Raw genomic sequence first — 57,671 nt, forward strand, 5'->3', positions numbered from 1 at the left:
CAAATAATTCTGCTATAAAATCACTAGCAGCAACAAAATTATAGTTTATTTTTTTTTCTTGGAAATTACTCCAGATAAAATAATCTGTTTCATATTGTAAAGAAGGGTTATTAGCAAAAATACTAGGAGGATATAATCCTGGTAAATGATCCCCATAAAAAACCACTGTAATTTTTTTGTCTATATTTTTTAATTTTTCTAAAAATTCCATAGTTGACTTATCAGTATGTGTTAATAGCCTTGCATAACTAGTTAGATTTTCATTTTCCTCATCATTTAAGCCATCACCAGTCGCTGTCACATTTTCTGGTTGAGGATCAGACCATGGAGCATGATTTTGCATTGTTATTACTGAAAAAAACTGTGATTCAGAGGCATTGAGATTAGATAAAACATTATTATATACCGTTTCATCGCTAACACTCACTCCCTCATACTGGACATTTTTTAACTGTCTATTAGAATCACTAGAAAAAATTAGTTTATTAAAACCTAACTGTTTATATATATTTTTTCTATTATAGTTATTTGCACCAGACGGATGAATAACTATTCTATTTTTTGAATCAAAATGATTGCTAATCGTTGGGAATACTTTCATATTCGGAACTGCTTCAGTATAAAGAACAGAAGTTGCTGATGAATAATTATCAAAAGGTAAACCTGTTAATGTTTGAAATTCCATATTTGCTGTTCCGCCACCATAACCATTCGAAATCATAAGACCACCTGTGTTTTTTTCTTTTATAGATTCTATATTTGGAATAACATTTTCAGAAAGATGTACTTCAGGTAATCTATTTGGATTAGCAAAACTTTCGCTTAAAACATAAATAATAGTTTGATCATGTATATCCTCAAATCTGTCTTTATTAATTTCAAGTGCACGCCTTTCGTATTTTTTAGCAATTTCACTAATTCTATCTTTGCTATAATCATCCGGTTTCTCCATTAATGTTTTAGATAACTGCTTTATCCATACATACATTAGTGATTTATAACGTGCATTTACAGAAAAACCCATCCAAGTTATATCTTCCCAATTGTTAACAGTAGATAAAACAGGAATTCCCTCAGTAATTTTCCCATTTTTTTCGTTTTTAAAAACTACAAAGACTGACAGAGATACTATAAGCAAAAATGAGATCATTGAATAGCGAAAACGTTTTTTTACTACCAACTTTTCAACAAGTATACGTTTTCTCAACAAATAATAAACTACTGTTATGGTGACCAAAAAACTGATGCAAAGAATAATTGCCGATTTGCTTACAAAACTTAAGAGCAATTTTGGTTCTTGCAACCACACAAAATCAGTTACAAGTAATGGCTCACTACGCATCCCTTGTTTTATACCATTTGCTAAAGATAAAANAATGCCTAGACTGATAATAAGAAAAGTTGGTAGTAAATATCTATTGATAGATAAATATATTAGCATAAAAACTATAAAAAGACTTAATATTTGAAACAGAGTTGCACCAGGGAAAATATATCTTTCTAGAAGTCTATCATCCCCTTTAACACCATATTGCAGTGTATAATTAAAAATTAAGGACAAAATTGAACTTGTCAATATGACCAATGAAAAACTAGCTTGATTATGCCTAGCATCACTCATTCCTTTAAAGTATATAAGACTAAGAACACCAAATGCAGTTAAGGTAATAAAAATACTCCCTCCAGAATGTAAGAGGTATTGTTGAAATGCCGTACTATTAATATTATTTGTTATTACCACTTGATTCCTTTCTAGAATATAATCTGTTAAAAGGAAATCGTTAGCTGCAAAAGAAGCTAAAAACAGGCAGAGTGGATAAATATTGCCAACTTTATCCAGTGCTCCTATACGGAAATATCGATTAAAATATGGTAGCTTCATAAGATATTTAAAACCATATACTATTAAGATCATCCCCAGTACCGTAAGAAGGAAGTTGAACTGAATAAAATTATTGTTTATCAAATCAAATAACTTAAAACCCTCATTATTAAGATTTCGAGTTACCACTATGGCGTAAGAAGTTACTGCATAAATTCCATATCCTATACCTAATTTTAACAAGAACTTCCTACTTAAAATTCTCGTCGTATAGAGCGACACCGCTAAAACAGAAATAACATACANAACAAAAGATAGAATCCTGATATTTTCTGCAATTTTCGAACCATTATTAACTATCTTGTCTAAGATAGAGTAATTTACCAAGAAAAAATTTATGAAAAACATAAATAAAGCGAATAAAGTTTTATTGACAATAGTAATGATATCTATTTTTTTTATAAAACTCTGNAAGTTTCTTACCTCTCTATCAAACGTTTTAATATGTATTTAACCGCTCTTACAGGCCCAATAAAAATATATTTTAGCGCTCCTTTTATACCACCCATATAGTTAAAATCAACATATGTTGACGGCTGCAAATCTCCTCGATTATTGAGAATTTTATTATCGATAAAAGATGTCAGTACTATCCGATTCGGTGAAATTTTAAAATCGTAGTTCCTATCCCAAGCAATATAAACTAAGAGACGTTCAATGGCATGCAAGACTGAATTCTGGGGCAACGGTTCGGCAGGAACATCTTGATCTGTCAACTCTAAATCAAAAAGAGGCTTTAATGCATCATACTTAAACCAAATGTATGTTCCATAGCTCATAACAAATGTATTAAAGGAGTTGAAATCAATAGATTTTTTCAATCCCATCTTTTCCCAAAGATCATTCATCTTTGGGGCAATTAGATGTTCATTCCAAGCAACAACAATCCGATTATAGCGAAAAAAAGTTGGAATGTCAGCAATGACCAAACCCAAATCGTCTTGCTGGTTAAAAGTTTTGATAATATTATTTGCTGGCAAAACTAACATATCAATCAACTCTGTTCGCCAAGACTGCCCAGCCCAAAAATCCGCTTCTTTGGATTTTTTCGTATGGAAATGCCCAATGTAATCATAAGTAGCTAGCTGTTCTTTTAATTTGAGCATAGGTAAGACATCTCGACCAATATTACCTGTAACTAAAACCTGAGCTGTTTGATGAAAAGTTTTGAGACTATCTTTAATTTCCAATGCTTTCTCTTCTGTGTTGGTCGTAATAAAAAGGTCATAGGAAAACTCAAATTTCTGAAAAACTTCTAAAAACTCCTCTAATAGATCCGAGTAAAAGACGTGTAGATGAACCGCTATCTTCTTATTCTCAAATTGCCCATTCTTCGTTTCTTTCAAATACTTTCTACTTAGGAGATAAGGCAAATCTGGATAACCAATCTTAGACATATGAGAGACAATTAAATCAACTGGATAAGCGGTTTTTCGTTCAATTTCGTCTAGAATATAAGGTGTGATACTTTGATTTGCAGAGATAGTTTTTACTTTTATGAAAGGTACCTTGTGGCGCAAAATGGCCGTTGGGTTGTAATAGGAAAAATCCGGATGAAGCATGCCTGCAGTATCTTCACCAACTGTGTCAAAAACAGTTCGGTAGCTAAATCCGGCATCCACTAAATTGGTAGTAATATTAGTTTCATAATGATTAATGACATCTTGGACATCGGTGAAATTCTGTACACAAAGCCAAAAGTTTTGAAAAACATTTGAAGCTACTACTTCCTTAGAAAAAGACATATAATAACTTTGTATATGCTCCCGAAAGTGCTTGGTTCTGCGAAAATTAGTCATACCCCAAAAATTAACAGAAGAATCATTCTCAAAACGCCGATATACTTCCTTCATATCCCACAGAGGACCGAAGCATGTATCATTCATCAGTGTTACAGAATCATAATTTTTTATTTCTTCGAATCCAATTTCAGCCATACCATCTCGCCAGGCAGCAAAATCAAAACCAACATTTTCTCTTTCAATGTAATAATCAATTAAATGCTGATTCTCTATTTTCTTCTTATCATTTTCATTTAGTGCGCTGTTAGAAATAAAAACAATCTTAGAAAACAGTGGCCTCATGTGTTCCAGTTGATAAAGCACATGTTGGCTAATTATACTCAATTTATTATAGTGAACATAGAAAAGTATTCTTTTCATTTTACTTCCTTTTTTTAAATATATTTAGAATTTTGCTAGAAAGAGTCCATCTTCTAGAATGGACTACAGAATTATACTGAAGGGTAATATTCTCAATATCTTTCTGTAGTCGGTGATTTTCCTGTTTCATTTTTTCTAACTCAGCCTTGTCCTCTGCTTGCCTTTCCAGCTGTCTAGTTAAAATCTCCAATTCTTTTCCCAAAACAACGGCTACATAATCTGATTTTACTGGATCATCAATATTTAGCATTTTATAGCGTAAAATAAGATTTTTCCCATGATAGTCTCTCAAATCATAAAGCAATTGTGGATCATGTTGAGGAAAAAAATAAAAATTTTTTGCAGTAAATCCATTTGATGCACTAGGTAATATCTCAGTATTGTTATCTACGTCCAATAGGGAAACCTGAGAATAAAAGCTAGGAAGCTCTGATAAATCAACCCGCAGCCTCCTACATTCTGGGGGAAGCCTAAAAGAAACTTCATCTTCAAACTGTAGTTTTTTTTGTAAGATATGTTCTTGGGAAAAAACTCCCAGCTTATCTGCAAAATAGATGGTCAGTTTTTCAATGCCAATATGTGACAAGGAATTCGTTGGCCGGGACAAATATATCTCATACGTGTTAATCCGTTCTAAGAGGAATCTAACCATTTCTTTAAAATCACTTTGGGGATATTTATCAACATAGAAAAGTTGGGTTTCCAAAAGACGATTAAATCGTTTTTGCAAAGCTTCAAAATCCTTAGGTCTAGAATCTGAACCTTCATGTATTCGATAAGCAACCATAGCTTCTGGCAAGAAGAGCTTTTTTGTCCTTTGAAAGAGATCAAGTTGCATATCAAAAGTATCGTCAGCTGTTGTTGGATCCATCTCATCATTAACTTCCAACATCAGTTCTCTTTCAATTAACCAAGTAGATGGAGCTGTAAAACCTCGGCTTGCTAACATCACCTCGTAAGAAGTAATCAGTGGCATCTGTCCACTAGAAAAAACTTGATCTTCTGTAATTTGATTATCTTGATTAATAAAACAAATATCTGTTGTAGACCAACGATATTCAGGATTTTCTCTCAGAGCTCTATACTGTTTCTGGAGTTTCTCATTGTCTAACCAAATATCGTCACCATCACAGCGGGCAATATATTTCCCACAAGCTTCTTGACAGACTCGCTTCCAGGTAAGTGCAATCCCTAAGTTTTCTTCATTGTAGAACGTTCGAATAAGTTCAGGATATCTAGCCTGATACTCTTCAATAATATTTCTTGAATGATCAGTAGAAGCATCATCAATAATAATTACCTCAAAAGAAAAGGAGGTTTTTTGTTCTAGTAAACTATCTAAGGTCTTCGGTAAGAAATTTTCTTTATTGTAAACCGTACAAATCACAGATACAACTGGTTCAGTCATATTTTCATCCTTTCTTCACAATTCTTTCAAATTAAAATTCACACTTCCTTAAATTTTGAAGCAATAGAAAATACTGAAGTTCTCAAGTACTCTTGACGCTTCTTTGCAAACTATCATCCAATCTTAAAGCTTTTGAATATCTAATTACCCATATGTTTTCTTATCGTTTGGGAATCAAATTATCCCTCAATCTTCCACTCACCATTTCTATGAATCAATCCAGCAGCTGAATCAACAGCTGAAAAATCGTCACTAGCAATGTCATCTCGGTTTATCATTATAATAGGAGCATTACTCTCGCTTGCAAAGGCTAGCATTTCTCTAGAATCACCTAAAATCGTTACCTGTAGTTTTAATTTTATATTATTGATGGCAGCTAGACTACATCTATAAATCAAACTTTTATGCCCTTTAGTCTCAGTGGGAGAGTCAAAAGAATTATCATTATAAATCCAGATGTTCCGGTCTATATCAGTCATGGAAAATACAGCATGAGTCGAAATATCTTCTAAAACATCGTACGAAATTCTAAACTCCACATCTTCATGCTGAGTTATTCTGGGATTTGAAAGCAGTTCTACCTGCAAATTTTCTACAAGAACCTTCCCCTTATTCACTTCTGATGCATCTAAATTATCTTCACTTTCATCATGACTGATTTTCTGAACAGCATTATCGAAACTGTATTGATTAGCTACATCTTCTGGCGACCCCATAGCCTTTACCAAGCCATTTTCAATCAAAACAGCCTTGTTGCAGTATTTTTTTGCTGCTCCCATATCATGAGTAACTAATATAGTGGTCTTACCAGAAGCCTTACGCTCCATAAAGTAATCATTACACTTACGTTGAAAAGCTTCATCTCCTACAGCCAGCACCTCATCTAGAATCAAAATATCCCCCTGTGCCTTAATAGCAACCGAGAAAGCCAGTCGAACTTGCATTCCACTAGAATAATTTTTGAGTTTTTGGTTCATAAATTCTTCCAATTCTGCAAACTCAACAATATCTCTATACATGGCATCAACTTCTTCTGTTGAAAATCCCAACATAGCCCCATTCATATACACATTTTCGCGTCCAGTAAGTTCAGGATTAAAACCAACTCCCAATTCTATAAAAGAAACTAATTTACCATCAACCGTCACGCAGCCCCGTTCCGGCACATAAATCTGTGAAATAATTTTTAAAAGGGTAGACTTCCCAGAGCCATTTCTTCCCAAAATTCCAAAAAAATCACCTTTTTCAACATTAAAGGAAATATCTTTCAATACATACTGTTCTTTGTAACCTTTGATACCTCGAAAACGATTGACTACAGCTGTCCGCAAACTGTTGGTTGCTTCTGTCGGTAATTTAAAGAACTTACTAACATGTTCAACTTTTACTGCAATATTATTTTCTGTCATTAGAGAATCTCCGCAAATTTCTTAGCATTTTTGTTAAAAATCCAAAATCCAAATATAAAGATAAGCCAAGGAAGGCAATATGGAATAGCAAGAATTAGCTTATTATTTACCATTTGCCAGACTGGTGTATTAGCTTTATCAATCAGGAAATAGCGCATATCTTGGATAATCTGAGCCAAAGGATTCATCATAACTAGCTTAGCAGCTAAAGGATTTTTATCTACAATGAAACTGATAGGATAGATAATAGGAGTTGCATAAAGTCCTGCCTGCATAAACACTTCCCAAATTTGGGATAAGTCACGAAAACGAACAAAAAGCGTTGCTAAAATGAAAGCTAGGCCAGTCGAGATTAAAAAGAGTTCCAAAAACAAAGGAAAAATCCACAAAGCAGATAGAGTAAATTGGACACCATTCAAAATAGCAAACACCAAAACAACAAACAAGTTGATTGAGAAATTGATAGCCGCTCCTGCTACAGCCGAAATAACAATAATATGCTTAGAAAAATTCAACTTTCGTAGCAAATCCCCACGTGTCACAATAGAGACCATCCCCATAGCCGTCGCTTCTGAGAAGAAGCCCCAAATGACGTTGGCTAAGAGCAGAGCTACTTCAAAATGTGGTACATTTCCTCCCAAGCGCAAAAAGCGGACAAAGACCAGATACATGATAGTAAACATCATCAACGGCTTCAAAATCGACCAGAGATAGCCGACCAAGGACCCTTGATAACGCAACTTAAAATCCGTCTTGATTAATTCTTTCAAAAGAATTCGATTTTTTTTACTAAAAAAATCCATGAATATTACTCCTTATAAGCAAACTTTGTGAGAATGAGGCTCGTAAAAACAAGGGTATGGAAAGTACGGTTTTTACGGTAGCCATACTGACGAATCCTGCGCCAGCGCTCCTTAAAAGGCACCTCCATAATGGTCACAAAATTCTCAATTAACTCTCTATTTTCAGCAGTCAGCGGCAGGACCAGCAAATTTCTAGCCTGGGTCTGACTGTCTTTTATCAATTTCCAATATTTGGCAAAAAGAACATGGGGACGCACCCAGTTTTTTACGCGTTTTCTGAGCGTTCGAGCTCCTAGAACATTGTTTGAATGCTGGCGATAGAGCTCACCTGGCTTGTCAATATAGACTAGATTGCCAAAAGCCGCAGCCAGCAAGCCCAGATACCAATCGTGCATGAGCAGTTCATGCTCTTCCTTCCCAGTCCAAAGTTGGGCCAAGGCGCGATTTATCATAGAAACGCCGCCCGTCACCGTATTCTCCGTCAACTCTTGGACTAGTTCTGTATTAGCGTGATCTGACTGAGTGCGAATCATGCTTTCGTGAACAACCTGTAGCTCTTGATCCACGACCTTCAAGTCAGTATAAACCAGCAAGGGCTCACTGCTATCATGTTTGTCTGCCTCAGCCAATTGCATAGCAATCTTGTCTGGCAGCCAAACGTCATCTTGGTCGCTAAAAAGATAAAAATCCGAATCTTGATATTGAAGCAGGCTATGAAAACTCTGAATGACACCCAGATTTTGTGGATTTTCCCGATTGATAAAGGAAATGCGGTCATCCTTGCGGCAAAAGTCTTCGATGACAGCACGCGTCCCATCTGTAGAGCCATCATCACGAATCAGCAGCTGCCAGTCTCTATATGTCTGCTCTTGGATACTCTTAATCTGCTCGGCCAGAAATTGCTCCCCATTATAGGTGGACAGAAGAATGGTCACTTTCATGATAAAAATAAATCCTCGTATTCACCCACAATTTTTTCCCAGGTGTAGTTTTCTTTCATATTTTCTTTGGCGGCTTGACCTAGCTCCGTAAAATCTGTTTGAGCATCTACTCGGTCAATCAGCTGAGCCAGCTGGCCGGGTTCTTTTTTCCAGTACAGAGCCGTTTCTTTTGCTACCTTCCGATTGAAGTCCACATCCAGCACCAAATTGGCATCTGTCTGAGCCAGTGCTTCCAAGAGTCCCGGATTGGTCCCGCCAACCTCGTGGCCATGTATGTACGCAAAAGCATGATTACGGATATATTTGAGCAGATTCTGATCATAGACCGTCCCAGCAAATTTAATGCGAGAATCACGGTCAAAGCTCGTTTTCTGCTTAAGCTCTTCAAAATAGGGATTTCCCTCATGATTGCAGATAATCAGCAAGTCACGTTGGGTTTTGGATTTCATGAACTCTTGAATGATGGTTTCATAGTTGTTCTCCGGAACGAAGCGTCCGACAATGAGGTAATAGTCTTTTTCCTTACTGGCCCACTTTTCAAAGAAGACCCTGACCTTGCCTTCGTTTTCCGTCAGATTAGACAGATAAAGGTCGGTTCCATAAGCGATACAGGTCGTTTTAGACCAAGGATAAGCTTTTTGAATATAGCTTTCGATGCCTTGATTGTCCGCAATAACCAAGTCAGCATGCTTGGTCATGACCTTTTCAGAATACTTGAGATAGGATTGGACTGGCTTAGACCACTTGGCCCGCTTCCACTCCAACCCGTCAGGATTGATAAAGAATTTACCGCCTGCCTGATGGATACGACGAGCAAAGGGAAAGATAAAAGCACCAACAGTATTTCCAAGAATGTAAAAAATTGGCTGCTCAATCTGCTCTTTCTTAGCAAACTTGAGGGCATAGGAAACAGCCATCATATCATAGGCAATTACTCGGGCCGGACCAAGCTTGGGTGGCTTGACTGTAAAGCAGTTTACTCCCTTGTAGTCAAAATGATGAAAAGCTTCATCATCCGATAAGCAAGCCACATGATACTGGATTTGAGAAGAGATTTGATGCTCTGTCAATTTCTCGACAAAAGTTTCAAATCCTCCATATTTGGCAGGAAGTCCCCGACTCCCGATGATGAAGACATGTTTCATGATTTCCCTCAATTCAAGATTTTACAATCCATTCTATTATACCACTTTCTAGTGTGTTTGTATAACCAGAATCAAAAAATCCATTATTACCCTTACAAAAAAATATGAAAGTCACTTTGTTTTTAAATAAATCTATCCATTGTAGATTTATTTAGATTACTTTCAAACATAGTCGTTTATTTTATCTTATACTAATTCGCTATATCTACGCCAGTACAACCTACAACTATCCTACTCGGACTAAAAAACTATCTCCTTAAATACAGAAAGCATACAAAAACCCCGTTTTCACGGGGTTTAGTGTCTGACTATAATTGTTATCTGGGAACGGAATCGAATTAAGCTTCGATTTCTGTAACCATACCTGAACCAACGGTACGTCCACCTTCACGGATAGAGAAAGTAGTACCTTGTTCAACGGCGATTGGGTGGATCAACTCAACGTCGATTGTTACGTTATCACCAGGCATTACCATTTCAGTACCTGCTGGAAGTTCGATTGAACCTGTAACGTCAGTTGTACGGAAGTAGAACTGTGGACGGTAGTTGTTGAAGAATGGAGTGTGACGTCCGCCTTCTTCTTTAGTAAGGATATAAACTTCACCCTTGAATTTAGTGTGTGGGTTGATTGAACCTGGTTTAGCGATAACTTGTCCACGTTCGATTTCATCACGTTGAATACCACGGAGAAGCACACCTACGTTGTCCCCTGCAAGACCTTCGTCAAGCTGTTTACGGAACATTTCAACACCAGTAACAACTGCTTTTTGGATTTCTTCTTTGATACCAACGATTTCGATTTCGTCATTGACTTTAACGATACCACGGTCGATACGTCCTGAAGCAACTGTACCACGACCAGTGATTGAGAATACATCTTCGACTGGAAGAAGCAATGGCTTGTCAGTATCGCGTTCTGGTTCTGGGATGTACTCATCAACAGTGTCCATCAATTCCATGATGATGTCTTCATATTTAGAGTCACCTTCAAGAGCTTTAAGAGCTGAACCTTGGATAACTGGAAGATCGTCACCTGGGAAGTCGTATTCTGACAAGAGGTCACGGATTTCCATTTCAACCAATTCAAGCAATTCTTCATCGTCAACCAAGTCAACTTTGTTCATGAAGACGATCAAGTGCTTAACACCAACCTGACGTGAAAGCAAGATGTGCTCACGAGTTTGTGGCATTGGTCCGTCAGTTGAAGCTACTACAAGGATAGCTCCGTCCATTTGAGCGGCACCAGTGATCATGTTTTTAACGTAGTCCGCGTGTCCTGGAGCGTCGATGTGAGCGTAGTGACGCTTAGCAGTTTCATACTCAACGTGCGCAGTGTTGATAGTGATTCCGCGTTCGCGTTCTTCTGGAGCAGCATCGATAGACGCATAGTCTTTAGGTTGGTTAACTGCTGAAGGCAAGCGACGTGCCAATACAGTTGTGATAGCTGCTGTCAAAGTAGTTTTACCGTGGTCAACGTGTCCGATAGTACCAATGTTAACGTGTGGTTTACTACGATCGTATTTTTCTTTTGCCATTTGAGTAAAAGCCTCCAATAAAATATATTTTATAGATAGACAGTAGGCAATACAGTCTAACTTTCCTTACTATTTTATCAAATTTAAATGAAAATGCAAGTCTTTTAGCATTTTTTTGTGAATTATTCCTTGTCTAATTTGTAGTAAGGTTTATACCAAGAAAAGCGGTTGAATTGTCACAAGTATAACGAATTAAGTAGCCCTTTGGTTACAAAAATAGAAAAAACCGGAAAAATTCCGATTTTCTCTTTGTATTAGCCAGAGTTTCGCAGACCAGTCGCAATACCGTTGATGGTGATGTGAATCAGCTTTTCTTGATCTGGTGTAAGCTGGCCGTTTCGCTGACGCTTGATTAGCTCTAGCTGGATATAGTTCAAAACATTGAAGTAAGGCATGCGGTAGTCCAAGCTGTCTCTTAGATAAGTGTTTTCAGCAAGTAGCTCATCGTGCCCTTCAATCTCTAGAATGACATCCTTAGTCAGCTGCCACTCATCTAAGATAATATTGAAAATATCACGCACATTCTGATCTTCACAAAGCTGCGCATACTCAAAAGCGATATTCATATTTGACTTAGACAGAACCATATCTACATTTGATAAGAGAGACTTGAAGAATGGCCATCTCTTATACATAAATTGCAGAAAGGCTAAGTTATTTTCTGGGTCTTCATCAATGAATTCCTTGAAACTCGATCCGACACCATACCAGCCTGGGAACATAACCCGACTTTGAGACCAAGAGAAGACCCACGGAATAGCCCTTAAGCCACCGATTTCGGTAATGGTTTTACGGGCTGCTGGACGAGAACCGATATTGAAGCTAGAAATGGCTTTGATAGGGCTGGATTCGAAGAAATAATCGTAGAAACGCTCGTCGCCAAAGACCAAATCTCGGTAAATCTGATAACTGCGATTGACTACTTGGTCCATGATTCGCTCATATTTATCAGACGTATGGCTATCGCTCTTCTTATGAGTTACCATTCGGTTGATGGCAGCAGACACTAGCATTTCCAAGTTATAGTAGGCTGCGTCTTTATTTCCATATTTATTACCAATGACTTCCCCTTGCTCAGTGAGACGGATACGGTCATTGATACTGCGGAGTGGCTGAGAAGTGATGGCTTCATAAGTTGGACCACCACCACGTCCTACTGTACCTCCCCGGCCATGGAAGAAGGTAATTTTTACGCCAAATTGATCACCGATAGCTGTCAACTGCTGCTGTGCTTTGTAGAGAGTCCAGCAAGAAGACAGGTAGCCACCGTCCTTATTACTGTCTGAATAGCCCAGCATGATTTCCTGATAATTATCCTTAGAAGCAATCCACTTCTGCGCAACCGGCAGAGACAGGTATTTCTCCATAGTATCACAGGAATTGTCCAAATCCTCAATGGTCTCAAAAAGCGGAACAATCTGGACACGAGCCCCATTTTCATCAATCAGCCCCACTTCCTTGAGCATAATAGCCAACTCAAGTAGATCTGATACACTGGTCGAATGAGAAATAATATTCTGCTTAATCACTTCCTCACCAATGGCATCTTTTAGCTGACGGGCTGTTTTGAAAATCTCCAGTTCTTTTTGCAGGAGTTCGGATTTAGTCTCATGGGTAGCTGACAGGATACGAGGATCTTCAAGCAGCTGTTTGAGGAGGATCTGGCATTTTTCTTCTTCTGACAGACTACTATAATCCTGAACAATATTAGCCGAAGCCAAGAGCTCAGCCACACAGGCCTCATGAACACTAGAATCCTGACGCATATCAATGCTGGCCAAGAAGAAACCAAAAACCTCTACAGCTTGAAGAAGTTCAGTCAAGTCCCCACTTACCAAGGCTTCACCATGATGTTCGATAAGAGAATCATAAATGACCTGCAAGTCTTCTTTAAATTCCTGAGCGGTTCTGTAAGAAGGTGTCTCCTCCTTCTTGAGCTCAGTCAGGGTCTCGCTGATACGAGACTGGATATAATTAGGGATGATTTCTCTTCCTTTATTGCTGACAGAAAGGTTGGCCTTCGCAGACAATTTTTCCTCAGCTCGGTCCGTCAATCGCTGACCGTCAGTTGAAAAGTTGCCTTCTTTAAGGTAAAGCAAGGTTTGAATCAGCTTGGACTGGATATAGTGGAAAGCTCGACGGTAAGGTTCGTTTTCCCGATAAACAGACTTGTCAGTAGACAGAGCCGCCATTTCTGCTACTGCCTGACTGGTTTCTGAGAGGTTGGTCGAGAGCGAGAAGGTACGATAGAGTGTATAAACCTTGTCAATATAATAGTTGAGGATGACTTCGCTCTGGAGGGTGGCTGACAGTTTCAGAGTTTCTGCGGTTACAAAAGGATTGCCATCCCGGTCACCGCCGATCCACATTCCCATGGTAATAGGCTTAGGATTATCCAGCTTGATGCCCCGCTCTTCTGCCAAGCGTCTGTATTCGACCATAAAGTTGGTAATAGCTTGCAGGAAAGAGCTGTTATAGTACTCCATGACATTGGTAATCTCATTGGTCACTTTCAGCTTCTTCTCACGGATCATATCTGTCTGCATCATAAGCTCAATATAGCGGCGGAGATTTCCTAGCCACTTCTTCTCATTAACTAGGCCAGCCTTAACATCACGATGCTGACGCAGCAAACTATGAATATGATTGGTTAAATCCAGAACGGTCTTACGCTGAACCTGAGTCGGGTGAGCTGTCAGTACTGGCACAACATTCAGGTTTTCAAGAATCTCCTGAGCATTTTCCCGCGTTGAAATCAGGTCAATAGTTGTTGACAGCTTCCCAAGATAATCCTGATCGATATTGTTCTGATGGTTGATTTCATAAGCTAGGTCCACGTCTTCTGAGATATTAATCAAAAGCGGCAAGATAGAGAAATAACGGGAAATATAAACCATTTCATCTGTCGATAATTCTTCTACAATCGCTTTTAACTCATGATATTTGGAGTTAACCGCCATCTCCTCCATAAGGGAGATTTTTTCAAAGGTCTCAGGGTCGAGAAGATTCCGAGTAATATCGGCAAGTAAGTCTGTCAAAATGGCGACTTCTTCTCGAATCACTTCTTTATTGCTGTAGCTTTCTAATTTGTTAAATGACATAATCTGCACCTTTCATTTTTGCAACAACTGTTCACACGAACTGCGATTAAGCTTCCTCAGACCGGTCTTGTGCCTCCGCTTCCATCTGCTCATACAGGGCATCACGGCGCTCGTTGGCATCAATATTAAGTACCAAGGCAATGGCTACTGACAAGACCAGAAGACTGTTTCCTCCTTGCGATAGGAAGGGGAAGGTTACTCCTGTAGAAGGAATGAGACCTGAAATTCCACCGATATTGATGAAGGTCTGCATAAGTATCATACCGCCAATTCCCAAAGCCATCATGGAGTTAAATGGATTCTTTGCCCGAATCCCTACCAAGATAATTCTCAGAATCAGGAAAAAGAGTAAAGCCAGAATCAGACTGGCACCAAAGAAACCAAACTCTTCTATCACGATAGAAAATACAAAGTCTGTATGAGCTTCCGGCAAATATCCGCGCTTCTCAATAGAGTTACCCAAGCCCAGACCAAACCAGCCGCCATTACTCATAGCATAGTAGGAATTAGCTAATTGGTGGCCTGAGCCAGACAGATCCTTGAAGGGATTGAAGAAAGCGCTGAAACGCTTGGCCACATATCCAAAGACTGGAATCTTGGCCACGCGCTCAACCCCAATCAACCAAATGCTAGCCAGAACCAAGCCGGAAACACTAACAATGGCTCCCAGCATCGTAGAAAACCATCGGTAGCCAATCCCGCTGACGGCTATCATTATCACGACGGTCAAAAATAGAATAGTCGCATTTCCAAGGTCTGGCATAATAGCTACAATCCCAATCAGAATAGCCACCATGGTCCGCCAGTCGTTAAAGGCTTTAGGAAACCAATGGTTGTGAGTCAGGGCTTGATAGTCATAGACATTTATCTCATCCTGCCTCTTTGTGAAGCGAAAAGCTAGATACCAGACCAGAATAATCTTCAAATACTCCGCAGGCTGAATACTGAAAGCTCCAAGCTTGAGCCAACCATGAGCTCCGTTGATAGTCCCTGTTATAAAACGAGATAAAAGCAAGAGAATAATCTCAGCAAAGATAACTATAGTCAGAATACTTCCTTTTTTTAAGAAACCCAGGCGGATTCTATATAGGAGCGCAATTATAAAGAGACTTATTATCCAAAAAATCCCCTGATTCATGACCATTCCAAAACCATTTCCTCCGGCCTGAATCGAGGTAGGACTCGTCGTTGAATAGACCACAATCAATCCCAAAACAGATAAAATCAAATAAGGAATCAAGATAGAATAATTCAACAAGTGCTTCTTGTCAATTTTCATATTTCACCATTAAACTTCTAAAAATTCAATTCTCATTATACCACCTTTTGGATTGAAAAAAAAGCACTAGCGCAAAGACAGGGACAATCATGGCTTGCTTTGCCTTATTTATATAAAAATGTGATAAGATAGGAAGCAAACAAAGGAGGAGAACATGACAGACATTTATGATATCGAAATCCAAAAACAAGACGGAAGTCCGCAAAAAATGAGTGATCATAAAGGAAAGATTCTGCTGATTGTCAATACAGCGACCGGCTGCGGCTTCACTCCTCAGTATCAAGAACTGCAGGAACTCTATGAGCGCTATCAGAAAGACAGATTTGAAATCCTGGATTTCCCCTGCAATCAGTTTGGCCAGCAGGCTCCTGGAGACGCTGCAGAAATCAACAGCTTTTGCAGCCTTAACTACGGAACGACCTTTCCTCGATTTGCTAAGATTGATGTCAACGGCCCTCATACTGCTCCACTCTTTGACTGGCTCAAAAAAGAAAAGGGCGGTCTTCTGGGCGAAAACATAAAGTGGAATTTCACAAAGTTTCTGGTCAGTCGAGACGGAACAGTCATCAAACGCTTCTCTCCACAAACCTCTCCCCAAAAGATAGAAGAACTCATTCAAAAGCTATTATAATATTATAAAAGGTAGGAAAAAGCAAAACGATTTATCCAACGGCAACTCATCTTCTATAGCCTGACTAATTTCTTTAAAAACAAGACATTTTGGGCTTTCAAAACGTCTTGTTTTTGCTTTATAATATTTCAATTATATTACATTTCATTCATTTTCCAGCAATTCTGGGGATATTTTTTGCTTTTTTATTTGTTTTAAGTTAAAATAAACCAGTATGAGGAAGAGGATTAAACCGCTTGCAATCCTAATTTTCTTTGCTTCTTTTATCGCTTTTATTTTGATAAGCAAGCAAATTACTGACTCTCAGGAAAAGCAAGCACAGGCAAAAATTTCACAAACTAAACAAACTCCAAGTTCCTCAAAAAAAGAGGAAACATCTGATGATTCGTCCTTGGATGAAGAGTTTATTTCCAGACCAATCATTGACATTTCTGGCTGGCAGCTGCCAAGTGAGATTAATTACGACTTACTCGCACAGAATGTTTCAGGAGTAATTGTCCGTGTTCATAGTGGAGCGCAGGCAAAAAAAGAAAACGCAGCAACTCATCTGAATGGTCTGGACAAATCTTATGAAAGACACATCAAAGAATTTCAAAAGCGCAACATCCCTGTTGCTGTCTATGCCTATGTGGCCGCCAATAGCAAAAAGGAAATGGAAAAAGAAGCCGAAAGTTTCTACAAGGCTTCTGCCAAGTACCATCCAACCTATTATTGGCTAGACGTCGAAGAAAAGACCATGTCTGACATGAATGCGGGAGTTGAAGCTTTCCGAGCGAAGCTAGAGTCACTGGGTGTTAAAAATATTGGTATCTATATTGGAACATATTTTATGGAGGAGCATAGCATCTCTACCGATAAGTTCACAGCAATTTGGATTCCGACTTATGGTAATGACGACGGCTACTACAATGCTGCACCAAATACGGAGCAAGATTACGACTTGCATCAGTACACATCACAAGGTCAGCTGACTGGTTTCTCTCATTATCTTGATTTGAACCAGCTGTCAACCTTGAAAGACCAAACAGCTACTTATCAAAAGCTATTTACAGTTCCTAAAGAAAGCCAATAGCTCAGAGCGACAGAACAAGTCTCAAAGACTGCTGTCGTTTTTTATTGTCAAATAATAGGAAATTTCCAGCCGTTTCCTCTTAATAAAGCCTATATTTTATGATATAATGATTTGATAAATGAAATTAGAAAAGGAAAATACAATGATTTCTTGGTTGAATAGAACTTTCAAAGGAATGGTCATTGCACTTGGCTTTATTTTGCCGGGAGTTTCAGGCGGTGTTTTAGCAGCTATCTTAGGTATTTACGAGCGCCTGATTCATTTTTTAGCACATTTAAAGGAAAACTTCGTCGAAAATGTTCTCTATTTCATACCAGTTGGAATCGGAATGATTTTAGGAATAGCTGCCTTCTCCTATCCCGTCAATCTGCTACTGGACAACTACAAAGTGATTGTCCTTTGGGGATTTGCCGGAGCTATCATCGGGACTGTTCCAAGCCTCATTAAAGAGTCTGTTGCTAAAAGTGAGCGTGATCGGATTGATATTCTCGTTTTCTGGGTCAGCCTCATCGTCTCAGGAATTTTTCTTTATTCCCTAAACGGTATGGTCGGCACCTTGCCAGCCAACTTCCTCTCTTTTATCTTAGCAGGAGCCTTGATTGCACTGGGCATTTTAATTCCCGGACTTAGTCCGTCCAACCTTCTCCTGATTTTAGGCCTCTATGCCCCTATGCTCAATGGCTTTCGCAAACTGGATCTCTTAGGTACCTTTCTTCCGATCGGAATAGGAGGCGTCTTGGCTCTGATTCTCTTCTCTAAGCTCATGGATCATATTTTGAAAAACTACTACTCTCGTGTCTATCACTTTATCATTGGCATCGTCCTATCCAGTACACTTCTCATTGTAGTGCCTCAAGCAGGAAACAGTGAAAGCATTAGCTATCATGGAGTTTCTATATTGACACTTGTCCTTGCAGCCTTTTTCTTCGGATTAGGAACTTGGCTGGGACTCTGGATGTCACAATTAGAAGAGAGATATACTAATGGCTAAAAAAACAAAAATCAAAAAAACACTGGTCGAGCAAATTTTAAGCAAGGCTAAGATTGACCATCGAGGTCTACAGCTAAATGCCTTAGCTGAACAGCCAGCCGATGACTTGGACCGTTCGCGGATTTATAAAACCTTGGCCTTGACAGGAGACAAGACTGGCACACTAATCGGTATCTTACCTATCACAGAGCATCTGTCCGAAAAGAAAATGGCCAAGATTTCCGGTAATAAAAAGGTCAGTATGATTCCCCAGAAAGATTTGGAAAAGACAACGGGCTATATCCACGGAGCCAATAATCCTGTCGGTATCCGTCAAAAGCACAACTTTCCAATCTATATCGACCAGTCAGCTCTAGAGCGAGATAGCATTATCGTTTCTGCCGGTGAAGTCGGCCGCAGTATTGAAATCAAGGCTCAAGATTTAGCAGATTTTGTTCAAGCTGACTTTGCAGACCTCAAGGAGAATTCTAGCTCATAATTCTTCAATACTGCACCTAATATTCTCAATAAACTCTAATAAGAAAGAAACAATCAACCACTATGAAATTATATTTTGTCCGACACGGAAGAACGGAATGGAATCAGGAAGGCCGCTTTCAGGGAGCCAGCGGTGATTCGCCACTGCTGCCAACCGCCGTTGAAGAACTGCAAACCTTAGGAAAACATCTGGCTCAGACACAATTTGACAAGATTTACAGCAGCGATCTCCCACGCGCCATTCGCTCTGCTGAGATTATCCAAGAAGAAAGCCAGTTTCCGACTGAAATCGTATCAGTACCTGAACTGCGAGAATGGCAGTTGGGAAAATTGGAAGGCGCAAAAATTTCTACCATAGAATCTATCTATCCACATCAGATGACAGCCTTCCGCCACAACCTCTCACAATTTAATCATACTTTTTTTGACGCTGAGTCGGTCTACCATACAACCCACCGGACAATTTCCTTTATCAAGACCTTAAAGGACAAGGACTATGAACAGGTCCTCATTGTCGGGCACGGTGCTAACTTAACCGCCAGCATTCGGACTATGCTAGGCTATGACACACCTCTTTTGCGCAAGAATGGCGGTCTGACCAATGCTAGTATCACCATCCTTGAAACAGAAGACTTTGAGAATTTTGAGCTGATCACTTGGAATAATACGGATTACTTAGTTGAAAAGGCAGAAAATTAAAGCTGGATTTCTAGCTTTTTTTCTTACTTTATAGCCAAATATAGATGAATTTCCCTATCTTTTGTGTTAAAATAGGTAGGAAAACTTTTGGAGGAAAAACATGACTACTGAACATATCGAGGAATTAAACGACCAGCAGATTATCCGCCGTGAAAAAATGGCTGCGCTGGCTGAGCAGGGAATTGACCCTTTTGGCAAACGCTTTGAGCGAACTGCTAACTCTGCTCAACTGAAAGAAAAATACAACGATAAAGATAAAGAAGAATTAAACGAACTCAACGAAACAGCTATTATCGCTGGCCGTCTCATGACCAAGCGTGGCAAAGGAAAAGTTGGCTTTGCCCACATCCAAGACCGTGAAGGCCAAATCCAGATTTATGTTCGTAAAGATGCTGTTGGTGAAGAAAATTATGAAATCTTCAAAAAGGCGGACTTAGGGGATTTCCTCGGTATCGAAGGTGAGATTATGCGGACAGATATGGGGGAGCTTTCTATCAAGGCAACCCACCTTACTCATTTGTCTAAGGCTCTGCGTCCCCTGCCTGAAAAATTCCACGGCCTGACAGATGTTGAAACCATCTACCGCAAGCGTTATTTGGATTTGATTTCCAACCGCGAAAGCTTTGAACGATTTGTCACTCGTTCAAAAATCATCTCAGAAATCCGCCGTTACTTGGATGGACAAGGCTTCCTTGAAGTAGAAACTCCTGTCCTCCACAATGAGGCAGGCGGTGCTGCTGCCCGTCCATTTATCACCCACCACAATGCCCAAAACATTGATATGGTGCTGCGGATTGCAACCGAGCTTCACCTTAAACGTCTCATCGTCGGTGGTATGGAGCGAGTTTATGAGATTGGCCGTATCTTCCGTAACGAAGGAATGGATGCAACTCACAATCCAGAATTTACTTCTATCGAGGTTTACCAAGCCTATGCAGATTTCCAAGATATCATGGACTTGACTGAAGGCATTATCCAACATGCAGCTGTCTCTGTAAATGGAGATGGACCAGTCAACTACCAAGGAACTGAAATCAAAATCAACGAACCGTTTAAACGCGTTCACATGGTTGACGCCATCAAGGAAATTACGGGTGTTGACTTCTGGCAAGATATGAGCTTTGAAGAAGCTGCTGCCTTGGCTCAGGAAAAGAAAGTTCCGCTTGAAAAGCACTTCACCGAAGTTGGCCATGTTATCAATGCTTTCTTTGAAGAATTTGTGGAAGAAACCTTGATTCAGCCAACCTTTGTCTACGGTCATCCTGTAGCAGTATCACCTCTGGCTAAGAAAAATCCAGAAGATCCACGCTTCACAGACCGTTTCGAGCTCTTCATTATGACCAAAGAATATGCCAACGCCTTCACTGAGTTGAACGATCCAATCGATCAATTATCTCGTTTTGAAGCACAGGCCAAAGCCAAAGAACTGGGGGATGACGAAGCAACTGGCATTGACTATGACTTTGTTGAAGCTCTGGAATACGGTATGCCACCAACTGGAGGTCTAGGAATCGGTATCGACCGGCTGGTTATGTTACTAACAGATGTAACTACCATTCGAGATGTCCTGCTCTTCCCAACGATGAAATAATCTGTATTTTATACAATCTTAAGAAAACAAATCCTGCTGGAATTCCAGCGGGATTTTTTACATCATAAAAAAGTCTGGGAAACCAGACTTTTTGTTGTACTATTCATACCTCAGTGCTTCAATTGGATCCAATTTGGATGCTTTATTGGCCGGTAAGATTCCGAAGAGAACACCGATGGTTGCTGAGAAGAGAAGGCTAACGATGCTGACCGTGAGTGATACCATCACTGGAGTTCCTTCCAGCATTTGACTCATGGCCGAGCCTAGTACAGACGCAAGTCCCGCAGCTAGAACCAGTCCAATCAAACCACCAATCAGTGTCAAAATCATAGACTCAATCAAAAATTGCATCAGTATGTTGCCACGTGTTGCTCCCAGAGCTTTTCGAAGACCGATTTCACGAGTCCGCTCAGTGACCGATACCAACATGATATTCATAACGCCGATACCACCAACAAAGAGAGAGATTCCGGCAATGGCTCCGATAACACCTGTCATGGCACCATAAATATTTTGCACTTCCTGATAGAGGGCACTATCATCTGTCACTTGATATTCGCCCTGTTGGAGACCAGCAATTTCTGTTAATTTCTTGGCAACCTTAGGGCCAAGTTCTGGAACTAAGCTTGTATCATTCACTCGAAGAACAATCTCTGAAATTTCATCTACTCCAAAGTTTGCGGCTATGAGAGTATTGGTCGTAATGGCATTGCCACCATAGACCTGCATGGAGCCAGATGCAGCAGCAGTTTCAGGATCCCTATAAACCCCAATCACCCGATAGTTACTGGCACCTACTGTCACAATTTTATTGATGGCTTCTTCAGCGGAAGAAAAGAGAGTCGCAGCCAGATCTTCGTCCAGCAGCACAACACTGGCAAAGCCTTGATAGTCTTGCTGCCTCAAAGCGCGACCAGCAATGATTTTATATTTTTTCACCTGAATATAGGTCATGTTTGCGCCGACAAAATTGACGCGCTCAGCCTTCTTATTTTCATAGCTAAAGGTTTCCATAGCAGAGTTGGTCACATAGTATCCGTCCACTCCCTTGATATGGGTCAATTCCTTAACCCAGGCTTCCTGAGCCTTGGGTGGTTCCACCACTTCTTCGCTTTCATCTTCTACATTTACTGAATAGAGATCAGCCGTTTGTGTGTAGGATCCGTCTTTGCTCTTTTTAGGAGAAAAGACGAGACGCATATTTTTCTGACTTTTGGTAAAACTCTCATTGACCCGCCGGGTAATGGAATCTCCTAAGGCCATGATAACCACAACTGAAGCCACTCCGATAATAATCCCAATCATGGTCAGAAAAGACCGCATCTTGTGTCCAAGAATGGAGCTAATGGCAAATTTCCAGTTTTGCATTAGGCTAGTCCTCCTTCCTTAGAGCTATCAGATGAGATGACACCGTCACGAATGACAATCTGCCGTTTGGCATAGGCAGCAATCTCAGGCTCGTGGGTTACCATGATAATGGTTTTCCCTTCTCGATTGAGCTCAGTTAGGAGCTCCATAATCTGCTCACCAGTCTTGGTATCCAGGGCCCCCGTCGGTTCGTCAGCCAGAATCAGAGAAGGATTATTGACCAAAGCACGCGCAATGGCAACCCGCTGCTTCTGTCCACCAGAAAGCTCTGAAGGCAGATGATGCATCCGCGTGTCCAACTCCACCTTGGTCAGAAACTGCTCGGCCAAGGACTTGCGTTTAGACTGACCGACACCTGCATAGATCAAGGGCAGTTCCACATTTTGCAAGGCGTTGAGCTTAGACAAGAGAAAGAACTGCTGGAAGACAAAGCCAATTTGCTTATTTCGAACCTTGGCCAGCTTCTTATCACCTAGCTTAGCAACTTCTTCGCTTCCTAGATGGTATTCACCAGTGGTCGGACGATCCAGCATCCCAATGATATTCATCAGAGTAGACTTACCAGATCCAGACGGTCCCATGATGGCAACAAACTCACCCTCTTCAACCTCCAGACTGATGTCTTTTAATACCTGCAGTTCCTGGTCTCCATTGCGATAGCTCTTATTAATATTTTTTAACTCAATTAGCTTCTTCATAAGATTTCACCTCTTGACCGTCTTTCAAGCTATCTGTCGGATTGATGATAACTTTACTATCCTTTGTCAAACCAGATGAGATTTCTTGATTTTCAGCATCAGCATTTCCGAGCGTTACTTCTGTCTTCTTGGCAACTCCTTTTTCCAGGACCCAAACATAGTTCTTGTCTCCGTCCATTACCACACTGCTGACTGGCACAATGAGTCCCTGAGTATTGTTTTTAACTTCAATGTTGACAGAGAAACCTTGCTTGAGTTCACCAATCTCACTGGTAATGTCAATTGTAAATGGATATTTGGAACCTGAAGCTGTTCCGCTACCACCTGTTCCAGACGGTTGAGCTGCTGCCTGCTGGCCGTCTTTCGGATAGTTGGAAATGTAGCTGATTTTACCAGTCCATTTTTTATCTGGGTAAACTTTTGATGTAATGGTCACTTCTTGACCGACAGACAAGTTAGCCAGATTGTATTCGGATAATTCACCCTTAATCTGCAGATTTCCATTGCTGACAATGTGAACCAAGGTTTGAGTGGCACCAGTTGTTGATTTTGAAACATCACGGTTAACTTCTACGACCGTACCATCTGCTGTGCTGGTCACTGTCAAGGCATTGAGAGTAGCTTGTGCTTTATTCATATTATCAACTGCATCAGCCCGAGCATCGCGCAGGTCAGCTGCCTGAGACTCTACAGAACGCTGAGCCTGAGCTTCAGACGCACCATCTGCTTCTTCGTCGCCAGTCGTATTTACAGTCACACCATTGGTCTGCAAGTCATGCAATTGACGATCAGCTTTGCTAACCGCCCGAGCAGCCGCATCATAAGCAGCCTGAGCCTCTGCACTTTTATAAGTAACCAATGCTTGACCGGCTGTCACTTGGTCACCGACATTGACCAGTACATTTTCCAAGTCACCTTTGGTGCTGTCATAGTAGATGTACTGCTCGTTGCTGGCTGTGACATTTCCTGTCAGTAAGACTGAAGAAGCCACTGAGCCTTCCTTGGCCTTCTGAACCAGAGGAGTCGTGTCGACAGGCATCTCAGAAGGATTCCCTCCGTTTAGAAACATGAAGAGAATTGCTCCTGCAACAACTGCAATCGTAGCTCCAATAATGCTAAATAATTGCCATTTCTTTAACTTTTTCATCTTTTTTCCTCCTCTTGATGAAAACGATTTTCTTTTGTTATATTATATCACAAGGCTATCATAATTCTTCTAAAAAAAATTTACAGTTTTTCACAAATGGTTGCTATTTTATCTCAGATAGTCACTCCTCTCAAATCCGTAGCAGATTTTTGCATTCACTTGCTAAAAAAGGTACAATTACCTCATATAATAGAAGGAGATTCTAACAAGATGAAAGAATTTGATATGATTGCTATTGGCGGTGGCAGCGGGGGAATTGCTACCATGAATCGGGCCGGCGAATACGGTGCCAAGGTTGCCGTTATTGAAGAAAAGAAACTAGGTGGCACCTGTGTCAATGTCGGCTGTGTCCCAAAGAAGATTATGTGGTACGGAGCTCAAATAGCTGAAGCTATCCATCATTATGGACCAGACTACGGCTTTACCTCTGATAATCATGCTTTTGATTTTGCTACTCTTCGGAAAAATCGAGAAGCTTATATTGACAGAGCACGTTCGTCCTACGATGGTAGCTTCAAGCGCAATGGTGTTGAGCTGATCGAAGGCCGTGCCCGTTTTGTGGATGCAAATACTGTCCAAGTCAACGGTGAGCTTATTCGCGCCAAGCATATCGTTATCGCAACAGGTGCTCATGCTGCTATTCCAAATATCCCTGGCGCAGGTTACGGAGAAACTTCCGATGATGTCTTCGCTTGGGAAGAGTTACCTGAATCTGTTGCCATTGTCGGAGCAGGCTATATAGCAGTTGAGCTAGCCGGAGTGCTCCATGCTCTAGGAGTTAAAACAGACCTTTTTGTTCGTAAGGATCGACCGCTGCGCAACTTTGACAGCTATCTGATTGACGGTCTGCTCCAAGAAATGGAAAACTCTGGGCTCCAGCTTCATACCCATAAGATTCCGCAAAAGCTTGAAAAACTTACTGATGGTCAGCTCAAGCTCTATTTTGAAGATGGCAGCAGCCACACAGCCCAGCATGTTATTTGGGCCATCGGCCGTAAGCCAAATGTTCAAGACCTCAATCTGGAAGCAGCTGGCGTAACTCTCAATGAACGTGGCTTCATCGCTGTCGATGAGTACCAAAACACTGTGGTTCCAGGTATCTATGCTCTAGGCGATGTAACAGGTGAAAAAGAATTAACTCCTGTTGCTATCAAGGCTGGACGAACTCTGTCTGAGCGTCTTTTCAATGGTAAAACAAATGCTAAAATGGACTACTCAACTATTCCAACTGTTGTCTTCTCCCATCCCGCTATTGGGACAGTCGGCCTGACTGAGGTAGAGGCTATCAAGACTTATGGAGCAGAAAATATTCACGTTTACACATCTAGCTTCACATCCATGTACTCTGCTGTCACCCAACACCGCCAACAGGCCAAGTTCAAGCTCATCACTGCCGGTGAGGATGAAAAGGTCATTGGCCTGCACGGCATTGGCTACGGAGTAGACGAGATGATTCAAGGCTTTGCTGTTGCTATGAAGATGGGCGCTACCAAGGCTGACTTTGATGCTACAGTTGCTATTCACCCGACTGGCTCCGAAGAGTTCGTGACCATGCGATAAAAAATTCAAAATCAGAAGAGGTTTGGTATTCCAGCCTCTTTTTGACTTCTGCTACCATTTTATAATAAAGATGATGACCGTTCCATAACCTAATCTTTCATTTTACAGACGAATCTTACATTTTTGTAAGATTGTAAATTTTAGCTATTTCAGGTTCATTTGACTTTCCTTTCAAATATCAGTCTAATGAAAGAAAGTCAGATTTTTTTCAGACCATAGACTACTGCATCACTATTTTAAAGGGTAAATTGTCAAATATCCATCAAGAAATTCCAAAAATTATAAAAAGCAATCTATTTATTAGTTATTATATGAGACAAGGAGCCTGAAATGAAACCTCAGACTCCTTTTTCATTATGGTAAAATAGCTACAGCCCTCACTGGTGAACCGCTGGCCTGATGCCAGTTTGGAAAGCTGATCGAGATGAGAGCACCCTTAGCCGGCAGCTGATCCAGATTGGTCATAACTTCCAGCTGGTAAATGTCCTGCTCCAAAAGATAATATTCATTGAGTAGTCCATGCTCCGCTGTGGGAATACCCGCATCTGTATCAAAAGTTTCGTGGCCTACCGCCTTGACACCACGCTCATGGATAAGAAACTCTAGAGCATCCTGTCCCCACCCAGGAGTATGCTGAACCTCCTGATCATCCAGATTTCGCATGGCAGATTGACTTGGCCAACGCTTGGACCAATCTGAGCGAAAGGCAACAAATGTTCCTGGCTCAATTCTCCCGTGCTCCGCTTCAAAATCTAAAATATCCTGCTTGCCCAGAATAAAGTCTGGATTCTCTGCTACTTCCTTAGACTTATCAATAACTACCAAAGGCAGAAAAAGATCTTTTAGCTCAATCTCTTCCAACCAGCGACCACCCTCCACAAAGTGAATCGGAGCATCAATATGAGTCCCGTACTGGCCAACTACAGAAAACTGCTGAACATGAAAACCATCTTTCAAAGTGAAAATATCCTTTTTCTCCAAGGCAGGCAGAGCGGGAAAATGCGGACTATCTTCCTTGATCTGATGGGACAAGTTGACCCATTTTTTCTCCTGTAGTTTCTGATAAATTTTTAATAAATCTGTCATAGCCTTCTCCAATCTAGTCAGTCTTGCTTTGGAAAGATGTTGATTACGCACCCACACCTCTAGCAAAAACTCTTATTTACTTTTGCATTATTATATCAATCAAAGTGTGCTGCTGCAATTCTTTATAGCTCTTTTAGATAATCCTTTTTTATTGATAAGAATATAGTTTGAAGCTATAGCTAATTTTTCTAATGAAACCTATTCAAACATTGAAAATTTTGATATGATAGAACAAAGCAATCCAGAAACGAGGAAAACAGATGAGTAAAACGAAAAAGCTTCTTGCAGCCTTGGGTATTCTTTTCTTTAATATTTTTGGTCTTATCGCCTTCTTTGTCTTGCTTATCAGAAGCAAGAAACGAAAATAAGAATCTGTCTGTATATTTGTCTCGTCCGATTAAGAAGGACTTGACTTTTTTTTATTTAGCTTTTAAAATAGTTACCATAAAAATAAAAAGAGGTTTACTATTTATGAACAAGAACAAAGCATTTCTTCTTGCCCTCCCAGCTATCGGAGCTGCTTTCCTAGCAGTCCTGTCCCAATTTACTATTTCCATCGGCCCCATTCCCATCACGCTACAGACTTTTGTTATCGGCTTAATTGCGACGATTTTCAAACCTCGCGAAGCGGTTTTGTCAGTCATTATTTATCTATTGCTGGGAGCTATTGGTCTGCCGGTCTTTGCTGGAGGAAGCGGTGGTTTTCAGGCTCTCTTTGGCCCTAGCGCCGGCTATCTCTGGTTCTTCTTACCCTTTTCGTTTGTGACATCCAGTCTGACTCATAAGGACAGTACTTTCTATATGATTTTTATAGCCAATGTATTGGGTGCCGCTCTCGTCTTTGTCGGTGGTATCTTAGGGCTGCAGTTTTTTGGAGGACTTGATTTCTCTAAGTCAGTAGAGGTTGGCCTAACTCCTTTTATCCTGCCTGGATTGATAAAAATTATTGCCATCACCATTATCAGCATCCCTATTTTTAAGAGTCTGAAATTTCATCCCTACTTTTCAGAGAAATAAGAATCTGTCTGTATAATTGTCTCGTCCGATTAAGAAGGACTTGACTTTTTTTTATTTAGCTTTTAAAATAGTTACCATAAAATCAAAAAGAGGTTTACTATTTATGAACAAGAACAAAGCTTTTCTTCTTGCCCTCCCAGCTATCGGAGCTGCTTTCCTAGCTGTCCTATCCCAGTTAACTATTTCCATTGGTCCCGTTCCCATTACGTTGCAGACTTTTGCTGTCGGTTTGATTGCGACAATTTTCAAACCTCGCGAAGCGGTTTTATCAGTCTTTATTTATCTGCTGCTGGGAGCTATTGGCCTGCCGGTCTTTGCTGGAGGAAGCGGTGGTTTTCAGGCTCTCTTTGGCCCAAGCGCCGGATATCTCTGGTTCTACTTACTCTTTGCCCTTGTGACATCCAGTCTGAGCCACAAGGACAGTCCTTTCTATATGATTTTTATAGCCAATGTATTGGGTGACGCTCTCGTCTTTGTCGGTGGTATCCTAGGACTGCATTTCTTGGGGGGGCTTGATTTCTCTAAGTCAGTCGCGGTTGGCCTGACTCCTTTTATCCTGCCTGACTTGCTAAAAATGATTGCTATCACCATTATTAGCATCCCTATTTTTAAGAGTCTGAAATTCCATTCCTACTTTTCAGAGAAATAGAAAAAACTGATAGAGCTTTCTCTATCAGTTTTTAAATGCATCCACGAGAATTTGGAATTCTTCATTAGAAAGGGTAATCCCCTTGCCCATTTTGCTGTGGTCTGGGCTCCAAGTCCGAATATCGTACTTAGCTGGTGCTCCGTTAAAGCTAACTCGGTTGAGTTCCTTGGTCCAGCCCTTGTCATTTTCAGATAGGACCAGAAGTTTTTCTTCGATTTCGAATGTAAATTCTGCCATATTTCACCTCTTGTTTTATTTTCCAACTAATAATTCGTAAAAGAATTTACAATTTAGGGAATTTTGTTATATAATATATTGTAACAAGTTATGGAGATTTTAGCTATGAAAAAATATCTCGAAATGATTTTACAAAGAGCCAACGAATTTATCAGTGGCAAAAAGAATGAACAAGGACCAGAGGACAGCGGCCGCATCCTGCGTACCATCGAGTTAGCTCTGCGTAAACAATCTGGTGTCCACGTTATCTTTCTGGATAAAAGCTTCACCGGCGACATTGTTAAATACGATCGCGAGCGCCAGCAGCTGATTATCAAAAATTTCAAGAAAAGTATGACCACTATTATCCGCGTGCAGGACATAAAGCGAATCAGTCTCGTACCCAATAATATCCGTGAAGCCCAAAAGAAAGACATTCGCATCACCAATCGTCGTTTCAAAAGATAACTCTTCCATCCAACTGGATGGAAGAGTTATTTATTTGTCTGAAAATAAATTGATCGATGCTTCTTACAGCCAGGGTTAAAGGAATGTTGACAGAAAGGGCAGGTATCCTCACAGCCAAGGTACTGAGAAATAGTCAGCTCAGTCCTGCAATGACCACAAAGAACTACTCGATCTTCTGAGCGACTCACAGGATAGGCTAGAAAAGCATGGTCTTCGTAGCGGTCATGACAGAGAAAGCAAGGATAGTATTTCTGACAAGCAAAGCACTTAAGAGCTATGACATCTCTCTCACTATGATAATGCTGGCAGCGAGTCTCCTCATCAAGAGTATCTCCGTAAACCTGAATCATGCTATTTCCTCTCTGATAACCTCAATTCATAAAGATGGCTTTTAGATTAAAAAGCCACCTATGAATATAAGATTAAGCTCGGACGGTCACGCTAGTGCCATCTTCCTTATAAAGATTAATCAAGCCTTCCTTTCGAGCCCGCACCATATCGCCAGCCTCTACAGGCTGCTCCAAGTGAATGGTCAGAAGCTCCATCGGATTAGGAGCCCGATCAATTTTGTTACCATCAGCATCACGAAGGTCTGTGATAAAGGTTTCAAAATGACGGAAGCCCGGTCCGTAAAACTCAACCTGATCGCCTTCATGGATAACATTTCGCTGACGAATAGTCGCTGTCTGACTGTCTGCGTCATAGGCTACTACTTCTGCTACAAATTTGTATTCTGGAATCTTACGCCTCGCTCCGAACAGCTGCTCATTCTCAGTTGGAGTATGATAGTAGAATCCTGTGGCCAATTCGCGTTGAGCAACCTTCCACATCTCATCAACCAAGTCCTGCTTGATAGCTTCAAACTTTTCAGGACTTTCTAGATAAGCATTTACAGCTGCTTTATAGCAGTTAGTCACCGTGGAAACGTAATGAATAGACTTCATCCGTCCCTCAATCTTCAAGCTATCCACTCCATTTTCAATCATGTCTGGTATGCGGTCAATCATGGACATATCAACTGCGGACATGGAAAATTCTTCCGGAACTTCCCCCTTCAAGCTCTTACGTTCTTGACCAAAGGGCATATCGTAGAGGTCATATTTCCAACGGCAGGATTGTGAGCAGCCTCCACGATTGGCATCGCGCATACTCATGTGGTTGGATAATGTACAGCGTCCAGAGTAGGAAATACACATTGCTCCATGAACAAAGGCTTCTATTTCAACATCAGTCCGTCGGCGAATTTCTGCCAGTTCAGCCATAGAAACTTCGCGAGCTAGAACAACGCGAGTTAGTCCTAGATTTTTCCAGAACTCCAGCGTTTCATAGTTGGTCGCACTGGCCTGAGTTGACAGATGGATTTCCAGACCAGGTGCTTCTGATGCTGCAATAGCAATCAAAGCTGGATCTGAAACAATGACAGCGGCAATCCCGATGTCTCGCAAACGGCGGAACCACTCACCAGCTCCCTCTTCATTTCCCTCGTGCATGACCATATTGGCCGCGACATAGACCTTGGCACCATAACTAGCCGCAAAATGAACCCCTTCTTCCATCTGTTCAAAGGTAAAGTTCCCAGCCCGGCTGCGCAGACCATAGGCTTGTCCGCCAATAAAAACAGCATCTGCTCCATATCGAACAGCTACTTTTAGCTTTTCCAAAGTACCAGCAGGTGACAACACCTCTGGTCGTTTTAACTTTCTTGCCATCATTTTCTCCTATTTGCAATATAAAAGTGTTGATGTCTAATCCTTATTATTTTATAGTAATTTACCCCTAAAAGCAAGGTTCTTTGAATTATTTTCACAATTCTAATTTCCAGATTTTTCGAATTAATTCAAAAAACATCTATTTTTTAATCCTATTTTAGTAAATATCAATTTTGTTCTCAAAAAAGAACTCCTAAAAGGAGTTCTAGTTTAAATATTTATTTTACCATATCAGGGTCATAGTCATAAAATCCGGTATCGAGAAAACGATTTTTCGGATGCAGTTTGTGAATCGCCTCATCCAGCACAAAGGCTTGGTCTGAGCTAAACTTGCCTGCTTCAATCAAATCTCTCGCCTCTACAAAAATCTTAGCAATCTCAACAAAGTTGTGACCAGGTGTGTAGAGACCTTCCAACTTCCAGTTGCAGAAGCCATGGTCAACCAACTCTATCAGCTTGGTCATCAAATCCAAGTCATTATTGGCAAAAATATGAGTACCATGATTGTCCTCAAAAATCGAGTAATGGCTCTGCGGATCGCTTGGTTCCGCCAGAAAGAGGTCTCGCTCCCGTGTCTTTTCATCATCAATATGAGTAAAATTATAGTAATTCTGCAAAAGAGGACGCTTGGAGTGATGGATGACACTAGCTCCGTATACCAAGACTTCAGCAGGAATTTCCAGAATTTCTGGCATCTTAAAAAGCTCAGCAGAAGGAATCTCACGCGCTAGGACAGCTTCTGAAACTCCTGCGTTCTTAGCCCAAAAGTTAATCTGACGGCTGCTGGTAACCATGGTCGAGGCATCGTAAATGGTCTTTAATTTATAACCATCGCGCTGCAGCACATAGAAAACACCAGCATCACCAACGGTAATATAATCTGCCCCAATCTCCTGCAGAAAATCAAGATAGGGCTTGATCTTATCCATCATTTCTTGATGCATGAGCGCGTTCACCGCAACGGTCAACTCTTTTCCTGCTTGGTGAACCAAGTCAGAAATTCGATTTAATTCGTCTAAATTAAAATTATGAGGTAAACGAAGGCCATAATTTTTCTCTCCGACATAAATTCGATCGACATTCGCCTTCAAAAGTTCCTCAACTTGTTCTATACTTTCAGCTGTTGCTGTAATAATTATCTTTTTCATAAAACCATTATAGCAAAAAAATATAAAGGAGTGGTTTTTCATTCGAATTTATTCGTTTTGTAACTCTTTTGTAATATTTAAAACTGCAAAAAAATGGTAGAATTAGAGGGTACTGTAAGGAGAGAGAATTATGCACGTAAGAAAATACCAACAATATGATGACCCAACTGACTACTACTACCAAGAAATTGAATCTGAACAAACACCACTCTATCAAGAGTACTTACCTGAAGCAGAAACGTCACCAAGATTAAGTGAACTCTTTTTCTTCTTAAATATTGCTGTTTTCTGTGTCTTGACAGTTTTGTTTAGCTTTGTATTTTTGAGTTTAAAAATGAATACATTTATGTCCTTCACTTTGGCCATTGCTTCCAGCCTGATTAGCATTCAATCTTATCGCCTGTTCGCAAAGAAACGCCAAACTAGCAAATAAACCAACCTTGTGATTCTACGATTTTAAAATATAAGAAAAACCGACGACGCTTTAAGTCCTCGGTTCTTTTTTTCATTCTTGTAAACAAAGAAGACTAGCAATTTTGCTAGTCTTCTTTGTTTTATTTTTCTTCTTGACTGTCTGTTTCAACAGCCTTTTCTTCTTGTCCTTCTGTCGCTTCTTCTCCGAAGTCAATGATGATTTCTTCTGAAGATTCCTCTTCTTCCTCTTGAAAGATTACAGGCTCTTCCTCTGCAAAGCTGCTTTCTTCTTTATCAAATTTTTCTTTGATTTCGTTAAACTTATCTTGTGAGTAGTCAACGACTGACTTGGTCGTTTCTTTGACAGATTCGATGACTGTTTCAGTTGTAATCTCGCCTTTCTCAACCTTTTCTTTGGTTTGTTGAATTGCACTGACAGCTTGATTTGAAAAGTCTTTAGCGGACTGAACGACAGCTTCGTGTATATCATCAGGATTTTCTTGATATTCCTTTACAAAGTCCCGAACCTTATCTGTCGTTTCCTTTCCTTTCTTACTGGTCAGAAAATAGGCAGCAGCTGCACCAGTAACAGCGCCCAATAACAGTGATGAAAATTTTCCCATAATAGACCTTCTTTCTTATTTTTTAAACAATTTTGAAGCAAAACGCAAAGCAGATAAACCAGCTGTAGTTTTGACGGTTCCTTTACCAGCAGACACCGCTTTTTTACTCAGCGTACGCGCCTGAACGTTCAAATCTGAAACGGACTCAGACAGGTCCGCCACAGCTGTAAACAAAGGATCAATGGTTGCGACTTTTTGATTGATGTCGTCAGTTAAGACATTGACCTTGGCCAGTAAATCATTGGTTTGGTGAAGGGTCACGTTGACATCAGAAGTCAAGACCTTGATGGTATTTTCTGTTTCATCAAGCATCTTACCAGCTTTCTCGCCCAGATTTTTGACAGTAATCGTCAAATAAATCACGAAGATAATAAGGGCAACCGCCAGTAAAGCATAAGCAATTTCAATTATCATATTTATCTCCTTTCATCGCTGACATCTCTTATAAGAGTCAGCAGCTCTATGTATTTCTTATTCTTGATAATAAGGGGCTTTCTTTTTTCTTTGGTAAATGATGATGCCTATTCCTACAAAAATAAGAATCAGCGACAGCCATTGGGAAACGCGCAGACCAGCAAACATAAGACTGTCCGTCCGCATCCCCTCAATAATCATCCGACCAAATCCATACCAAATCAGATAGAAGGCGGCGATTTCTCCCTGTCTCAGCAACTTAGGCCGACGGCGGAGAACAATAATCAAGATAAAGCCAATTAGGTTCCATACAGATTCATAGAGGAACGTTGGCTGTCTGTAGCTGCCCTCGATATACATATTCTCACGAATAAAACTAGGCAGATAGTTCAAACTCTTAACTGCCGCACCGTAGGCCTCATGGTTGGCAAAATTTCCCCAGCGCCCAATACTCTGAGCAATCATCACACTTGGTGCTGCGATATCTAGAAAATCGACTGGGTGAATCAACCTTCTCCGACAGAAGAAATAGAGAACGATGGCACCAGCTATCAGCCCACCGTAAATGGCAATCCCGGCTATTCCGCCATTCCAAAAATCAATGATTTTTATCAGATTCTTACCGTAATAATCCCATTCGAATGCCACGTAATAAAGTCGGGCACCCACAATGGCTACGGGAAAAGCTACTAGGATAAAATCCAAAATATCATCAGGAATAATCTTCCGACGCGGAGCCTCTTTCATGGCTAGATAGACGGCCAAGACCAAGCCTGTGACAATACAGATGGCATACCAGCGAATACTGATAGGCCCAAGTTGGATAGCTACTGGATCAATCATGTTTCACCTCATTTCGGCTAATTAAATCAGTGAGGCGTTCTTCAAAGATCTTGGTAGCATCATAGCCCATTTGCTTAGCTCGATAGTTCATCGCTGCAGCCTCAATCACGACTGAGATATTGCGACCAGTCTTTACAGGAATCCGAATACGTGGAATTCTGACACCGGCAACCTCCAGCTCCTCTGTATCATTACCTAGACGGTCAAAAGTTTTTTGAGTATCGTAATTCTCCAAATAGACAGCTATCTGAACTTGAGAAGAATCTTTTACTGCACTGGCTCCGTATAAGCTCATGACATCGATGATACCAACACCACGAATTTCCAATAGGTGGCGCAGGATTTCAGCCGGTTCTCCCCAAAGGGTCACTTCATCCTTGGCATAGATATCCACTCGATCGTCCGCAACCAAACGATGGCCACGCTTAACCAACTCAAGCCCTGTTTCACTTTTACCAATTCCACTGTCTCCTTGGATGAGAACTCCCATGCCATAGATATCCATCAGGACCCCATGGACACTGGTTCTCTCAGCTAGCCGGGAATCAAGATAACTGGAAATTTCTCCAGACAAGCGACTGGTGGAGGTTTTGCTTCTAAGAATAGCAACCTGCTTCTCATCAGCCGCATCAATCATTTCTTTAGGAATCTCTAAATTTCGAGCAATGATAACCACCGGCGTCTCAGGCTGGAACATTTTCAGCAGTACTTGATGGCGATTATGAGAGCTCATCTTCATCAGATAAGACCACTCTTTCATCCCAATCAGTTGTATCCGCTCGGGTGTATAAAAATCAAAATATCCAGTCATTTCAAGTCCAGGCCGAGAAATATCTGAAGTTTTAATTTCTTTCTCCAGTAAAACTTTATCTCCGTACTCCTGAGACAGACGAGACATTTTTAAGAGGTCTTTGACCTTTACTGACATTGTCTTCTCCCTTCAAATTTGTCTGCTTCTATTATAGCAAATTTTTACCTCAAAAGAATCTTTAAGATTGATTTTAGGTCGAAAAAATATTTTGATTTAAATCAACTTTTTAGTGAAAATAGAAAAACAGCCGCGACATCAATCAATCAGGCTACTGAGAATTTTCTTTTGGTTCTTAAAACAAGGATGGTTTTCTACAAAGGCCGGGACCTCTTTCAGGGGTAACCAGACATGGGCATCTGTTTCGCCTTCCTGATAGCGGACTTGACTCTTATCGCCAGACACAAGCACTTCATAATAGTCGAAATGGCACTGGTCTTTGATAGAGCACACCTGCTCCAAAAGCCTGATGCTGTCAGGAACCAGGCCTGTTTCTTCTTCTAATTCACGCAGGGCGGCTGTCTGACTATCCTCTCCTGCCAGCACACTGCCTCCCGCTCCGAACTCATAGTAGCCAGGATAGAGACTTTTATTGGCTGACCGTCGCATAAATAAAATATCGCCATCCTGATGGCGAACCAAGACATTGACACAGAGATGAAACTGTCCTTCAGGAATTTTGTCTCCTCGAACCAGGAGATGAGGGAGTTGATTTCGATTTAAGTCATAGGCATTCCAAAATTCTGTCATATTTCCTCCTTGGATGAATGCTTAGGATTTTGTTAAATTTGTAAGGTTCAGTCTATTTCACTCTGACCATTTTCAGTTTGAGACATAGCTCGCTTTTTATAGTTAGAAAGGTTTATTGAATGAGCTATAGAGAATACGATTGTATTTGAAACTAGCATACCAAAAATATAAAATAGGCTGCTAGGAAGGGAGTTTATAATTATTTGGAAACCTCCAACAAAACCATAAATTATGAGAGTTAGAACTGGCAGAAATAAGATAGATGTAAGTCCTACTAAACGCTTTGAGCTTTGCTCTGGGGATAATACTTTCCAGAAAAAGAAGAAATTCCATAGACCAAATGGAAAAGCTAGAATACCTATAAAGAAAACAAAAAAGAGAGCATATCCTCCTGCCACCATGCCCGCTGCAAAAATAAAAACTAGATGTAGAATTAAACTAATAATCAAATACAGGAAAAATTTCCACAAATACACCGGTAAAGAAAATTGTTTCATAATGCTGCCTTTCTAATTTTCAAAATGATCTGATAAATCAAGTGACTCACTCTTTTCCATTTGTTTAGCCATATGTAGCTGCTCACGTGCTTTTTTGATAGAATAGGCAAAGAAATAGAGAAACGTATTAACCAGAAGAATAATGAAGAATATTGGAATCATGCTCTTAAGGCTATTGAGCCAATTACTTAGACCAGCTGCATGAGAACTATTCAAAAAGAAAACAGAAACTGCAATAAAAAGCGGATGCATAAAAATAGAAAGTAGCAAAACACTTTTTTTCAGAGATTGACTAGTTGGCGGTGTAAACAGAAAGAAGAAAAAATTCAAAAAGCCATAGCCAAAAATCATCATCCCTAGAAAAGACATTGTCAAACTAGTGCCGTAATTAGACTTAAGGAGAAAAGCCAGAAGACCAAGCCCTCCAAAACTAACAATAAATGACAGAATAATATAAAGCAAGAACTTGAGTGCATACCATATGATTGAAAATTTTTTCATAAAATCATTCTCTCCTCTTCATCTAGTAAAAAATCGGGAGTGCATCCCGAAATTTTCTATTTTATTAAGAATTACCAAAACCATCCGTCTTTATCGTCTTTGATAGCTTCCGCTTCTTTTCGTTTGCGTGGGCCAGTTCCGTACATTTCTTCTTCTATGTCTTCTTTATAGGGCATAACCATAGCCAGCAGGATATAGATGAGAATTCCCAAGCCGAAATTGACCACAGTAAAGATAATAAAGAGGAAGCGCACCAGGCTCAGATCAAAATCAAACTTATCAGACAGACCGGACAAGACACCGGAAATCAGTCGATTCTTTTTCAACTTATAGAATTTCACGTTCATGATAGAGACCTCAATGATCATATTTACTTTATTCTACCACATTTCATGAAAAAACAATCGGGCCAAAGTCTGATTGTGCCTTAGAAAATTCATTCTTTAAAAAAGAGAGTTCTTCAATGAACTCTCTTACTAATTATCAAGCATTCTCCGACAAACGAAGCTTGCCCATACAGCGTCCGCAACGGTATTTTTGAAGATTGACTCTGCGTCTGCGACGGATAAGTGCTCCGCAGCTCAGACATTCATAGATGAGAAAAGATTGCGAGTCGGACAATGATGGAGCGTAGCGCAGACCATCAACTCGCTTGAGCAGGTCTTTAAAATCTCTATCCTCATGGCGGTATCCTTTGCCCTGATAATAGAGGTGATAGTGGGCCAGCTCATGGCGGACAATTTTTCGAAAGGTCTCCAGCCCAAAAGTTTCATAGATTTTTGGGTTAAAATCCAGATGTCCGTCTTTAGGAAAGAAGCGTCCCCCTGTAGTACGGAGACGCTTGTTCCAATAAGCTTGGTGGCGGAATTCCCAGCCAAAATCTTCAGCTGAAACCCGCTTGACATAGTTAGTTAGATTCATTTGGTGCTATTAGAGAGAGGTTGACCTTCTCCCGCTCCACATCCAGTTTATCCACCCAGACTGTGACTAAGTCACCAACTGATAGAACCTGACTAGGATGCTTGATATAGTCTGTGCTCAGCTTGGAGATATGAATAAGACCGTCTTCGTGGATACCGATATCCACAAAGGCTCCGAAATCGACAACATTCCGGACGACACCTTCCAGCTTTTGACCGATGCGCAGGTCCTTGATATCCAAGACATCCTGCCTCAGAACTGGCGCGTCAAAGGAATCACGCAAATCCCGGCCAGGCTTGAGCAGATCCGCAATAATATCTTTTAGGGTTTCTTCTCCCAAGCCTAGCTCTGCAGCCAAACTAGCAGTCTGCACTGCTTTTAATTTGGCTTGGGCTGATTCATCCAAACTGCTAATTTCCAGACGCTTAAAGAGCTCCTCCACCGCCTTATAAGACTCTGGGTGAACGCCCGTATTGTCTAGCAGGTTATCACTTTCAGGAATACGCAGGAAGCCGGCTGCCTGTTCAAAAGCCTTTGCGCCCAGACGCGGCACTTTCTTGATGGCTTCGCGAGACCGAATCAAACCTTCCGTTTCCCGGTACTTAACAATATTTTCTGAAATAGTCTTATTGAGACCAGCTACATGAGCCAGCAAGGCAGGACTGGCGGTGTTAATGTTAACTCCGACCTGGTTGACCACTGTATCAACGACAAAGTCCAGACTTTCGGATAGTTTTTTCTGGCTAACATCATGCTGGTACTGACCAACCCCGATAGACTTAGGATCAATCTTAACAAGCTCTGCCAAAGGATCCTGCAGACGGCGGGCTATGGAAATAGCTGAGCGCTTTTCAACAGTCAGATCTGGAAACTCATATCGAGCCAGTTCACTAGCAGAGTAGACAGATGCTCCGCTCTCATTGACGATGACATAGCTGACATTCGGATGAGATTTCAAAACTTCTGCTACAAATGCTTCGCTTTCTCGGCTGGCAGTTCCGTTTCCGATGGCAATGATTTCCACGCCAAACTGCTCAATCAGCTCTGATAACTCTTTCTTAGATGCTTCAATCTGAGCTGGCTTTGCTGGCGCTACTGGATAGATAACATGATTCGTTAGCATCTTGCCTGTCGCATCAACAACAGCTAGCTTGGCTCCTGTCCGAAAGGCTGGGTCAAAGCCCAGTACTACGCGGCCTTTGAGAGGAGCGATTAGGAGGAGGTGGCGGAGATTCTCTGAGAAGAGCTGGATTGCTCCATCCTCAGCAGCCTCAGTCAGCTCGGTTCGAATACGACGCTCCATGGCTGGAATGATTTTCTTTTTAACCGCTTGCTGGATAGCTTCAATAATATAGGCATTTTTCACCTTGAAACGTACTTCAAAGAAGCGCAGAATTTTCTCAAGATTGTGCTCAAAACCAACCTTGAGAATACCTAGCTTCTCACCACGGTTAAGGGCCAGTGTTCGGTAGCCCTGCATGGTCGCTACTTTTTCAGAAAAATCATAATAAATCTGGAAGACCTGCTTTTCATCCAAATCACCATCTTTGAGACTGGATACGATAGAAGAATTTGTCTGCATCTCGTGGTAGGTCCAAGCCCGTAACTTGGTGTCTTCGGAAATCGCTTCAGTCAGAATATCCACTGCTCCTGCTAGAGCAGCTTCTGCTGTCGGAAAGGCTTCACTAGTCAGTTTCTCAGCTTCTTCCTGCAAGTTAGCCGCATCCTGTAGGATTAGGCGGGCCAAAGGAAAGAGACCTGCTTCACGGGCAATTGTAGCCTTGGTACGGCGTTTCTCCTTATAAGGCAGATAAAGTTCTTCCACATCAGCCAGCTTTTCAGCAGCCTCAATCTCAGAGCGCAACGCATCCGTTAGTTTTCCCTGCTCCTCAATCTTAGCTAAGACCGTCGCTTTACGCTCTGCCAAGGCAGTCATGCTCTTATCTAAGTCAATGATTGCCTTAATTTCGACCTCATCCAGATTTCCTGTCATTTCCTTACGGTAACGAGCAATAAAAGGAATTGTATTTCCCTCAGCGGTCAGATCTAGAACCTGTGATACTTGGCTTTCTTTAAGGCCCAATTTCTGGGCAATTTTTTCAATATTTATATTTTCCATAACAATCCTATTATATCACAAGTGCTTTGAAAGATAGGCTATTTTAGAACTATTTAGTACTATTTGTACAAAAAAATTTAGGGTAAATTAACGACAAAGGGTCTCTTATGTCTCAAAATTTCATTTTTTGATAATTGGTAGTATAATAGAATTATTATTTTAGAAATGAGGTGCCTTTATGGCTGTTAAATTTACTAGATCAGATGATTTGGACAAAATGTTCGAGGAATTTGCGACCCTGCCCAAGATGGAAAAGGTAGAGTTCCCTGAGGAAGACAAGAAAAAATCTAAAAATGAGAAGGATAAGAAAGAATGAACTTCTTCTCTCAGCTACCGGCCAGTGTCCTGCAAGCTGGTGCCATTTTTCTCTCCATTATCATTGAGGCCCTGCCTTTTGTCTTAATCGGAAGTATCATTTCTGGCTTTATCGAGGTGTATGTCACGCCAGACAAGGTTTATCGTTTCCTGCCCAAGAACAAATGGACTCGGATTTTCTTTGGAAGCTTGGTTGGTTTTGTCTTCCCCTCTTGCGAGTGCGGGATCGTCCCCATTATAAATCGGTTTCTAGAAAAGAAAGTTCCCAGTTACACGGCTGTGCCCTTTCTGGTAACGGCTCCAGTCATCAACCCCATCGTGCTCTTTGCGACCTACTCAGCCTTTGGAAATTCCCTCCGAATGGCTCTGCTTCGTGCTTTAGGTTCTATGGTCGTGGCTATTCTTTTAGGGATTTTTCTGGGCTTCTTTGCGGATAGCAATATTCAAAAAGAAAATCGCAAAGCAGTCCATGAACATGACTTTTCACATCTCAGTAAGGGACAAAAACTTTTTCAGGTCTTTGTGCAGGCCATTGACGAATTTTTCGATACAGGTCGTTATCTGGTTTTTGGCTGTCTCTTTGCCAGCCTAGTCCAGGTCTATGTGCCAACCAGAATCCTGACCTCCATCAGCTCAACACCAGCTGTTGCTATTCTTCTGCTCATGCTACTGTCCTTCCTGCTCTCACTTTGCAGTGAAGCTGATGCTTTCATTGGAAGCTCCTTGATTGCTAGTTTCGGCTTATCGCCAGTCTTAGCTTTCTTGGTCATTGGGCCTATGCTAGATGTCAAGAATCTGCTGATGATGAAAAACTACTTTAAGACGCGCTTTATCTGGCAATTTATCAGCCTGGTTACCGTCGTCGTCTTTCTTTACTCTTGGCTTGTGGGGGTAGTGCTATGATTCGATTTTTAATCTTAGTCGGCTACTTTGAGATTACCATGTATCTGCAGCTGACAGGCAAGCTCAACCAATATATCAATCTCCACTACTCCTATCTGGCCTATCTATCTATGATTCTGTCCTTTGTCTTAGCAGTTGTGCAGCTTATCATCTGGATGAAGAGGATGGAGGTCCACAGTCATTTAAACACTCGCTGGGCCAAGTTAGGTAGCGTGCTGCTCCTTGTCATTCCACTTTTTGTGGGAATTTTCTTTCCAACTGTTACCTTGGATTCGACAACAGTTTCGGCTAAAGGATTTCATTTCCCGCTGGCTGAGGGAACTTCAACTGCTATTCAGCAGGACGAAGGCACAACCAGCCAATACCTAAAGCCGGATACCAGCACCTACTTTACCAAAGGGGCTTACGAAAAAGAAATGCGGGCAGCCGCCAAGAAATATGTCAAGCAAGATACCATTCAGGTCACAACTGAGAACTACATGGAAATCATGGAGGTCATCTATGATTATCCCGACGAGTTTGTAGGCAAAACGCTGGAGTTCACCGGCTTTGTCTACAATGACCCCAGCGACCAGAAGAGCCAATTTCTTTTTCGCTTCGGTATTATCCATTGTATCGCCGACTCAGGTGTCTATGGCCTCTTGACGACTGGAAATACCCAGCATTTCGAGAATAATACCTGGATTCATGCCAAGGGAAAAATTACCATGCACTACCATAAAAGTTTGGGGCAAAGCCTGCCAACTCTAGAAGTTGAAAGCTTTGATAAGGTAGAAAAACCGGAAAATCCTTACGTTTATCGGGTATTTGAATAAAGAAAACGAGGCTGGCACAATCGTGTCTAAGCCTCATTTTTTGTATTTGAATATGTTTCAAGCAGCGGTCAATTTCTTTCTATTTGTCTCCCTTTTCAGAAACCGAATTTCTGAATACAATCTTTAGAAAAATTGTGATAAAATAGAAACATCATTTAGAAAATAGGTATCAGGATGTCTTCAAAAGTTATTGTAACAATTTTCGGAGCCAGCGGTGACTTGGCAAAAAGAAAACTCTATCCATCCCTCTTCAGGCTCTATAAGTCTGGCAATCTTTCCAAGCATTTTGCTGTTATTGGAACAGCCCGCCGGCCTTGGAGCAAGGAGTATTTTGAGTCTGTCGTTGTCGAAGCAATCGCTGATTTAGCTGACAGTCCAGAGCAAGCCCAAGAGTTTGCCAGTCACTTCTACTATCAAAGTCATGATGTGCAGGATACCGAGCACTACATTGAACTGCGCAAGCTTCAAAACCGACTCAATGAGCAATACCAAGCTGAGCACAATAAACTCTTCTTCTTATCCATGGCTCCGCAATTTTTCGGTACCATTGCCAAACACCTCAAGTCTGAAAACATTGTAGATGGCAAAGGATTTGAACGTTTGATTGTCGAAAAACCTTTCGGAACGGACTTGGCAACTGCCAGCCAACTTAACGAAGAACTCTTGGCGGCCTTTGATGAAGAGCAGATTTTCCGTATTGACCATTATCTAGGCAAGGAAATGATTCAGAGCATCTTCGCTATCCGCTTTGCCAATCTTATCTTTGAAAACATCTGGAATCGTGACTACATTGACAATGTCCAGATTACCTTTGCAGAAAAGCTAGGTGTCGAAGAACGTGGCGGTTACTATGACCAGTCCGGTGCTCTACGGGATATGGTGCAGAATCATACCTTACAGCTACTGTCACTCTTAGCTATGGACAAGCCGAAAAGCTTCAGCAAAGAAGACATTCGGGCAGAGAAAGTCAAAGTTTTTGAACGCTTGGTAGAGCCGAATAAAGAAGACCTAAAACGCTTCTTTATCCGCGGTCAGTATAAGTCTGGCACAGTCAAAGGCAAGAAATACATCTCCTACCGGAGTGAACCTAATGTCAATCCTGACTCCATGACTGAAACCTTTGCTTCAGGAGCTTTCTTTGTAAATAGCGAGCGTTTCCGTGATGTTCCATTTTTCTTCCGAACTGGTAAACGCCTCACTGAAAAAGGCACTCTTGTCAATATTGTCTTCAAGCAGATGGAGTCTATCTTTGGTGAGGAATTAGTACCCAATGTTCTGACCATTCATATCCAGCCGACTGAGGGCTTCTCTCTCAGCATGAATGGCAAAGAGGTTGGCGAGCGCTTCAGCTTAGCTCCTCTCTCTCTGGACTTTCGAACAGACGCAACAGCTAGTGGTGCTTCCCCTGATCCTTACGAAAAATTAATTTTTGACGTCCTTAACAATGACTCAACTAACTTCAGCCACTGGGATGAAGTCCGCTCCAGCTGGGAGCTGATTGATCAGATTGAAGAGCTCTGGCATAGCAATGAAGTGCCTCTCTATGAATATCCTGTCGGATCTATGGGACCAGACGCATCCTTTGAACTCCTTAGAGAATTTGGAGCTGACTGGCAATGGTCCCCAAACAAATAAAATTTAAAAATTGTTCATAAAAAAGCCAGTACGTATACTGGCTTTTTAGCTTTATACTAAGCCCTCAAGCAGGCCTTTCATAAAGTTCTCTGAGTTGAACTCACCGATATCATCAATCTTTTCTCCAAAGCCAATCAGCTTCACTGGGATATCCAATTCCTGACGAATAGCTAACACAACCCCGCCTCGAGCTGTTCCATCAATCTTCGTCAGTACAATTCCTGTGACTGGAGTGATTTTAGAAAATTCCTTGGCCTGAACCAGAGCATTCTGACCAGTTGAAGCATCGAGAGCTAGGAAAGTTTCATGCGGTGCTTCTGGATCCACTCGCTTAATAATACGGCCAATTTTCTCTAGCTCTGCCATGAGGTTGTCCTTATTTTGCAGGCGACCAGCTGTGTCAATCATAAGAACATCAACCTGCTCTGCCTGAGCACGCTCCATACTGTCATAAACCACGCTGGCAGGGTCACTCTTTTCAGGCCCCGTTACTACTGGAACATCTACGCGCCGACCCCATTCAGCCAGCTGAGCCACTGCTCCAGCTCGGAATGTATCTGCTGCTACCAACATGACTTTCTTGCCTTCTTGTTTGTACTTATAGGCTAGTTTACCGATAGAGGTGGTCTTACCGACTCCGTTGACCCCAACAAAGAGCATGACAGTCAGACCGTTTTGGAAATTGATTTTTTCATTAAAGCGGCCATCTTTCTCATATATGTCCACCAATTTTTCAATAATCAGCTGACGCAGAGCAGCTGGTTTTTTAGCATTTTCCAGACGGGCTTCATAGCGTAGTTCCTCAGTCAGACTGGAAGCCACTTGAACCCCTACATCACTAGTGATGAGCAGCTCTTCCAAGTCTTCGAAGAACTCTTCATCTACTGATCGGAAATTAGCAAAGAAGGCATTGAGCCGTGCTCCAAATCCTGTCCGAGTCTTCTTTAGGCTGCGGTCATATTTTTCCTGAGTGGATTCCTCTTGAGGAAGTTCCACAGACTCTTCTGTAGCTGCTGCTTGATCGACCTGTTCTGATTCAGCCAGTGGTTCAGCTTCTATTTCTAGCTCGACCTCATTATTTGAATCAGTTGCCACCTCGTCATAGGAAGCAGCTTCATGCTCAGTATGAGATGATGCTTCATCCGAAAGATCCGCTTGTTCAACAAGTTCTTCTACCGTTTCGTCATTGCTTTCAGACTGGTGCTCTTCTAGAGTTTCTTCAGTCTGAGTTGCTCCTTGAGCCACTTCTTGATTTTCTGCAATAATTTCTCTTTCATGCTCTGGCTCCTTGCTTTCTTCTTGGTTAGCTTGAGATGCTAGCTCTTCAACATCAGCCAAACTATCTTTTGTATCCGAAATTTGGTCATCAAGTTGCTGCTCGCCCTGATAGGACTGAACAGCTTCCGCTTCAAGATTTTCTCTTGCTTCTGGAACAGGCGCTGTTTCTTCTTCAAGCTCGCCAATGTTTTCCAATGCTTCCTTGACAACTTCTTCAATCGGCGGTTCTTGTTTTTTTCGGCCGAAAAGGCGGTCAAATAATCCCATCGGCTAATCCTCCTTTAGTACATATTCTTCAATAGCCCAAGCCACTGCATCCTCATCATTGGTCATAGGTGTCACAACATTGGCTGCTTCTTTGACAATAGCTACTGCATTCTGCATGGCTACTCCCAGACCAGCCCACTCAATCATAGAAAGATCATTGGCTTCATCACCACAGGCCATAACTTGACTTCTCTCAATGCCTAAATGGGCAATCAGTTTCTCCAAACCATTGGCCTTATGGACATTTTTAGGGGACCACTCCAGCAACATTTCTCTAGATTTGAAAATCTCATAGCGCTCAAATAATTCTGGTGAGATTTGCTCAATAGACGCATCCAGTGGTTCTTGAGCATAAGCGGTGACACATTTATTATAAGTCTGCTGGCTGGACAAATCACTAAAATCAATAGACTCAAAGGTCAGAGCAGGATTGAACTGAGCATAAAGCGAGTCTTGATCGGATTGAATCTGATAGACAAGTCCTTCGCAGATAGCATCAAGAGGGATATGGAGCTTGTCTGTCTCCTCGTAAATCCGGGCTACATCATCATAAGAAAAGACCGTTTTATCAAGGATTTCTCCAGTGTTGCGCTGAACAAGACCACCATTAAAAGTAATGGTGTACTCATCCTCTCGACCGTCTGTTCCCAGCTCATGTAGGAAAAAGTCCATGGCCTTAAGGGGACGGCCAGTCGTCAGAACTACCTTAACTCCCTTGGCCTGAGCTGCTTTTAAAGCTGCTAAATTGCGGTCAGAAATCTTCTTGTCTGAATTCAGAAGAGTTCCATCCAAGTCCAGAGCAATCAGTTTTATATCTGCCATTATAATCCCTCCATGTAAGTGATAACCGACTGAGCATCATGGTGACCGATGACTTCCTTGGCGACTTCTAAAATCTCAGGGCGAGCATTTTCAGTCGCGACCGGATAACCAGCCACCTGCATCATGTGCAAATCATTGAGATTATCACCAAAAACCATAACCTGAGAAAGATCTATGTCTAGCTTCTTGGCCAGCTCGACAATGGCAACCCCCTTATCCACATGGTCCAGAACGATGTCAATGGACTTGTAGCCAGTTGTCATGGCCTTGACTCCGTCGATATTCTCATTGACCCAAGCTTCACCAGCTGCGACTTGGTCCTCAGCAAAATTGGTCGTAAACTTGAAAATTTCATCGTTGATATCAGCCAGGCTAGCTACTTTTTGAATATTTTCATTATAATGAGCGCTGAAGGAAAGATAGGTCGGATCCACAGTCTCCAAGACATAGCAGGCACGTTTGCCCGTCAAAAGCAGCTCGTTGACATTGACATAGGGAGATTCCTGCAGCTTGTCAAAAACCTTGAGGTAAAAGTCCCGAGGCATAGTTGCTTCATAGAGATCCTCGCCATGAAATTCCACTAAACTGCCGTTTTCAGCAATAAAAATAATCTCATTGCGCACTTCCTCAAACAGCTTTTCCAGCGACAAGAGGCCCCGCCCGCTGGCTACGGCAAAATACATGCCTTTTTCTTTGAAGCGAGTCAAAACTTGCTTGAGACGGTCCATATCAAACTGACCTTTACTGTCCAAAAAGGTGCCGTCCATATCCGTTGCTACTAATTTTATACTCATGTTACATACTTTCTAAATCTTTTAACTTGACCGAGACAATCTTAGAAACACCAGACTCCTGCATGGTAACTCCGTAAATAGAGTCTGCAGCTGACATGGTTCCCTTACGGTGAGTGACCACGATGAACTGGCTGTCCTTGTCAAAGCGATTGAGGTAATCCCCAAAGCGTTTAACATTAGCCTCGTCCAGCGCTGCTTCCACCTCGTCCAAGATGACAAAAGGAATGGTCTTAACGCGGATGATAGAGAAGAGCAGAGCCAAAGCTGACAAGGCCTTCTCACCACCGCTCATCAGATTAAGCGACTGGATTTTCTTGCCAGGTGGCTGCACGGAGATTTCTACACCTGCAGTCAGCAAGTCTCCCTCCGTCAATATCAGGTCTGCCGAACCACCGCCAAACATCTGACGGAAAGTCACCTTGAAGCTTTCACGAATGGCTTCAAAGGTTGATTTAAAGCGTTCCTTGACTTCGTCATTCATCTCTTCAATCGTCTCTAAGAGCAGATTTTTGGCTGATAGAACATCGTCTCGCTGCTCGTTGAGGAAGTTCAAACGGTTGCTGACTTCTTCAAACTGCTCGACTGCTTCCAGATTGACTGGACCTAAAGCTCGAATGGCTTTTTCCAGATCCTTCACCTGGCTTTCAGCAGCTGGCAGACTTTCTAACGGACGAGCCTGGCTGCTTGCTTCATCAAAGCTCATTTGATAGTCATCTGTCAGATTGCTTGCCAGACGGCGCATGACATCCATGAGCTTATCCTTTTCTGCCTCTGCTTTAGCCTGCCGGCGAATCAATTCTTCATTTTGATGGCGGGCTTGCTCCAAACGGCTGGCGATATCGTCAGACTGACCTTCTAGATCTTCAAGCTCAAATTTCAGACGAATCAGTCTTTGATCCAGCTCAATCTTTTCTTGCTTGGCAGTCTCTAATTGCTCTTCCAGAATTGTAATATCCACCTTCTGCAAGCTGGACTGCTCCTTTTGCTCCATCAAAAGTTCCAAGGTCGCCTGCTCTTTTTCAAGGCTGGCTTTTTCCTCGGACAGACGTTCCAAGTCATTCTTTTCAAAGCGTTGGTTGGAGGTCAGCTCTGTTCGCTGAAGTTTGAGTTCAGCAAGGCGAGAGGAAAGCTTGTCGAAACGAGCCTGAACTGCATCTTTGTTTGACTTAACCTGCTCTATTTCTGCAGTGATGTCCGTTTTTTCTTGCTCAATCTTAGTCAAGCGGGTCTGCAGTCGGTCTTTCTCTTCTGAAATATCCAAAGCAGATTGACCAGCCAATTCCTGTTCCTGTAGATTTTTCAGGCTTGTAAGTTCTTCTACGCGCTTGGCTAACTGTTCATAGGCTAGATTAGCCTTTTGCTCAGCCAAGCGAGCCTGCTCACCGTCTGTCTTGATTTGTTCCAATACCTGCTTAGCCTGACTTAGTTGGTTTTGCAGAATTTGCACTGCTTCTTCCTGCTCTTTCAGGCTGACATTTTTCTGCTTAATCTCCTCTAGCAAAGCATCTAGCTCTGGCTTGATAAAGATAGTATTGTTATTGCGGTTGGCACCACCGGCATAGGAACCACCAGTCCGAAGCTCTGTTCCATCCAAAGTCACCATCCGAACCTGATAGCGCACTTGGCGAGCCGCCGCTCGAGCATTTTCTACCGTATCAAAAATAGCAGTCGTTCCCAGCAGATTTTGAAAAATGCTGTCTAACGATGACTCATAGCTGACCAAAGAAGAGGCCAGTCCCAGAAAACCGGCACTCTTTTCAATCGTAGTGCGATGATGGTCAGGCAGCTGACGCGGCTTGATAGTTGTTAAAGGCAGGAAGGTTGCCCGGCCAGCTCGATTTTTCTTCAGAAATTCGATAGCCCGAGTCGCAGCCGCCTCATCTTCCACGATGATATTCTGACTGCTAGCTCCCAACGCAATTTCCAGCGCTGTCTGATAGTGGGGGTCGAAGCTAAGCTTTTCGCTGACTGCTCCTACAATACCACCTAGGCGGTCAGCCTCCTGCAGCACACTCTTAACCCCAGCATAGAAATTGCTGTGATTTTTAAGAATGGCCTCCAAGCTATTGGAACGTGCTTGCTTGTTTTTGAGGTCGTCCAAAAGCTCAAACATCTTAGTCTGCTGATGCTTATAATCAGCCTCTAGCTTCTCTACCAACTGAACCTGACTTTGGTAGTCTGCTAGTAGATTCTTGAGGGCTTGGCGAGCAATTTCTAACTCCTCCAAACCAGCTTGCTCCTGCGCCTGACTAGCCTCCAAATCAGCCTGCAGCTTAGCATAGTCAGCTTTCTTGCTCTCAGCCAATTTAAGCTCACTAGCCAGCTGACTCTCCAGAGAAGTCAAGTCATTAGAAAGATTTGCCTCTTCCTGCATGAGCTTGACATACTGCTCACGCAGATGTTCAATCAGCTGGTCTGGATCATCTGAAAAGTCTACTAATTCTGCTTCCAAAGAAGCGATAGACTGCTCATTGTCACTCAGTTTGGCAGCTATTTGGCTCAATTCAGCCTGCTTGTCTTCTATGTTGCTTTCTATCTGAGCCAGTTTTTCTGACAGAGCAGCCAAGCGTTCTTCATTTTCCCGACGGCTCGTCGCTGCCTGGCTGGACTCCAACTTAGAAAGGTCAATCTGACGCTCCAAATCACTGATTAAGCGGGTCAATTCCAGCAAACTAGCCTGATTATCAGACAAAGTTTGATTGAGCTCATGGCGCTTGGCCTTCAAGGTTTGGTTTTCAACTTCCAGCTCATCGCGCTTGCTGTAGTAGGCTGCCAGCTCCTGCTGGATATTCGTTAAATCTTCTTCAGCCTTGATCAACTTTTCCTTATTAGCTGTCAGCTGAGCGACCAAAACATCCAAGTAAAGCTCTCGGCGCTGGCCATCCAGACTCAAGAAGCGCTTAGCAGTTTCAGCCTGCTTCTCCAAGGGCTTGACCTGGCTCTCCAGCTCGTAGATAATGTCTTCCAGACGGTCCAGATTATCCTGAGTTTGACTAAGCTTGCTTTCCGTTTCTTTGCGACGTGTCTTATACTTAAGCACTCCAGCCGCCTCTTCAAAGATTGCCCGGCGTTCCTCGGGCTTGCTGTTAAAGATTTCTTCAACTTTCCCTTGGGAAATGATGGAGAAGGAATCTCGTCCCAGCCCAGTATCCATGAAGAGATCATGGACATCGCGCAGACGGACTTTTTTACCGTCAATCTTATACTCACTGTCACCGCTGCGGTAAATGTGACGCTCCACCCGAATCTCATTGGCAGCATCCTTGATAAATTGGTCACTGTTATCCAAAACCACTACCACTGATGCATAATTAAGTGGCTTGCGGGTTTCTGTTCCCGCAAAAATCACATCGGGCATCTTGCCGCCCCGCAGACTTTTCACACTGGACTCTCCCAAGGCCCAGCGCAGGCTTTCTGTAATATTGGACTTGCCGGAGCCATTTGGCCCGACAACCGCTGTCACTCCCTGATCAAAGACAACTTTAGTCTTATCAGCAAATGACTTGAAGCCCTGAATTTCAATTTCCTTTAAAAACATGAAGAACTTTCCTTTTCAAATGCGTTTTTAGCAGCTTCCTGCTCGGCCAGCTTTTTAGAACGCCCCTGGCCTTGACCGGACTTGCGGCCATTGATGAGAACAGCCACCTCGAAATTTTTAGCATGAGCCGGCCCTGTCTCGGAGACGACCTGATAGGTAATTTCCACATCACCATTAATCTGCAGCAACTCTTGCAGCTTGGTCTTATAGTCCGTCACCCGCTCAAAATCTCCCACTTCCACCTTGGGAATCATGACTTGATAGAGAAAGCTTTTGACTGCTTCCACACCCTTATCTAAGAGCAAGGCGCCTAAAAAGGCCTCAAACAAATCTCCTAAAATCGTATCACGATTCCGGCCGCCAGACTTCTCCTCACCGCGTCCCAGCTTGATAAACTGATCAAACTGACAATCACGGGCAAAGCCTGCCAAACTCTCCTCCCGAACAATCATGGACCGCAGCTTGGACAGGTCGCCCTCTGGCCTCTTAGGATACTTGGTATAAAGATACTCCGAAATAATCAATTGCAGAACAGCGTCTCCTAAAAATTCCAAGCGTTCATTGTGTGAAATTTTTAAGAGGCGGTGCTCATTGGCATAGCTCGTATGGGTAAAAGCCGTTTCCAACAAGGTCTCGTCAGAGAAGACCAAGTCAAACTGCTCCAGCAATGCTTTTTTCAAATTTTCCATTACTATTTTACATCATGCTGACTTCAGTCAGATAAGCAGCATGATACCTTTTCCTTTCCAAAGATATACAGTCTCTATTATAACAAAAAACAGGCGCAAACGCACCTGCTGAAAGTGATTTCTATTCCTTATCCGGAATTACTTTAAACAAATAATAGGTGATAAAAACAGTCAGACCCAACAGACCAATCTTGACCCAAATAATAGGCGCCAGGAAAATGGAAATCCCCATCAAGATATAGATGGAAACAATAATCTTTTTCTTACGCTCCTTGGCAATCGTTCCCGTCTCTCGAAAATCCGCCACATAAGTCTGATACATCTTGGTATGATAGAGCCAATTCTCAAAACGCTTGGAACTGCGCGAAAAGCAGGCAATGGACAAGAGAAGAAATGGTGTCGTCGGCAGTAGAGGCAGAAAAATCCCCAAAACTCCTAACCCTAAAGATAATAGACCTACCACAAAGTAAATTGGCCGCATACAAGCTCCTTTGCAAAATAAAACCGTTACTTTTTAAATATTTAATGGATACCGCACTAGAGCAAGAAAACCAAACCTTGCGGTCTAGTGTTTAAATACTCGTTAAAGGCGTTGCGGTATCAGGCGAGGTATCATAGACCTGGAAGTCGTGACCAACTGCCATATCGGCTTGAGCCAGTTGATTGACCATGGTCATATGAGCCAATTCCTTGATATTGTTTTCCTTACTGAGATGGCCCAGATAGATTCGTTTGGTGCGATTGCCCAGAGTCCGAATCATAGTCTCCGCTCCGTCTTCATTGGACAGGTGGCCCATATCCGACAGAATCCGCTGCTTGAGACTCCAAGGGTAGGCACCGCTGCGAAGAATTTCAATATCATGGTTGCTCTCAATCAGGTACCCGTCGGCATTTTCGATAATCCCAGCCATCCGGTCACTGACATAGCCCGTATCCGTCAGCATGACAAAACTCTTGTCATCTTTCATAAAGCGGTAAAACTGCGGACAGGCTGCATCATGACTGACTCCGAAGCTTTCTATATCTAGGTCTCCAAAAGTCTTGGTCTTTCCCAGTTCAAAGATATGCTTTTGACTAGCATCCAGCTTGCCCAAGTCCTTTTCCATAGCCTTCCAAGTAGCCTCATTAGCATAAATATCTAAATTATACTTGCGGGCCAATACACCAACACCATGAATGTGGTCCTTGTGCTCATGGGTCACTAAAATGGCATCCAAATCCTCAGGCTTGCGGCCAATTTCGCCCAGCAAGCTAGTAATTTTTTTCCCTGATAAGCCAGCGTCAACCAGAATCCGCTTTTGATCTGTTTCCAGATAGAAACAGTTACCGCTTGATCCTGACGCCAGAATACTGTATTGAAATCCTTTAGTCATGTTTACTTTCTATATATCATCTTCATTATCCCAGTCGTCATCCCGGACGCCATCATTCTCATAAGGTAAGACAATGGTAAAGGTCGAACCCACACCATACTCACTCTTAGCCCAGATAAAGCCCTGATGCTGCTTGATAATTTCTTTAGCAATAGCTAGCCCCAGACCTGTTCCGCCCTGTGCACGGCTACGTGCCTTATCCACTCGATAAAAGCGGTCAAAAATCTTAGGCAGATCCTGCTTGGGAATCCCCAGTCCCTCATCTGCAATCGAAAGAATCAACTGCTCATCAGTTGTCTTGATGGAAACAGTAATGGTTCCACCATCCGGCGAATACTTGATGGCATTGTTCATGATATTATCAATGACCTGGGTCAACTTATCTGTATCAATCTCCACCCAAATCGGTGTTATCGGATAATCACGGATAATCTCATATTTCTTGGTCTCGTCTTGATTTTTTATCTTGTCAAAGCGATTGAGGATAAAGGTGATAAAGGCTGTGAAATTCGTCAGCTCTACTTCCAGATGACTGGTCTCGTTGTCAATACGGGACAGACTAAGCAAGTCCGTCACCATCCTCATCATGCGGTTGGTTTCATTGAGCGATACCTTGACAAAGTCCGGTGCTACTGGCTCAGACAGGGCCCCCTCATCTAGGGCTTCCAGATAGGACTTAACACTGGTCAGCGGAGTCCGCAACTCGTGGCTGACGTTGGAAACAAAGAGGCGACGCTCCCGCTCTTCCTTGTCCTGCTCTGTCGTGTCATGCAAGACAGCTACCAAACCAGAAATGAAGCCCGATTCCCGCCTTACCAAGGCAAAGCGAACCCGCAAGCTCAAGTACTCACCATTTTCATCCTGAGAGTCAATGGTCAGCTCAGGGACATTGGTAATCAGGTCCCTCAAATCATACTCGTCTGAAATCGAAAGCAGATCCAAAATACTCATATTTTGGACCTCATCTCTCTTAACTCCCAACTGCTTGGTTGCCATATCGTTGATAGTGATAATCTGCCCCCGGCGGTTGGTCGCAAGCACGCCATCTGTCATATAGGACAGGATACTGGAAAGGCGTTTTGTTTCTTGCTCAAGGTTTTCATGTGTCAGTCGAATGACCTCTGAAAGATCATTGATACTGTTGGTCATATCTGTGATTTCTGGACTACCCTGCATGTCCAGCACTTCAGAATAGTCCCCTGCGATCAAATCTTTAACCTTTTGATTAAGCTGTACAAGCTTTTGGTTATCACGGCGATTTTCCAATAAAAGCAGAGCAACAACTACAATGAAGCCGATAATAATGATTGCAAAGACAAAATCCGCAGAAACCACAAATTGTTTAATTGCTTCAATCATTATTTCTCATATAGTAGCCAACTCCGCGGCGAGTCAAGATGTACTCAGGCCGGCTTGGCGTATCTTCAATCTTTTCACGCAGGCGGCGGATGGTCACATCCACTGTACGGACATCACCAAAATAGTCATAGCCCCATACTGTTTCCAGCAAGTGCTCACGTGTCATCACCTGACCGATATGTGTCGCCAAATGGTGAAGTAACTCAAACTCACGGTGGGTCAGCTCCAGCTCCTTGCCATGCTTCTTAGCTACAAAAGCATCTGGCAAAATCTGCAGTTCCCCAATGGTCAACTCGTTCGGGCCACTTTCTTCTACTTGGTTTTCCACCACAAGGTCTGCACGACGAAGAAGAGCCTTGACACGCGCCTGCAGCTCACGATTTGAGAAAGGCTTGGTCACATAGTCATCTGCACCGATTTCAAGGCCGATAACCTTGTCAAACTCACTGTCCTTAGCAGACAATACAATAATCGGAACATTGCTGGTCTTGCGAATAGTCCGAGCCACTTCCAGTCCGTCCACTTCTGGCAGCATCAAGTCTAGAATCAAGATGTCTGGCTGTTCTGCCTCAAACATTTCCAAGGCTTCCTTACCATCAAAGGCAGTCAAAACCTCATAGCCTTCCTTGGCCATATTAAACTTAATAATATCTGAGATTGGCTTCTCATCATCTACAACTAATATTTTCTTCATATGTTCACCTTAACATAAGATTGGGATTGAATCAACTCCATGATAGAAAAGTTGTGACATAGTCAGCTAAGTCGTCCTGCATCAAAACGTGCAAAAGGTAATCTAGTTTACCTAGCTAGACTCCCAATCCAATTTTATTTATTTATCTAGTCTTATTATACCAAAGTTTTCTTAAAAAACACTAATTCAAGCCATTTTTATTCCACATTTGTAGAAAATGGACAATTCTCATCCAAAAAAATTTTTTCTCAGAATAAAAATAGTCATTTTTATTCAATTTGACAGTTTATTTATTCTATGGTAAAATCTATGTCATATTATCTAACACAAAGGAGAAAGATATGGCTTTAGTTGAATTTAAAAATGTCGAAAAGTATTACGGAGATTACCATGCTCTGCGCAATATCAATCTCAGTTTTGAAAAAGGGCAAGTGGTTGTACTGCTGGGACCATCTGGCTCTGGAAAATCTACTCTTATCCGTACAATCAACGCTTTAGAAGGCATTGACCAGGGAAGTCTGATTGTCAACGGCCACGAGGTCGTGAACGCTGCTGCCAAAGATCTGGTCAACTTACGTAAAGAAGTCGGAATGGTCTTTCAACATTTTAATCTTTACCCCCACAAAACAGTGTTAGAAAATGTTACCTTGGCACCTATTAAAGTTCTAGGAATGGATAAACAAGAAGCTAAAAAAATCGCTCAAAAATATCTAGAATTTGTCAACATGTGGGATAAGAAAGACTCTTACCCAGGCATGCTGTCTGGTGGACAAAAGCAAAGGATTGCCATTGCCCGCGGTTTAGCCATGCACCCTGAGCTCCTGCTCTTTGATGAACCGACTTCTGCTCTTGACCCTGAGACAATCGGGGATGTTCTGGCTGTTATGCAAAAATTAGCCAAAGACGGCATGAATATGATTGTGGTCACACACGAGATGGGCTTTGCTCGTGAGGTAGCTGACCGTATTATCTTCATGGCAGACGGTGAGGTGTTAGTAGATACTACTGATGTTGATGCTTTCTTTGACAATCCTACCGAACCTCGCGCTAAGCAGTTTCTCAGTAAAATTATCAACCATGAGAGTGATAACGTGCTTTCTTAAAAAGGAGAAGATTTATGAAACTAAAGAAAATAATCATCAGCCTACTCTTACTCCTTCTGACTCTAGGCTTGATTCACGCCGCTCCCGCACAAGCCGATTCCAGTACCAGCCAACAGGTCAAGGCCATCCAGAAACGCGGAGTTCTTAATGTCGGTGTCAAGCAGGATGTACCTAACTTTGGTTACCTCAATCCTGATAGCAATACTTACAGCGGTTTAGAAATCGATATTGCAAAGAAAATTGCCAAGGAACTAGGCGTCAAAATCAACTACGTCCCAGTTACTGCACAAACCCGCGGACCACTTCTGGACAACGGACAAGTTGACATGGTAATTGCGACCTTTACCATCACAGATGAGCGTAAGGAAATCTATAATTTTACAACCCCTTACTATACCGATGCTTCTGGTTTTCTAGTTAATAAATCCAGCAAAATTACAGACGTCAAGGACTTGAATAACAAGACTATCGGTGTCGTCCAGGGCTCTATTACTCAAACCTTGCTGGAAGAAATCGCCCAAGAGAAAAAGCTCAACTTCAAATATGTGGAGTTAGGCTCCTACCCTGAACTTGCTGTTTCCTTGCGGGCTCACCGTATTGATGCCATTTCTGTTGACAAGTCTATCCTGACCGGCTATGTAAGTTCCAAGTCAAACATTCTGGATTACAGCTTCAAAAAAGCCGATTACGGTGTGGTAACAAAAAAATCAAATACTCAATTGAATGACTATGTAGATAGCCTAATCTCTAAATGGAAGGAAAACGGCAGTCTGCAGAAACTTTATGACAAATATAATTTAAAACCATCTGCTTCAACAGATGATTAGAAAGGAGACCACATGAGTTTTAGTATTTCTTCTTGGCAAGCCTACTTTGCAGACTTTGGCAAGTTTTTCCAAGGGTTCCTCTTTACCTTAGCTATTTCTATCGGTGCCCTGACCTTGGCTCTTCTACTAGGGATTTTCTTCGGAGCTATCAGCACAGGTAAGCATAAAGTTCTACGTGGTCTAGCTCGTATTTTTGTTGAGTTTTATCAGAATACACCACTCTTAGTGCAATTTGTGATTGTCTTTTACGGTCTTCCGCTAGTCAGCAATTACACCATCATGCCCTCAATCTATTGGACTGCGGTGCTCTGTGTAGGGCTCTACCACGGTGCTTATATCGCCGAAGTCATCCGCTCAGGTATCCAGTCCATTCCTCGTGGGCAGACCGAAGCTGCACTATCTCAGGGCTTTACCTATGTCGAAACTATGCGATACATCATCCTGCCCCAAGCTTTTCGGATTATCCTACCACCGCTAATCAATCAGGTCGTCAATCTGATAAAAAACACTTCTACCGTCGCTATTATCTCTGGTATGGATCTGATGTTCGTGACCAAGTCTTGGTCTGCTCTGAACTCCAGCTACATCCCAGCCTTTGCCGGAGCAGCTCTGCTCTACTTCCTCCTTTGCTTCCCAATCGCCAGCTGGGGACGTAGGGTAGAGGAAGCCAATAAACAAGCTTACAGCATCTAAGGAGGTGTCTATGGAAAATATTTTAAAAGTCTTAACCACAAACAACCTCCTCTTTATCCTTAAGGGGCTCTGGCTGACACTGCAAATTTCTTTCATTTCCATTATCCTATCCACGATTTTTGGAACTATTCTAGCAGTCATGAGAAACGGAAAAAATAAACTGCTCAAGCTAATTGCCAGCATTTATATCGAATTTGTCCGTAATGTACCCAATCTGCTCTGGATTTTCACCATCTTTTTAGTCTTTCAGATTAAGTCAACACCAGCCGGTATCATCAGCTTCACTGTCTTTACTTCTGCTGCTTTGGCAGAAATTATCCGGGGCGGCCTCAATGCCATTGATCCAGGTCAGACTGAAGCTGGCTTATCTCAAGGATTTACCCAGTTTCAGATACTGCGTTATATCATCCTACCTCAGGCTATTCGGAAAATGCTGCCAGCCATCATTTCTCAGTTTGTCACAGTGATTAAAGATACTAGCCTT

56 protein-coding genes (1 of these 56 running past the window's edge) are annotated in these 57,671 nt (G+C 41.9%); 19 read left to right on the top strand and 37 right to left on the bottom strand.

The features are described 5' to 3' along the window. The 10 genes from D8877_RS06840 to ftsW all read right to left on the bottom strand — a co-directional run. The coding region (locus D8877_RS06840) for an LTA synthase family protein (protein WP_142999425.1) at nucleotides 1-2,230 on the bottom strand (2,230 nt) is incomplete at its 3' end. Between the two features lie 71 nt (nucleotides 2,231-2,301). Then, complete coding sequence (locus D8877_RS06845; protein WP_125352840.1) at nucleotides 2,302-4,044, bottom strand: rhamnan synthesis F family protein; 1,743 nt, start codon at nucleotides 4,042-4,044, stop codon at nucleotides 2,302-2,304. A gap of 1 nt (nucleotide 4,045) precedes the next feature. Further along, entirely contained in the window at nucleotides 4,046-5,452 is a 1,407-nt protein-coding gene (locus D8877_RS06850; protein WP_125352843.1) for a glycosyltransferase family 2 protein, read from the bottom strand. Nucleotides 5,453-5,631: 179 nt separating this feature from the next. After that, the gene (locus tag D8877_RS06855) at nucleotides 5,632-6,861 is read right to left on the bottom strand and encodes an ABC transporter ATP-binding protein (RefSeq protein WP_125352845.1); all 1,230 of its coding nucleotides are present in this window, start codon (nucleotides 6,859-6,861) and stop codon (nucleotides 5,632-5,634) included. Next, nucleotides 6,861-7,664, bottom strand: coding sequence for an ABC transporter permease (locus D8877_RS06860; protein WP_125352847.1), 804 nt, complete (start codon nucleotides 7,662-7,664; stop codon nucleotides 6,861-6,863). Before D8877_RS06860 ends, D8877_RS06855 begins: the two co-directional genes overlap by 1 nt. A 5-nt stretch (nucleotides 7,665-7,669) precedes the next feature. Then, nucleotides 7,670-8,605 carry a glycosyltransferase family 2 protein gene (locus tag D8877_RS06865; protein WP_125352849.1) on the bottom strand — a complete coding sequence of 312 codons (936 nt, stop codon included), beginning with the start codon at nucleotides 8,603-8,605 and terminating at the stop codon, nucleotides 7,670-7,672. Beyond that, entirely contained in the window at nucleotides 8,602-9,750 is a 1,149-nt protein-coding gene (gene cps2T, locus D8877_RS06870; RefSeq protein WP_125352851.1) for a beta 1-4 rhamnosyltransferase Cps2T, read from the bottom strand. Before cps2T ends, D8877_RS06865 begins: the two co-directional genes overlap by 4 nt. A 338-nt stretch (nucleotides 9,751-10,088) precedes the next feature. Beyond that, nucleotides 10,089-11,285, bottom strand: coding sequence for an elongation factor Tu (tuf, locus tag D8877_RS06875; RefSeq protein ID WP_002895003.1), 1,197 nt, complete (start codon nucleotides 11,283-11,285; stop codon nucleotides 10,089-10,091). A gap of 254 nt (nucleotides 11,286-11,539) precedes the next feature. Continuing rightward, on the bottom strand, nucleotides 11,540-14,386 hold the full coding sequence (gene ppc / locus D8877_RS06880) for a phosphoenolpyruvate carboxylase (protein ID WP_125352853.1): 2,847 nt from the start codon (nucleotides 14,384-14,386) through the stop codon (nucleotides 11,540-11,542). A gap of 46 nt (nucleotides 14,387-14,432) precedes the next feature. After that, on the bottom strand, nucleotides 14,433-15,665 hold the full coding sequence (gene ftsW, locus D8877_RS06885) for a cell division peptidoglycan polymerase FtsW (RefSeq protein WP_125352855.1): 1,233 nt from the start codon (nucleotides 15,663-15,665) through the stop codon (nucleotides 14,433-14,435). 154 nt (nucleotides 15,666-15,819) lie between these two features. On the opposite strand from ftsW, the gene D8877_RS06890 reads away from it, so the two are divergent. The 6 genes from D8877_RS06890 to lysS all read left to right on the top strand — a co-directional run bounded on the left by D8877_RS06890 (nucleotide 15,820) and on the right by lysS (nucleotide 21,126). Then, the gene (locus D8877_RS06890; protein ID WP_125352857.1) at nucleotides 15,820-16,296 is read left to right on the top strand and encodes a glutathione peroxidase; all 477 of its coding nucleotides are present in this window, start codon (nucleotides 15,820-15,822) and stop codon (nucleotides 16,294-16,296) included. Between the two features lie 214 nt (nucleotides 16,297-16,510). After that, nucleotides 16,511-17,368 carry a glycoside hydrolase family 25 protein gene (locus D8877_RS06895; RefSeq protein ID WP_002894996.1) on the top strand — a complete coding sequence of 286 codons (858 nt, stop codon included), beginning with the start codon at nucleotides 16,511-16,513 and terminating at the stop codon, nucleotides 17,366-17,368. Between the two features lie 142 nt (nucleotides 17,369-17,510). Further along, a complete protein-coding gene (locus D8877_RS06900) occupies nucleotides 17,511-18,359 on the top strand; it encodes a DUF368 domain-containing protein (RefSeq protein WP_185755720.1) in 849 nt (282 codons plus the stop codon). After that, nucleotides 18,352-18,837 (top strand): aminoacyl-tRNA deacylase, encoded by a 486-nt coding sequence (locus D8877_RS06905; protein WP_125352861.1) that lies wholly within the window; start codon nucleotides 18,352-18,354, stop codon nucleotides 18,835-18,837. The genes D8877_RS06900 and D8877_RS06905 overlap by 8 nt, the downstream gene beginning before the upstream one ends. A gap of 62 nt (nucleotides 18,838-18,899) precedes the next feature. After that, nucleotides 18,900-19,535 carry a histidine phosphatase family protein gene (locus D8877_RS06910; protein WP_125352863.1) on the top strand — a complete coding sequence of 212 codons (636 nt, stop codon included), beginning with the start codon at nucleotides 18,900-18,902 and terminating at the stop codon, nucleotides 19,533-19,535. 100 nt (nucleotides 19,536-19,635) lie between these two features. After that, nucleotides 19,636-21,126 (top strand): lysine--tRNA ligase, encoded by a 1,491-nt coding sequence (gene lysS / locus D8877_RS06915; RefSeq protein ID WP_002894992.1) that lies wholly within the window; start codon nucleotides 19,636-19,638, stop codon nucleotides 21,124-21,126. 99 nt (nucleotides 21,127-21,225) lie between these two features. Here lysS and D8877_RS06920 read toward each other — a convergent pair whose 3' ends face one another. From D8877_RS06920 to D8877_RS06930, 3 genes are read right to left on the bottom strand one after another with little or no spacing between them, the layout of a single operon-like run. Beyond that, nucleotides 21,226-22,494, bottom strand: coding sequence for an ABC transporter permease (locus tag D8877_RS06920; RefSeq protein ID WP_125352865.1), 1,269 nt, complete (start codon nucleotides 22,492-22,494; stop codon nucleotides 21,226-21,228). Beyond that, on the bottom strand, nucleotides 22,494-23,192 hold the full coding sequence (locus tag D8877_RS06925) for an ABC transporter ATP-binding protein (protein WP_125352867.1): 699 nt from the start codon (nucleotides 23,190-23,192) through the stop codon (nucleotides 22,494-22,496). Before D8877_RS06925 ends, D8877_RS06920 begins: the two co-directional genes overlap by 1 nt. Continuing rightward, nucleotides 23,176-24,339, bottom strand: a complete 1,164-nt coding sequence (locus D8877_RS06930) for an efflux RND transporter periplasmic adaptor subunit (protein WP_002931019.1) — start codon at nucleotides 24,337-24,339, stop codon at nucleotides 23,176-23,178. The genes D8877_RS06925 and D8877_RS06930 overlap by 17 nt, the downstream gene beginning before the upstream one ends. 210 nt (nucleotides 24,340-24,549) lie before the next feature. Here D8877_RS06930 and gorA point away from each other — a divergent pair, with 210 nt between their 5' ends. Then, the gene (gene gorA, locus D8877_RS06935) at nucleotides 24,550-25,899 is read left to right on the top strand and encodes a glutathione-disulfide reductase (protein WP_125352869.1); all 1,350 of its coding nucleotides are present in this window, start codon (nucleotides 24,550-24,552) and stop codon (nucleotides 25,897-25,899) included. 354 nt (nucleotides 25,900-26,253) lie between these two features. Here the strand turns inward: gorA and D8877_RS06940 are convergent, their stop codons facing one another. Further along, nucleotides 26,254-26,985 (bottom strand): cyclase family protein, encoded by a 732-nt coding sequence (locus D8877_RS06940; protein ID WP_125352871.1) that lies wholly within the window; start codon nucleotides 26,983-26,985, stop codon nucleotides 26,254-26,256. Nucleotides 26,986-27,456: 471 nt separating this feature from the next. On the opposite strand from D8877_RS06940, the gene D8877_RS06945 reads away from it, so the two are divergent. Both D8877_RS06945 and D8877_RS06950 read left to right on the top strand, forming a co-directional pair. Next, the gene (locus tag D8877_RS06945; protein ID WP_125340925.1) at nucleotides 27,457-28,002 is read left to right on the top strand and encodes a biotin transporter BioY; all 546 of its coding nucleotides are present in this window, start codon (nucleotides 27,457-27,459) and stop codon (nucleotides 28,000-28,002) included. A gap of 103 nt (nucleotides 28,003-28,105) precedes the next feature. Beyond that, nucleotides 28,106-28,651 (top strand): biotin transporter BioY, encoded by a 546-nt coding sequence (locus D8877_RS06950; protein WP_125352873.1) that lies wholly within the window; start codon nucleotides 28,106-28,108, stop codon nucleotides 28,649-28,651. Nucleotides 28,652-28,675: 24 nt separating this feature from the next. On the opposite strand, the gene D8877_RS06955 is transcribed toward D8877_RS06950, so the two are convergent. Next, complete coding sequence (locus D8877_RS06955) at nucleotides 28,676-28,888, bottom strand: YdbC family protein (protein WP_004186157.1); 213 nt, start codon at nucleotides 28,886-28,888, stop codon at nucleotides 28,676-28,678. A gap of 90 nt (nucleotides 28,889-28,978) precedes the next feature. Here D8877_RS06955 and D8877_RS06960 point away from each other — a divergent pair, with 90 nt between their 5' ends. After that, nucleotides 28,979-29,335 (top strand): hypothetical protein, encoded by a 357-nt coding sequence (locus tag D8877_RS06960; protein ID WP_002897226.1) that lies wholly within the window; start codon nucleotides 28,979-28,981, stop codon nucleotides 29,333-29,335. Between the two features lie 26 nt (nucleotides 29,336-29,361). On the opposite strand, the gene D8877_RS06965 is transcribed toward D8877_RS06960, so the two are convergent. The 3 genes from D8877_RS06965 to D8877_RS06975 form a co-directional block, all read right to left on the bottom strand. Continuing rightward, nucleotides 29,362-29,685, bottom strand: a complete 324-nt coding sequence (locus D8877_RS06965) for a CHY zinc finger protein (RefSeq protein WP_125352875.1) — start codon at nucleotides 29,683-29,685, stop codon at nucleotides 29,362-29,364. 72 nt (nucleotides 29,686-29,757) lie between these two features. Further along, nucleotides 29,758-31,044 carry a peptidase U32 family protein gene (locus D8877_RS06970; protein ID WP_125352877.1) on the bottom strand — a complete coding sequence of 429 codons (1,287 nt, stop codon included), beginning with the start codon at nucleotides 31,042-31,044 and terminating at the stop codon, nucleotides 29,758-29,760. A gap of 218 nt (nucleotides 31,045-31,262) precedes the next feature. Beyond that, entirely contained in the window at nucleotides 31,263-32,192 is a 930-nt protein-coding gene (locus D8877_RS06975; protein WP_185760193.1) for a peptidase U32 family protein, read from the bottom strand. Between the two features lie 130 nt (nucleotides 32,193-32,322). On the opposite strand from D8877_RS06975, the gene D8877_RS06980 reads away from it, so the two are divergent. Further along, nucleotides 32,323-32,625 carry a DUF3270 family protein gene (locus D8877_RS06980; RefSeq protein WP_002894977.1) on the top strand — a complete coding sequence of 101 codons (303 nt, stop codon included), beginning with the start codon at nucleotides 32,323-32,325 and terminating at the stop codon, nucleotides 32,623-32,625. Nucleotides 32,626-32,746: 121 nt separating this feature from the next. On the opposite strand, the gene D8877_RS06985 is transcribed toward D8877_RS06980, so the two are convergent. The 10 genes from D8877_RS06985 to D8877_RS07030 form a co-directional block, all read right to left on the bottom strand. Next, nucleotides 32,747-33,229, bottom strand: coding sequence for a YtxH domain-containing protein (locus D8877_RS06985; protein ID WP_125352881.1), 483 nt, complete (start codon nucleotides 33,227-33,229; stop codon nucleotides 32,747-32,749). A gap of 15 nt (nucleotides 33,230-33,244) precedes the next feature. Next, nucleotides 33,245-33,643, bottom strand: coding sequence for a DUF948 domain-containing protein (locus D8877_RS06990; protein ID WP_002897219.1), 399 nt, complete (start codon nucleotides 33,641-33,643; stop codon nucleotides 33,245-33,247). Between the two features lie 57 nt (nucleotides 33,644-33,700). Next, nucleotides 33,701-34,486 carry a prolipoprotein diacylglyceryl transferase gene (lgt, locus tag D8877_RS06995; RefSeq protein ID WP_002920747.1) on the bottom strand — a complete coding sequence of 262 codons (786 nt, stop codon included), beginning with the start codon at nucleotides 34,484-34,486 and terminating at the stop codon, nucleotides 33,701-33,703. Further along, on the bottom strand, nucleotides 34,479-35,414 hold the full coding sequence (hprK, locus tag D8877_RS07000; protein WP_125340928.1) for an HPr(Ser) kinase/phosphatase: 936 nt from the start codon (nucleotides 35,412-35,414) through the stop codon (nucleotides 34,479-34,481). The genes lgt and hprK overlap by 8 nt, the downstream gene beginning before the upstream one ends. 138 nt (nucleotides 35,415-35,552) lie before the next feature. Beyond that, a complete protein-coding gene (locus D8877_RS07005; RefSeq protein WP_125352883.1) occupies nucleotides 35,553-36,044 on the bottom strand; it encodes an NUDIX hydrolase in 492 nt (163 codons plus the stop codon). A 47-nt stretch (nucleotides 36,045-36,091) separates the two neighbouring features. Beyond that, nucleotides 36,092-36,541 carry a preprotein translocase gene (locus tag D8877_RS07010; RefSeq protein ID WP_125352885.1) on the bottom strand — a complete coding sequence of 150 codons (450 nt, stop codon included), beginning with the start codon at nucleotides 36,539-36,541 and terminating at the stop codon, nucleotides 36,092-36,094. Nucleotides 36,542-36,553: 12 nt separating this feature from the next. Further along, nucleotides 36,554-37,042: a histidine kinase gene (locus D8877_RS07015; RefSeq protein WP_125352887.1), complete on the bottom strand. Its 489-nt coding sequence runs from the start codon at nucleotides 37,040-37,042 to the stop codon at nucleotides 36,554-36,556. A 71-nt stretch (nucleotides 37,043-37,113) separates the two neighbouring features. Continuing rightward, the gene (locus tag D8877_RS07020; protein ID WP_032906743.1) at nucleotides 37,114-37,389 is read right to left on the bottom strand and encodes a PspC domain-containing protein; all 276 of its coding nucleotides are present in this window, start codon (nucleotides 37,387-37,389) and stop codon (nucleotides 37,114-37,116) included. 136 nt (nucleotides 37,390-37,525) lie between these two features. Continuing rightward, a complete protein-coding gene (locus D8877_RS07025) occupies nucleotides 37,526-37,963 on the bottom strand; it encodes a SprT family protein (RefSeq protein ID WP_125352889.1) in 438 nt (145 codons plus the stop codon). Further along, a complete protein-coding gene (locus D8877_RS07030) occupies nucleotides 37,950-40,082 on the bottom strand; it encodes a Tex family protein (protein ID WP_125352892.1) in 2,133 nt (710 codons plus the stop codon). Before D8877_RS07030 ends, D8877_RS07025 begins: the two co-directional genes overlap by 14 nt. A gap of 178 nt (nucleotides 40,083-40,260) precedes the next feature. On the opposite strand from D8877_RS07030, the gene D8877_RS07035 reads away from it, so the two are divergent. The 4 genes from D8877_RS07035 to zwf all read left to right on the top strand — a co-directional run bounded on the left by D8877_RS07035 (nucleotide 40,261) and on the right by zwf (nucleotide 43,750). Continuing rightward, complete coding sequence (locus D8877_RS07035) at nucleotides 40,261-40,398, top strand: SPJ_0845 family protein (RefSeq protein ID WP_002897213.1); 138 nt, start codon at nucleotides 40,261-40,263, stop codon at nucleotides 40,396-40,398. After that, nucleotides 40,395-41,300 carry a permease gene (locus D8877_RS07040; protein WP_002897212.1) on the top strand — a complete coding sequence of 302 codons (906 nt, stop codon included), beginning with the start codon at nucleotides 40,395-40,397 and terminating at the stop codon, nucleotides 41,298-41,300. Before D8877_RS07035 ends, D8877_RS07040 begins: the two co-directional genes overlap by 4 nt. Further along, nucleotides 41,297-42,115: a TIGR03943 family putative permease subunit gene (locus D8877_RS07045; RefSeq protein WP_125352894.1), complete on the top strand. Its 819-nt coding sequence runs from the start codon at nucleotides 41,297-41,299 to the stop codon at nucleotides 42,113-42,115. Before D8877_RS07040 ends, D8877_RS07045 begins: the two co-directional genes overlap by 4 nt. 174 nt (nucleotides 42,116-42,289) lie before the next feature. Beyond that, nucleotides 42,290-43,750 carry a glucose-6-phosphate dehydrogenase gene (gene zwf / locus D8877_RS07050; protein WP_125352896.1) on the top strand — a complete coding sequence of 487 codons (1,461 nt, stop codon included), beginning with the start codon at nucleotides 42,290-42,292 and terminating at the stop codon, nucleotides 43,748-43,750. Nucleotides 43,751-43,801: 51 nt separating this feature from the next. Here zwf and ftsY read toward each other — a convergent pair whose 3' ends face one another. The 9 genes from ftsY to yycF all read right to left on the bottom strand — a co-directional run bounded on the left by ftsY (nucleotide 43,802) and on the right by yycF (nucleotide 54,564). Further along, nucleotides 43,802-45,295 (bottom strand): signal recognition particle-docking protein FtsY, encoded by a 1,494-nt coding sequence (gene ftsY, locus D8877_RS07055; protein ID WP_125352898.1) that lies wholly within the window; start codon nucleotides 45,293-45,295, stop codon nucleotides 43,802-43,804. A gap of 3 nt (nucleotides 45,296-45,298) precedes the next feature. Further along, nucleotides 45,299-46,117, bottom strand: coding sequence for a Cof-type HAD-IIB family hydrolase (locus tag D8877_RS07060; protein ID WP_125352900.1), 819 nt, complete (start codon nucleotides 46,115-46,117; stop codon nucleotides 45,299-45,301). Beyond that, on the bottom strand, nucleotides 46,117-46,911 hold the full coding sequence (locus D8877_RS07065) for a Cof-type HAD-IIB family hydrolase (RefSeq protein WP_125352903.1): 795 nt from the start codon (nucleotides 46,909-46,911) through the stop codon (nucleotides 46,117-46,119). Before D8877_RS07065 ends, D8877_RS07060 begins: the two co-directional genes overlap by 1 nt. Before the next feature lies 1 nt (nucleotide 46,912). After that, a complete protein-coding gene (gene smc, locus D8877_RS07070; protein WP_125352904.1) occupies nucleotides 46,913-50,449 on the bottom strand; it encodes a chromosome segregation protein SMC in 3,537 nt (1,178 codons plus the stop codon). Then, nucleotides 50,440-51,138, bottom strand: a complete 699-nt coding sequence (rnc, locus tag D8877_RS07075) for a ribonuclease III (RefSeq protein WP_125352906.1) — start codon at nucleotides 51,136-51,138, stop codon at nucleotides 50,440-50,442. Before rnc ends, smc begins: the two co-directional genes overlap by 10 nt. A gap of 121 nt (nucleotides 51,139-51,259) precedes the next feature. Continuing rightward, entirely contained in the window at nucleotides 51,260-51,619 is a 360-nt protein-coding gene (locus D8877_RS07080) for a YbaN family protein (protein ID WP_002903152.1), read from the bottom strand. Nucleotides 51,620-51,710: 91 nt separating this feature from the next. Next, on the bottom strand, nucleotides 51,711-52,511 hold the full coding sequence (walJ, locus tag D8877_RS07085; protein WP_125340941.1) for an exodeoxyribonuclease WalJ: 801 nt from the start codon (nucleotides 52,509-52,511) through the stop codon (nucleotides 51,711-51,713). A 9-nt stretch (nucleotides 52,512-52,520) separates the two neighbouring features. After that, nucleotides 52,521-53,870, bottom strand: coding sequence for a cell wall metabolism sensor histidine kinase VicK (vicK, locus tag D8877_RS07090; protein ID WP_125331413.1), 1,350 nt, complete (start codon nucleotides 53,868-53,870; stop codon nucleotides 52,521-52,523). Continuing rightward, a complete protein-coding gene (gene yycF / locus D8877_RS07095) occupies nucleotides 53,863-54,564 on the bottom strand; it encodes a response regulator YycF (RefSeq protein ID WP_002894937.1) in 702 nt (233 codons plus the stop codon). Before yycF ends, vicK begins: the two co-directional genes overlap by 8 nt. Before the next feature lie 341 nt (nucleotides 54,565-54,905). Between yycF and D8877_RS07100 the strand changes: the two genes are divergently transcribed. The 4 genes in view from D8877_RS07100 to D8877_RS07115 are tightly spaced (at most 14 nt apart) and all read left to right on the top strand, a layout consistent with a single transcriptional unit that may run on beyond the window. Then, nucleotides 54,906-55,667, top strand: coding sequence for an amino acid ABC transporter ATP-binding protein (locus D8877_RS07100; protein WP_009659238.1), 762 nt, complete (start codon nucleotides 54,906-54,908; stop codon nucleotides 55,665-55,667). Between the two features lie 14 nt (nucleotides 55,668-55,681). After that, a complete protein-coding gene (locus D8877_RS07105; RefSeq protein WP_125340942.1) occupies nucleotides 55,682-56,494 on the top strand; it encodes a transporter substrate-binding domain-containing protein in 813 nt (270 codons plus the stop codon). A gap of 12 nt (nucleotides 56,495-56,506) precedes the next feature. Continuing rightward, nucleotides 56,507-57,187 (top strand): amino acid ABC transporter permease, encoded by a 681-nt coding sequence (locus D8877_RS07110; protein WP_125340943.1) that lies wholly within the window; start codon nucleotides 56,507-56,509, stop codon nucleotides 57,185-57,187. Between the two features lie 10 nt (nucleotides 57,188-57,197). Then, nucleotides 57,198-57,671, top strand: the 5' portion of a protein-coding gene (locus D8877_RS07115; protein ID WP_125340944.1) for an amino acid ABC transporter permease. The gene runs 186 nt beyond the window's last position; only the first 474 of its 660 coding nucleotides appear in the window; its start codon is at nucleotides 57,198-57,200; its stop codon lies off the right edge, out of view.

Origin of the sequence: Streptococcus sanguinis (assembly GCF_003943735.1) — a bacterium.
Taxonomy (GTDB): domain Bacteria; phylum Bacillota; class Bacilli; order Lactobacillales; family Streptococcaceae; genus Streptococcus; species Streptococcus sanguinis_E.

Coding starts and splice junctions, on each gene's coding strand:
- D8877_RS06845 (WP_125352840.1), bottom strand. CDS start 4,044: ATGAAAAGAATACTTTTCTATGTTCACTATAATAAATTGAGTATAATT.
- D8877_RS06850 (WP_125352843.1), bottom strand. CDS start 5,452: ATGACTGAACCAGTTGTATCTGTGATTTGTACGGTTTACAATAAAGAA.
- D8877_RS06855 (WP_125352845.1), bottom strand. CDS start 6,861: ATGACAGAAAATAATATTGCAGTAAAAGTTGAACATGTTAGTAAGTTC.
- D8877_RS06860 (WP_125352847.1), bottom strand. CDS start 7,664: ATGGATTTTTTTAGTAAAAAAAATCGAATTCTTTTGAAAGAATTAATC.
- D8877_RS06865 (WP_125352849.1), bottom strand. CDS start 8,605: ATGAAAGTGACCATTCTTCTGTCCACCTATAATGGGGAGCAATTTCTG.
- cps2T (WP_125352851.1), bottom strand. CDS start 9,750: ATGAAACATGTCTTCATCATCGGGAGTCGGGGACTTCCTGCCAAATAT.
- tuf (WP_002895003.1), bottom strand. CDS start 11,285: ATGGCAAAAGAAAAATACGATCGTAGTAAACCACACGTTAACATTGGT.
- ppc (WP_125352853.1), bottom strand. CDS start 14,386: ATGTCATTTAACAAATTAGAAAGCTACAGCAATAAAGAAGTGATTCGA.
- ftsW (WP_125352855.1), bottom strand. CDS start 15,665: ATGAAAATTGACAAGAAGCACTTGTTGAATTATTCTATCTTGATTCCT.
- D8877_RS06890 (WP_125352857.1), top strand. CDS start 15,820: ATGACAGACATTTATGATATCGAAATCCAAAAACAAGACGGAAGTCCG.
- D8877_RS06895 (WP_002894996.1), top strand. CDS start 16,511: ATGAGGAAGAGGATTAAACCGCTTGCAATCCTAATTTTCTTTGCTTCT.
- D8877_RS06900 (WP_185755720.1), top strand. CDS start 17,511: ATGATTTCTTGGTTGAATAGAACTTTCAAAGGAATGGTCATTGCACTT.
- D8877_RS06905 (WP_125352861.1), top strand. CDS start 18,352: ATGGCTAAAAAAACAAAAATCAAAAAAACACTGGTCGAGCAAATTTTA.
- D8877_RS06910 (WP_125352863.1), top strand. CDS start 18,900: ATGAAATTATATTTTGTCCGACACGGAAGAACGGAATGGAATCAGGAA.
- lysS (WP_002894992.1), top strand. CDS start 19,636: ATGACTACTGAACATATCGAGGAATTAAACGACCAGCAGATTATCCGC.
- D8877_RS06920 (WP_125352865.1), bottom strand. CDS start 22,494: ATGCAAAACTGGAAATTTGCCATTAGCTCCATTCTTGGACACAAGATG.
- D8877_RS06925 (WP_125352867.1), bottom strand. CDS start 23,192: ATGAAGAAGCTAATTGAGTTAAAAAATATTAATAAGAGCTATCGCAAT.
- D8877_RS06930 (WP_002931019.1), bottom strand. CDS start 24,339: ATGAAAAAGTTAAAGAAATGGCAATTATTTAGCATTATTGGAGCTACG.
- gorA (WP_125352869.1), top strand. CDS start 24,550: ATGAAAGAATTTGATATGATTGCTATTGGCGGTGGCAGCGGGGGAATT.
- D8877_RS06940 (WP_125352871.1), bottom strand. CDS start 26,985: ATGACAGATTTATTAAAAATTTATCAGAAACTACAGGAGAAAAAATGG.
- D8877_RS06945 (WP_125340925.1), top strand. CDS start 27,457: ATGAACAAGAACAAAGCATTTCTTCTTGCCCTCCCAGCTATCGGAGCT.
- D8877_RS06950 (WP_125352873.1), top strand. CDS start 28,106: ATGAACAAGAACAAAGCTTTTCTTCTTGCCCTCCCAGCTATCGGAGCT.
- D8877_RS06955 (WP_004186157.1), bottom strand. CDS start 28,888: ATGGCAGAATTTACATTCGAAATCGAAGAAAAACTTCTGGTCCTATCT.
- D8877_RS06960 (WP_002897226.1), top strand. CDS start 28,979: ATGGAGATTTTAGCTATGAAAAAATATCTCGAAATGATTTTACAAAGA.
- D8877_RS06965 (WP_125352875.1), bottom strand. CDS start 29,685: ATGATTCAGGTTTACGGAGATACTCTTGATGAGGAGACTCGCTGCCAG.
- D8877_RS06970 (WP_125352877.1), bottom strand. CDS start 31,044: ATGGCAAGAAAGTTAAAACGACCAGAGGTGTTGTCACCTGCTGGTACT.
- D8877_RS06975 (WP_185760193.1), bottom strand. CDS start 32,192: ATGAAAAAGATAATTATTACAGCAACAGCTGAAAGTATAGAACAAGTT.
- D8877_RS06980 (WP_002894977.1), top strand. CDS start 32,323: ATGCACGTAAGAAAATACCAACAATATGATGACCCAACTGACTACTAC.
- D8877_RS06985 (WP_125352881.1), bottom strand. CDS start 33,229: ATGGGAAAATTTTCATCACTGTTATTGGGCGCTGTTACTGGTGCAGCT.
- D8877_RS06990 (WP_002897219.1), bottom strand. CDS start 33,643: ATGATAATTGAAATTGCTTATGCTTTACTGGCGGTTGCCCTTATTATC.
- lgt (WP_002920747.1), bottom strand. CDS start 34,486: ATGATTGATCCAGTAGCTATCCAACTTGGGCCTATCAGTATTCGCTGG.
- hprK (WP_125340928.1), bottom strand. CDS start 35,414: ATGTCAGTAAAGGTCAAAGACCTCTTAAAAATGTCTCGTCTGTCTCAG.
- D8877_RS07005 (WP_125352883.1), bottom strand. CDS start 36,044: ATGACAGAATTTTGGAATGCCTATGACTTAAATCGAAATCAACTCCCT.
- D8877_RS07010 (WP_125352885.1), bottom strand. CDS start 36,541: ATGAAACAATTTTCTTTACCGGTGTATTTGTGGAAATTTTTCCTGTAT.
- D8877_RS07015 (WP_125352887.1), bottom strand. CDS start 37,042: ATGAAAAAATTTTCAATCATATGGTATGCACTCAAGTTCTTGCTTTAT.
- D8877_RS07020 (WP_032906743.1), bottom strand. CDS start 37,389: ATGAACGTGAAATTCTATAAGTTGAAAAAGAATCGACTGATTTCCGGT.
- D8877_RS07025 (WP_125352889.1), bottom strand. CDS start 37,963: ATGAATCTAACTAACTATGTCAAGCGGGTTTCAGCTGAAGATTTTGGC.
- D8877_RS07030 (WP_125352892.1), bottom strand. CDS start 40,082: ATGGAAAATATAAATATTGAAAAAATTGCCCAGAAATTGGGCCTTAAA.
- D8877_RS07035 (WP_002897213.1), top strand. CDS start 40,261: ATGGCTGTTAAATTTACTAGATCAGATGATTTGGACAAAATGTTCGAG.
- D8877_RS07040 (WP_002897212.1), top strand. CDS start 40,395: ATGAACTTCTTCTCTCAGCTACCGGCCAGTGTCCTGCAAGCTGGTGCC.
- D8877_RS07045 (WP_125352894.1), top strand. CDS start 41,297: ATGATTCGATTTTTAATCTTAGTCGGCTACTTTGAGATTACCATGTAT.
- zwf (WP_125352896.1), top strand. CDS start 42,290: ATGTCTTCAAAAGTTATTGTAACAATTTTCGGAGCCAGCGGTGACTTG.
- ftsY (WP_125352898.1), bottom strand. CDS start 45,295: ATGGGATTATTTGACCGCCTTTTCGGCCGAAAAAAACAAGAACCGCCG.
- D8877_RS07060 (WP_125352900.1), bottom strand. CDS start 46,117: ATGGCAGATATAAAACTGATTGCTCTGGACTTGGATGGAACTCTTCTG.
- D8877_RS07065 (WP_125352903.1), bottom strand. CDS start 46,911: ATGAGTATAAAATTAGTAGCAACGGATATGGACGGCACCTTTTTGGAC.
- smc (WP_125352904.1), bottom strand. CDS start 50,449: ATGTTTTTAAAGGAAATTGAAATTCAGGGCTTCAAGTCATTTGCTGAT.
- rnc (WP_125352906.1), bottom strand. CDS start 51,138: ATGGAAAATTTGAAAAAAGCATTGCTGGAGCAGTTTGACTTGGTCTTC.
- D8877_RS07080 (WP_002903152.1), bottom strand. CDS start 51,619: ATGCGGCCAATTTACTTTGTGGTAGGTCTATTATCTTTAGGGTTAGGA.
- walJ (WP_125340941.1), bottom strand. CDS start 52,511: ATGACTAAAGGATTTCAATACAGTATTCTGGCGTCAGGATCAAGCGGT.
- vicK (WP_125331413.1), bottom strand. CDS start 53,870: ATGATTGAAGCAATTAAACAATTTGTGGTTTCTGCGGATTTTGTCTTT.
- yycF (WP_002894937.1), bottom strand. CDS start 54,564: ATGAAGAAAATATTAGTTGTAGATGATGAGAAGCCAATCTCAGATATT.
- D8877_RS07100 (WP_009659238.1), top strand. CDS start 54,906: ATGGCTTTAGTTGAATTTAAAAATGTCGAAAAGTATTACGGAGATTAC.
- D8877_RS07105 (WP_125340942.1), top strand. CDS start 55,682: ATGAAACTAAAGAAAATAATCATCAGCCTACTCTTACTCCTTCTGACT.
- D8877_RS07110 (WP_125340943.1), top strand. CDS start 56,507: ATGAGTTTTAGTATTTCTTCTTGGCAAGCCTACTTTGCAGACTTTGGC.